General features: G+C 55.4%; 58 protein-coding genes and 1 pseudogene (1 of these 59 cut by a window edge). 29 read left to right on the top strand and 30 right to left on the bottom strand.

All coding sequences use genetic code 11. From position 1 onward, the window contains the following. The 3 genes in view from RMR24_RS07565 to RMR24_RS07555 are tightly spaced (each overlapping or abutting the next) and all read right to left on the bottom strand, a layout consistent with a single transcriptional unit that may run on beyond the window. Positions 1–161: the 5' portion of a 4a-hydroxytetrahydrobiopterin dehydratase gene (locus RMR24_RS07565; protein ID WP_310614471.1), read on the bottom strand. Its footprint begins 514 nt before the window's first position; 161 of the gene's 675 nt are visible here — the first part of the coding sequence; it begins with the start codon at positions 159–161; its stop codon lies beyond the left edge, outside the window. Next, entirely contained in the window at positions 158–829 is a 672-nt protein-coding gene (locus RMR24_RS07560) for a heme-binding protein (protein WP_310614470.1), read from the bottom strand. Before RMR24_RS07560 ends, RMR24_RS07565 begins: the two co-directional genes overlap by 4 nt. Beyond that, a complete protein-coding gene (locus RMR24_RS07555; RefSeq protein ID WP_310614469.1) occupies positions 820–1,188 on the bottom strand; it encodes a DUF2237 domain-containing protein in 369 nt (122 codons plus the stop codon). The genes RMR24_RS07560 and RMR24_RS07555 overlap by 10 nt, the downstream gene beginning before the upstream one ends. Positions 1,189–1,309: 121 nt before the next feature. Between RMR24_RS07555 and RMR24_RS07550 the strand changes: the two genes are divergently transcribed. Further along, entirely contained in the window at positions 1,310–2,101 is a 792-nt protein-coding gene (locus tag RMR24_RS07550; RefSeq protein ID WP_310614468.1) for a hypothetical protein, read from the top strand. Here the strand turns inward: RMR24_RS07550 and RMR24_RS07545 are convergent. Next, on the bottom strand, positions 2,098–3,084 hold the full coding sequence (locus RMR24_RS07545) for a MerR family transcriptional regulator (RefSeq protein WP_310614467.1): 987 nt from the start codon (positions 3,082–3,084) through the stop codon (positions 2,098–2,100). The two genes, RMR24_RS07550 and RMR24_RS07545, sit on opposite strands and share 4 nt — an antisense overlap. A 118-nt stretch (positions 3,085–3,202) precedes the next feature. On the opposite strand from RMR24_RS07545, the gene RMR24_RS07540 reads away from it, so the two are divergent. The 5 genes from RMR24_RS07540 to RMR24_RS07520 are packed head-to-tail and all read left to right on the top strand — an operon-like array spanning position 3,203 to position 5,608. Further along, positions 3,203–3,700: an Rrf2 family transcriptional regulator gene (locus RMR24_RS07540; protein WP_310614466.1), complete on the top strand. Its 498-nt coding sequence runs from the start codon at positions 3,203–3,205 to the stop codon at positions 3,698–3,700. Between the two features lie 29 nt (positions 3,701–3,729). Then, positions 3,730–4,017, top strand: coding sequence for a TIGR03643 family protein (locus tag RMR24_RS07535; RefSeq protein WP_310614465.1), 288 nt, complete (start codon positions 3,730–3,732; stop codon positions 4,015–4,017). A 16-nt stretch (positions 4,018–4,033) separates the two neighbouring features. After that, positions 4,034–4,222 carry a hypothetical protein gene (locus RMR24_RS07530; protein ID WP_310614464.1) on the top strand — a complete coding sequence of 63 codons (189 nt, stop codon included), beginning with the start codon at positions 4,034–4,036 and terminating at the stop codon, positions 4,220–4,222. 1 nt (position 4,223) lies between these two features. Continuing rightward, complete coding sequence (locus tag RMR24_RS07525; protein ID WP_310614463.1) at positions 4,224–4,892, top strand: winged helix-turn-helix domain-containing protein; 669 nt, start codon at positions 4,224–4,226, stop codon at positions 4,890–4,892. Further along, complete coding sequence (locus tag RMR24_RS07520) at positions 4,889–5,608, top strand: SDR family NAD(P)-dependent oxidoreductase (protein ID WP_310614462.1); 720 nt, start codon at positions 4,889–4,891, stop codon at positions 5,606–5,608. Before RMR24_RS07525 ends, RMR24_RS07520 begins: the two co-directional genes overlap by 4 nt. Positions 5,609–5,621: 13 nt before the next feature. On the opposite strand, the gene RMR24_RS07515 is transcribed toward RMR24_RS07520, so the two are convergent. From RMR24_RS07515 to RMR24_RS07490, 6 genes are read right to left on the bottom strand one after another with little or no spacing between them, the layout of a single operon-like run. Then, positions 5,622–6,209: a histidine phosphatase family protein gene (locus tag RMR24_RS07515; protein WP_310614461.1), complete on the bottom strand. Its 588-nt coding sequence runs from the start codon at positions 6,207–6,209 to the stop codon at positions 5,622–5,624. A gap of 3 nt (positions 6,210–6,212) precedes the next feature. Next, the gene (locus RMR24_RS07510; protein ID WP_405023321.1) at positions 6,213–6,755 is read right to left on the bottom strand and encodes a DUF3833 domain-containing protein; all 543 of its coding nucleotides are present in this window, start codon (positions 6,753–6,755) and stop codon (positions 6,213–6,215) included. Next, the gene (locus tag RMR24_RS07505; RefSeq protein ID WP_310614459.1) at positions 6,755–7,279 is read right to left on the bottom strand and encodes a DUF2878 domain-containing protein; all 525 of its coding nucleotides are present in this window, start codon (positions 7,277–7,279) and stop codon (positions 6,755–6,757) included. Before RMR24_RS07505 ends, RMR24_RS07510 begins: the two co-directional genes overlap by 1 nt. 46 nt (positions 7,280–7,325) lie before the next feature. Then, entirely contained in the window at positions 7,326–8,348 is a 1,023-nt protein-coding gene (gene arsB / locus RMR24_RS07500) for an ACR3 family arsenite efflux transporter (RefSeq protein WP_310614458.1), read from the bottom strand. Continuing rightward, positions 8,345–8,857 carry an arsenate reductase ArsC gene (locus RMR24_RS07495; RefSeq protein WP_310614457.1) on the bottom strand — a complete coding sequence of 171 codons (513 nt, stop codon included), beginning with the start codon at positions 8,855–8,857 and terminating at the stop codon, positions 8,345–8,347. Before RMR24_RS07495 ends, arsB begins: the two co-directional genes overlap by 4 nt. 3 nt (positions 8,858–8,860) lie before the next feature. Next, positions 8,861–9,202 carry a metalloregulator ArsR/SmtB family transcription factor gene (locus tag RMR24_RS07490; RefSeq protein ID WP_310614456.1) on the bottom strand — a complete coding sequence of 114 codons (342 nt, stop codon included), beginning with the start codon at positions 9,200–9,202 and terminating at the stop codon, positions 8,861–8,863. A 107-nt stretch (positions 9,203–9,309) separates the two neighbouring features. On the opposite strand from RMR24_RS07490, the gene pstS reads away from it, so the two are divergent. The 7 genes from pstS to phoR all read left to right on the top strand — a co-directional run bounded on the left by pstS (position 9,310) and on the right by phoR (position 15,879). After that, the gene (gene pstS, locus RMR24_RS07485; protein ID WP_310614455.1) at positions 9,310–10,341 is read left to right on the top strand and encodes a phosphate ABC transporter substrate-binding protein PstS; all 1,032 of its coding nucleotides are present in this window, start codon (positions 9,310–9,312) and stop codon (positions 10,339–10,341) included. A 99-nt stretch (positions 10,342–10,440) separates the two neighbouring features. After that, positions 10,441–11,433 (top strand): phosphate ABC transporter permease subunit PstC, encoded by a 993-nt coding sequence (pstC, locus tag RMR24_RS07480; RefSeq protein ID WP_310614454.1) that lies wholly within the window; start codon positions 10,441–10,443, stop codon positions 11,431–11,433. Between the two features lie 9 nt (positions 11,434–11,442). After that, positions 11,443–12,297: a phosphate ABC transporter permease PstA gene (gene pstA, locus RMR24_RS07475; RefSeq protein WP_310614453.1), complete on the top strand. Its 855-nt coding sequence runs from the start codon at positions 11,443–11,445 to the stop codon at positions 12,295–12,297. A gap of 20 nt (positions 12,298–12,317) precedes the next feature. Next, positions 12,318–13,094: a phosphate ABC transporter ATP-binding protein PstB gene (pstB, locus tag RMR24_RS07470; protein ID WP_310614452.1), complete on the top strand. Its 777-nt coding sequence runs from the start codon at positions 12,318–12,320 to the stop codon at positions 13,092–13,094. Positions 13,095–13,105: 11 nt separating this feature from the next. Then, positions 13,106–13,807 (top strand): phosphate signaling complex protein PhoU, encoded by a 702-nt coding sequence (gene phoU, locus RMR24_RS07465; protein ID WP_310614451.1) that lies wholly within the window; start codon positions 13,106–13,108, stop codon positions 13,805–13,807. Positions 13,808–13,824: 17 nt separating this feature from the next. After that, positions 13,825–14,511 carry a phosphate regulon transcriptional regulator PhoB gene (phoB, locus tag RMR24_RS07460; RefSeq protein ID WP_310614450.1) on the top strand — a complete coding sequence of 229 codons (687 nt, stop codon included), beginning with the start codon at positions 13,825–13,827 and terminating at the stop codon, positions 14,509–14,511. Positions 14,512–14,601: 90 nt separating this feature from the next. Then, entirely contained in the window at positions 14,602–15,879 is a 1,278-nt protein-coding gene (gene phoR, locus RMR24_RS07455; RefSeq protein WP_310614449.1) for a phosphate regulon sensor histidine kinase PhoR, read from the top strand. On the opposite strand, the gene RMR24_RS07450 is transcribed toward phoR, so the two are convergent. The 4 genes from RMR24_RS07450 to ppk2 form a co-directional block, all read right to left on the bottom strand. Beyond that, positions 15,876–16,130: a hypothetical protein gene (locus tag RMR24_RS07450; protein ID WP_310614448.1), complete on the bottom strand. Its 255-nt coding sequence runs from the start codon at positions 16,128–16,130 to the stop codon at positions 15,876–15,878. The genes phoR and RMR24_RS07450 overlap by 4 nt on opposite strands. Positions 16,131–16,139: 9 nt before the next feature. Continuing rightward, the gene (locus RMR24_RS07445) at positions 16,140–17,438 is read right to left on the bottom strand and encodes a CorA family divalent cation transporter (RefSeq protein ID WP_310614447.1); all 1,299 of its coding nucleotides are present in this window, start codon (positions 17,436–17,438) and stop codon (positions 16,140–16,142) included. Positions 17,439–17,545: 107 nt separating this feature from the next. Further along, positions 17,546–17,941 (bottom strand): diacylglycerol kinase, encoded by a 396-nt coding sequence (locus tag RMR24_RS07440; RefSeq protein ID WP_310614446.1) that lies wholly within the window; start codon positions 17,939–17,941, stop codon positions 17,546–17,548. Positions 17,942–17,972: 31 nt separating this feature from the next. Continuing rightward, positions 17,973–18,854: a polyphosphate kinase 2 gene (gene ppk2, locus RMR24_RS07435; protein ID WP_310614445.1), complete on the bottom strand. Its 882-nt coding sequence runs from the start codon at positions 18,852–18,854 to the stop codon at positions 17,973–17,975. A 164-nt stretch (positions 18,855–19,018) separates the two neighbouring features. Between ppk2 and RMR24_RS07430 the strand changes: the two genes are divergently transcribed. The 3 genes from RMR24_RS07430 to RMR24_RS07420 are packed head-to-tail and all read left to right on the top strand — an operon-like array spanning position 19,019 to position 22,698. Next, a complete protein-coding gene (locus RMR24_RS07430) occupies positions 19,019–19,861 on the top strand; it encodes a TRAP transporter TatT component family protein (protein WP_310614444.1) in 843 nt (280 codons plus the stop codon). Between the two features lie 9 nt (positions 19,862–19,870). Beyond that, positions 19,871–20,896, top strand: a complete 1,026-nt coding sequence (gene dctP, locus RMR24_RS07425; RefSeq protein WP_310614443.1) for a TRAP transporter substrate-binding protein DctP — start codon at positions 19,871–19,873, stop codon at positions 20,894–20,896. Beyond that, the gene (locus RMR24_RS07420) at positions 20,896–22,698 is read left to right on the top strand and encodes a TRAP transporter large permease subunit (RefSeq protein WP_310614442.1); all 1,803 of its coding nucleotides are present in this window, start codon (positions 20,896–20,898) and stop codon (positions 22,696–22,698) included. Before dctP ends, RMR24_RS07420 begins: the two co-directional genes overlap by 1 nt. Positions 22,699–22,704: 6 nt before the next feature. On the opposite strand, the gene RMR24_RS07415 is transcribed toward RMR24_RS07420, so the two are convergent. After that, positions 22,705–23,448, bottom strand: a complete 744-nt coding sequence (locus tag RMR24_RS07415) for a lysophospholipid acyltransferase family protein (RefSeq protein WP_310614441.1) — start codon at positions 23,446–23,448, stop codon at positions 22,705–22,707. 143 nt (positions 23,449–23,591) lie between these two features. On the opposite strand from RMR24_RS07415, the gene RMR24_RS07410 reads away from it, so the two are divergent. The 5 genes from RMR24_RS07410 to lplT are packed head-to-tail and all read left to right on the top strand — an operon-like array spanning position 23,592 to position 27,899. After that, on the top strand, positions 23,592–24,440 hold the full coding sequence (locus tag RMR24_RS07410) for a GNAT family N-acyltransferase (RefSeq protein ID WP_310614440.1): 849 nt from the start codon (positions 23,592–23,594) through the stop codon (positions 24,438–24,440). Beyond that, a complete protein-coding gene (locus RMR24_RS07405) occupies positions 24,440–25,210 on the top strand; it encodes a UDP-2,3-diacylglucosamine diphosphatase (RefSeq protein WP_310614439.1) in 771 nt (256 codons plus the stop codon). Before RMR24_RS07410 ends, RMR24_RS07405 begins: the two co-directional genes overlap by 1 nt. After that, positions 25,207–26,274: a glycosyltransferase family 1 protein gene (locus RMR24_RS07400; RefSeq protein ID WP_310614438.1), complete on the top strand. Its 1,068-nt coding sequence runs from the start codon at positions 25,207–25,209 to the stop codon at positions 26,272–26,274. Before RMR24_RS07405 ends, RMR24_RS07400 begins: the two co-directional genes overlap by 4 nt. Continuing rightward, positions 26,271–26,654 (top strand): hypothetical protein, encoded by a 384-nt coding sequence (locus RMR24_RS07395; RefSeq protein WP_310614437.1) that lies wholly within the window; start codon positions 26,271–26,273, stop codon positions 26,652–26,654. Before RMR24_RS07400 ends, RMR24_RS07395 begins: the two co-directional genes overlap by 4 nt. Before the next feature lie 9 nt (positions 26,655–26,663). After that, positions 26,664–27,899 carry a lysophospholipid transporter LplT gene (gene lplT / locus RMR24_RS07390; RefSeq protein ID WP_310614436.1) on the top strand — a complete coding sequence of 412 codons (1,236 nt, stop codon included), beginning with the start codon at positions 26,664–26,666 and terminating at the stop codon, positions 27,897–27,899. Between the two features lie 5 nt (positions 27,900–27,904). Here lplT and RMR24_RS07385 read toward each other — a convergent pair whose 3' ends face one another. The 4 genes from RMR24_RS07385 to RMR24_RS07370 all read right to left on the bottom strand — a co-directional run bounded on the left by RMR24_RS07385 (position 27,905) and on the right by RMR24_RS07370 (position 31,777). Continuing rightward, positions 27,905–28,840 carry a cation diffusion facilitator family transporter gene (locus tag RMR24_RS07385; RefSeq protein ID WP_310614435.1) on the bottom strand — a complete coding sequence of 312 codons (936 nt, stop codon included), beginning with the start codon at positions 28,838–28,840 and terminating at the stop codon, positions 27,905–27,907. A gap of 11 nt (positions 28,841–28,851) precedes the next feature. Beyond that, positions 28,852–29,544 (bottom strand): hypothetical protein, encoded by a 693-nt coding sequence (locus RMR24_RS07380; RefSeq protein ID WP_310614434.1) that lies wholly within the window; start codon positions 29,542–29,544, stop codon positions 28,852–28,854. A 71-nt stretch (positions 29,545–29,615) separates the two neighbouring features. Next, positions 29,616–30,554 (bottom strand): CDF family Co(II)/Ni(II) efflux transporter DmeF, encoded by a 939-nt coding sequence (gene dmeF, locus RMR24_RS07375; RefSeq protein ID WP_310614433.1) that lies wholly within the window; start codon positions 30,552–30,554, stop codon positions 29,616–29,618. A 29-nt stretch (positions 30,555–30,583) separates the two neighbouring features. Next, positions 30,584–31,777 carry a glycosyltransferase family 1 protein gene (locus tag RMR24_RS07370; protein WP_310614432.1) on the bottom strand — a complete coding sequence of 398 codons (1,194 nt, stop codon included), beginning with the start codon at positions 31,775–31,777 and terminating at the stop codon, positions 30,584–30,586. 146 nt (positions 31,778–31,923) lie between these two features. On the opposite strand from RMR24_RS07370, the gene RMR24_RS07365 reads away from it, so the two are divergent. Further along, positions 31,924–32,532: a hypothetical protein gene (locus RMR24_RS07365; protein ID WP_310614431.1), complete on the top strand. Its 609-nt coding sequence runs from the start codon at positions 31,924–31,926 to the stop codon at positions 32,530–32,532. A gap of 65 nt (positions 32,533–32,597) precedes the next feature. Here RMR24_RS07365 and RMR24_RS07360 read toward each other — a convergent pair whose 3' ends face one another. Then, on the bottom strand, positions 32,598–34,238 hold the full coding sequence (locus RMR24_RS07360) for an aminotransferase class III-fold pyridoxal phosphate-dependent enzyme (protein ID WP_310614430.1): 1,641 nt from the start codon (positions 34,236–34,238) through the stop codon (positions 32,598–32,600). An 87-nt stretch (positions 34,239–34,325) separates the two neighbouring features. On the opposite strand from RMR24_RS07360, the gene asd reads away from it, so the two are divergent. Beyond that, entirely contained in the window at positions 34,326–35,171 is an 846-nt protein-coding gene (gene asd / locus RMR24_RS07355) for an archaetidylserine decarboxylase (protein ID WP_310614429.1), read from the top strand. Here asd and RMR24_RS07350 read toward each other — a convergent pair. Next, entirely contained in the window at positions 35,168–36,421 is a 1,254-nt protein-coding gene (locus tag RMR24_RS07350) for a DUF4010 domain-containing protein (RefSeq protein WP_310614428.1), read from the bottom strand. The genes asd and RMR24_RS07350 overlap by 4 nt on opposite strands. 141 nt (positions 36,422–36,562) lie before the next feature. On the opposite strand from RMR24_RS07350, the gene ppk1 reads away from it, so the two are divergent. After that, positions 36,563–38,692: a polyphosphate kinase 1 gene (ppk1, locus tag RMR24_RS07345; protein ID WP_310614427.1), complete on the top strand. Its 2,130-nt coding sequence runs from the start codon at positions 36,563–36,565 to the stop codon at positions 38,690–38,692. A 20-nt stretch (positions 38,693–38,712) separates the two neighbouring features. Continuing rightward, on the top strand, positions 38,713–39,213 hold the full coding sequence (locus RMR24_RS07340; protein WP_310614486.1) for a histidine phosphatase family protein: 501 nt from the start codon (positions 38,713–38,715) through the stop codon (positions 39,211–39,213). Here the strand turns inward: RMR24_RS07340 and RMR24_RS07335 are convergent. Then, entirely contained in the window at positions 39,182–39,625 is a 444-nt protein-coding gene (locus RMR24_RS07335) for a hypothetical protein (RefSeq protein ID WP_310614426.1), read from the bottom strand. The genes RMR24_RS07340 and RMR24_RS07335 overlap by 32 nt on opposite strands. A gap of 73 nt (positions 39,626–39,698) precedes the next feature. Continuing rightward, positions 39,699–41,204 carry an exopolyphosphatase gene (ppx, locus tag RMR24_RS07330; RefSeq protein ID WP_310614425.1) on the bottom strand — a complete coding sequence of 502 codons (1,506 nt, stop codon included), beginning with the start codon at positions 41,202–41,204 and terminating at the stop codon, positions 39,699–39,701. A 115-nt stretch (positions 41,205–41,319) separates the two neighbouring features. Here ppx and RMR24_RS07325 point away from each other — a divergent pair, with 115 nt between their 5' ends. Both RMR24_RS07325 and RMR24_RS07320 read left to right on the top strand, forming a co-directional pair. Then, positions 41,320–42,894, top strand: coding sequence for an alkaline phosphatase (locus RMR24_RS07325; RefSeq protein ID WP_310614424.1), 1,575 nt, complete (start codon positions 41,320–41,322; stop codon positions 42,892–42,894). A gap of 122 nt (positions 42,895–43,016) precedes the next feature. Then, on the top strand, positions 43,017–43,706 hold the full coding sequence (locus RMR24_RS07320; protein ID WP_310614423.1) for a hypothetical protein: 690 nt from the start codon (positions 43,017–43,019) through the stop codon (positions 43,704–43,706). On the opposite strand, the gene RMR24_RS07315 is transcribed toward RMR24_RS07320, so the two are convergent. From RMR24_RS07315 to RMR24_RS07290, 6 genes and pseudogenes are all read right to left on the bottom strand, one after another. Further along, positions 43,703–45,055: a leucine-rich repeat-containing protein kinase family protein gene (locus RMR24_RS07315; RefSeq protein WP_310614422.1), complete on the bottom strand. Its 1,353-nt coding sequence runs from the start codon at positions 45,053–45,055 to the stop codon at positions 43,703–43,705. The genes RMR24_RS07320 and RMR24_RS07315 overlap by 4 nt on opposite strands. Positions 45,056–45,058: 3 nt before the next feature. Next, a complete protein-coding gene (gene chrA, locus RMR24_RS07310) occupies positions 45,059–46,363 on the bottom strand; it encodes a chromate efflux transporter (RefSeq protein ID WP_310614485.1) in 1,305 nt (434 codons plus the stop codon). A gap of 123 nt (positions 46,364–46,486) precedes the next feature. Beyond that, positions 46,487–48,082: an FAD-dependent 5-carboxymethylaminomethyl-2-thiouridine(34) oxidoreductase MnmC gene (gene mnmC, locus RMR24_RS07305; RefSeq protein ID WP_310614421.1), complete on the bottom strand. Its 1,596-nt coding sequence runs from the start codon at positions 48,080–48,082 to the stop codon at positions 46,487–46,489. A 5-nt stretch (positions 48,083–48,087) separates the two neighbouring features. Then, complete coding sequence (locus RMR24_RS07300) at positions 48,088–48,360, bottom strand: oxidative damage protection protein (protein ID WP_310614420.1); 273 nt, start codon at positions 48,358–48,360, stop codon at positions 48,088–48,090. A 56-nt stretch (positions 48,361–48,416) separates the two neighbouring features. Further along, the gene (locus tag RMR24_RS07295) at positions 48,417–50,039 is read right to left on the bottom strand and encodes a rhodanese-like domain-containing protein (RefSeq protein WP_405023320.1); all 1,623 of its coding nucleotides are present in this window, start codon (positions 50,037–50,039) and stop codon (positions 48,417–48,419) included. Positions 50,040–50,132: 93 nt separating this feature from the next. Continuing rightward, positions 50,133–50,615, bottom strand: a pseudogene (locus RMR24_RS07290) (cysteine dioxygenase); the annotation flags it as partial. Between the two features lie 85 nt (positions 50,616–50,700). On the opposite strand from RMR24_RS07290, the gene RMR24_RS07285 reads away from it, so the two are divergent. Beyond that, entirely contained in the window at positions 50,701–51,234 is a 534-nt protein-coding gene (locus RMR24_RS07285) for a disulfide bond formation protein B (protein WP_310614419.1), read from the top strand. On the opposite strand, the gene argA is transcribed toward RMR24_RS07285, so the two are convergent. Then, complete coding sequence (gene argA, locus RMR24_RS07280) at positions 51,231–52,577, bottom strand: amino-acid N-acetyltransferase (RefSeq protein ID WP_310614418.1); 1,347 nt, start codon at positions 52,575–52,577, stop codon at positions 51,231–51,233. The genes RMR24_RS07285 and argA overlap by 4 nt on opposite strands. A 164-nt stretch (positions 52,578–52,741) precedes the next feature. On the opposite strand from argA, the gene hrpA reads away from it, so the two are divergent. Further along, positions 52,742–55,738, top strand: a 2,997-nt coding sequence (hrpA, locus tag RMR24_RS07275) for an ATP-dependent RNA helicase HrpA (RefSeq protein WP_405023319.1), incomplete at its 3' end; no start/stop codon positions are given.

Here is a 55,738-nt window from a genome sequence, read left to right as displayed (position 1 = left end):
TGGGGAATCAACACCCAGCTTGGCGCGAGCCAAAGTGTGAGGTCGAGCACGTGTGCATCAGGCACCACATCGTGGGGACCGTAGGTGCCAATGTTTGTCGTCAGTCGCAGATCGCGCAGCTCGACGCAGGCATGCACTGAAGTTGGCAAGCTGGTGTTCATGGCGCAGCCACTTCCACCATGATTTCGTTGCGTCTGAACATAGGCAGCGTCCATGGTGGGTCATAGCGCGACAGCTGTGGTGTGCCCACGACTTTCAGCGACTGTTGCTTGGCCCAAGCCAGTGCCTCGTTGGTTTTTTCTTGCACCCGTGCCATGGAGTTGAAGCCCGAGTAGCGATGCACCACAAAGTACTTGCGCGGCACCTCGTGCAAGATCACCGCGCTGTTCTTGGGCTTGGGAATGTTGGCCATGGTGTACTGGCTGGGCATCACAAAGTGAATGCGCCATTGTTTGGCGCCCGCGACGCTGGTGTCGTGAGACTGAGGCTCAAGGGTGACAGGCGCAGTCATTGCAATTTTTGAAGACTGTGGCTCCACGGTCACAGGGGCCGTCATGGCAATCTTGGCGGTTTGGTCTGAACCCACAGCGAGGTTGTTGCCAAAGATGAAATCGGCGATCAGGCGAAAGCCTTTGTTCGATGCCTCATCCATGTCGCCGTCCACGAGGGTTTGGGCAATCAAGGTGGGCGCGTAATGGCGCAGCTCGAAGGGGGCTTGCGAGATACGCACGTCGTAGTGGGGTTCTTCCGTGGCCATCGCAGATTCCATCCATAAAAATCCGGCCAAAAGCGCCAGAAGTGCCAGCAGGGTGTGTGTGTTTAAGCGCATGACTGCAATTGCTCCAGGGTGACAAACTCAAGCGCTTTGGCATGCGTGCATTCCAACACCACCGGTGGTGCAAAGCCTGCGTCCAAAGCCTCTTTCCAACGCATCGCACACAAGCACCAACGGTCACCGTCTCGCAGGCCCGCAAAGCGATGTTCGGGACGCGGGGTGATGAGGTCATTGCCACGCATCAGCGAGAAATCTAAAAACGCTTGCGTGACCTTGGCGCACACCACGTGGCTGCCTTGGTCGTGCGCGTCGGTGTTGCAACAGCCGTCGCGGTAATAGCCAGTGAGCGGGTCGTAAGAGCAGGGGACAAGGGCGGTACCCAAAACGTTGCGTATGTCTGTTTTCATGGTCATTTTTTGATTTTATGAATGCGTTCCAACCTTTGGTTCGCAATGGCTATCGATCGCCCCTACCATCCTGCTTGCATTTGCACATTGTGTGTCACAGAGATCTGGCAGTATGTGTACTCGGCAAATGTTTGAACGTGTTCAAGAAACGGAAGTCAACGTGACAAATGGTTTGAAAATTGTGTTGGTCCTCGGCAGTGCGCCAGACGCCTTGCTGGCGAAAAATTGGGATCTGTCTGTTTTCACGCACCGTGTGGCCATCAACAACGCTTGGCAAATCACCCCCGACTGGGACTACTTGGTTTACCCAGAAGACTTTCCTTCCAATCGCCTGCCACCGCTACCCTTGCTGCCCCAGCAGCGGCTCGTTGAAGCGTCCGATTTTGTGCCGCAGCAAAACAACTTTGGCGGCTTCGTGTATGCCGGCGGTACCATGGCGTTCACGGCGGGCTACTGGGCCTTGGGCGCATTAAAGCCTGACATCTTGGCTTTTGTCGGGTGTGACATGGTTTACGCCACAGCAGCGGGCCAGTCCTCGCACTTTTATGGCCAAGGCACGCCAGACCCCTTGCGCGTTGATGTGACTTTGCAATCGTTAGAGGCGAAGTCGGTTCGCTTTTTGTCGTTTGCGCATTCTCAACAATGTGCGGTGGTGAACTTGTCTCAATTGCCAGAGTCACGCCTGTTGTTCCCCCGCGTGTCCATGCCTGAATTTGCAAGCCAGTCGCTTTGCCAAGACATGTTGAACCGCCAAAGCCAGTTGTTTGACGCCAAGGCGGTGACGCAAGTGTTGCAAGCGGAACAAGCGTTGGGCTACATGGTGCCTTCAGGTCGTTATTGGGAGCGAGAGGCAGAGTTTGACAAAACAAAACTCAGCGAGATCGACAGCTTGTGGTTGCAGGCCCTCCAAGCTGCTTAGCCCGCACCCTCGCGCAAATCAATCCCCTCATGCGCAGCAATTTTCTCTAAGGCGTTTTCAAACAACGAACGTGCAGAGCCCGAAATAGAACGCAGGTAAGCATGCAGGTGCGCATCTTCTGCGTTTCGATTCAGGCACTCTTGGCTGTATTGCTCAAAGCTGGCCAGCTGTGAAATGAGCTCGGCGACATGCTTGGGGCATTCACACAGCACATTGGTGGAAATGCCTGCCACGCGGCTGAGTGTTTCGTCTGAATATTTTCGGCTGGCAATCACGGCACCGCTGGTGCCAAACTCTTGTGCGCGAGCTTGGTCGACAAACAACACAGACTGCAACAGCTCGGCCAATTCGCTGTCAGAGAGGGGTTCGCGTCGCACGATCAAACCTGAAAACTTCATGGCTTGCACCACCGCTTCGGTTGCAAAGTTGTAAATGACGATGGTTTGCGCAAACTTGTGTTGCTGAATCAGCGCCTGAATCGTGGCGTGCACCGGTGTTTGGAGTGTGTTGATTTTGATCAACAGCACTTGTGGTTGGTCTGTGAAGGCCGCTTGGCTGGCAGCTTCTAAGTCGACCAACACATTGGTGACTTTGATTTGGTGGCGCTTGAGGCCCGCAACAAATTTTTTGGACTCAATGCGGTTGGCCATGCTCAAACCCACCACAGCCAGCGACACGGGCTGTCCTATGGGGGCCAGCTGTGGATGTGCAGTGCGTTGCAAATTGCTCATGCGCCGCAAGGCTTCTAAGGCCAAGCCCGCGATGGCGCTGATGGCATGGCCTTCGCCGGAGAGTTGTTTGAGCAAAATTGCCTTGGACACGTCGCGCTCCTCAAACAAGCGCTGCTTGCCCTCGGTCTTGACGGGACTGAATGCGCCGTAGCGCGTTTCCCAAATACGCAGGGTCGACACGGGAATGCCCGTGGTTTTAGAAACCGCGCCTATGCGGTAAAGCGGACCCGTGGACGATGTAGCAAGTTCCAAAATAGCACCTTTGAGTAGGAGTTGAGTAGATAATATGTCGAAATATGCGTATTGAGTAGAAATAACTTGGCTTGCGTAGATAAATGTCTCAAAATCCTACGCAACAGGAGTTTTAGCCATGATTTCGAAAAAAACCATCAATGCCATCGAGGTCTGCGTGTTTCTTGCGGGTCAGCAAAGCGCGGGCTATGTGACCACCACTGAGCTGTCACCGCGATTGGGCTTGTCCATTTCGTATTTAGAAAACATCCTCAAGCCCCTCAAAGACCATCAGATCGTGGTCGCCATGAAAGGGCCTGGCGGCGGTTACATGATTCGCGGCGACGTGTCCTTGATTTCAATTTGGGACATCGCCGCGGTGTTTGAGCGCACATTCCATGAAACGCCCTTGTCCGACGGCGCTGAGCCTGTGGCCTTGGCCAGTTATGAATTGGGGCTTGAGCGCATCGTGCAAGATACCTTGAGCAATTTCACCTTGTCAGACTTTGTGGACTACACCTCGGTCGAGGTCAAGTCGTATGTGCAAGAGTTTGGGCGCTTCAAGTTCAAACCCTTGCCCACGCCTTTCATGCCCAAGGCACCCAATTCGGTGTTTCAGCTGCACATGTCGTTTTGATACGTCATTGACACATTGAGGCACGCCACATGAAGCCCACATCCGCTGAACGACTCGCGCGTCTCACGCCCGGTGACGTGTCGGCGGTGATTCAAATGGCGTGGGAGGACAGAACCGCTTTTGAAACCATCCAAGAACGCCTGGGGTTAAGCGAGTCCGATGTCATTCGACTGATGCGCAGCGAACTCAACCCGAGCTCTTTCAAGTTGTGGCGCATGCGCGTGAAGGGGCGACTCACCAAGCACCGCGCTTTGAGAAGTCCTGACATGAAGTTTGATGACCATGCCATTGCCGACCATCGTCGCGCGAACTGTTAAAACGTGAAGGATTTGTATGAGTGAAGACCCAAGGTGCTGTGGCACTGGAACTTGCATCATCAACGCCGATGGCGTGTGTTGGTGCGGCCAAAGCTGGGATGGCGAGAAAATGTGTTTTCAAAAGTTGAATGCATCCACCGCTGGCAATAACGGCATGCCACAGACGCAGTCCGCACACAACGAATCCGTGGCCCCAAAGTCTTGACATGCTCAATGTCGCCTTGTTCACGGTAGACGAGCACATCGCAGAGAAGGTGCGCCGCGCGTTGTCGTTTGCCAGTGCCACGGTTGAGCGCCTGACTTGGCAACCACGCATGAGCAGCGCGGTGCTGCAAAAGCCACGCGATTTGATCGTGTTGCACCCTACCCACCTAAATCGCGAACAGCGCAATGACTTTGAGCGCATCGTGCAACTGCGTGAAGCCACGCCCAGCATTGCCATCGTGACGGACAAACAAGCCAACGACGCGGTGCACATGCTAGACGCGGGCGTGGATCGGTTTTTGGTTCAGCCTTTTGACGAGCAGCACTTTGGTGCTGTGGTGCGGGCGTTGATACGCAGGCGTCAGGGCCATGTGTCTTCAGTCACGCGATATGGCAACTTGAGTTTTGACCATGGCCTTAAACAATTGCATATTCAAGGCGCGGCGGTTGACCTGACCACACGCGAGGCGCAGGTGATGGATGTGTTGCTCAGACGTGTGGGACAAATCATCTCCAAAGAAGAGTTTGTGCAAGAGATAGACCCCGACAACATTGACCTCAACAGCTCCGCGATTGAGGTGTACATCCATCGACTTCGCAAGAAAATCAGCAACGACATGCTTCCTATTCGCAACATCAAACGCTGTGGTTATTTTTTAAAACGCCCATGACACAAAGCCTGCCGCACCTCTCGCTTTTTGATGCCGACTACAAGGCCTTGGTCATCGGTGCCAGCGGTGCCATTGGTGGCGCGTTTGTGGCGGCATTTCAAGCGGACCCACGCTGCACACAAGTGACGCAGGTGTCTCGTTCGCAGTCAGCAGGGTTTGATGTGTTGAATGCCGAGTCCATTGCGCACCAAGCTGACGTGTGTCGGACGTCTGGCCCATATCACATCATCATCGATGCCACCGGTGCGCTGACCATCCATGGTGTGGGGCCAGAGAAATCTTTGGCCAGTTTGCGTGAAGACACCTTGATGCAAAACTTTCACATCAACGCCGTGGGGCCGGTGATGGTGTTGCGCCACTTTGCGCCCTTGCTGGCCGCTGGCCCCTCGGTGTATGCCAAGCTCTCTGCGCGCGTGGGCAGTATTTCAGACAACACCAAAGGTGGCTGGTATGGCTATCGCGCTGCCAAAGCAGCGTTGAATATGTTGCTGCAAACCGCAGCGATCGAGCTGCAGCGCAAAAACGCAGAGCTGCGCGTGGTGGCTTTGCAGCCGGGAACGGTCAGGTCTGATTTGTCACAAGCGTTTGCCAACTCGGTGCCGCATTTGTTGGATCCTGCCGAGTCGGTGGAGGGCATGCTGGCCGCCTTGAAGGCGCTCACGCCTAAATCAGGTGCGCATTATGTGGACTACAAAGGCGAGCCCATCGCTTGGTAAGTAAGGCCTGCATTTAGCGCGCCGCGTTCGGGCGCGGGATGACTTGGTAGGACAGCATCTTGCCTTGGGTGTCGACCTTGGCCAACACAAGGTCACCCGAGCTGACGTTCTCACCCATGAATTCAAAGATGTTGACATGGTGTGTTACCAAGATAAGGGGCTGGTTACCTTTGGTTTTGAGCTTCTCAGCAATGAAGTTTTGCAGCCGCAGGTTTTGCGCTTGGGCTTTGTGCATCTCATCGAAAAATGACGCCAAGGTGGGCTCCACCTGCCAACCTTTGAAGCCCAGCAATTGCGCGGTGTCTTTGCATCGGCACCAAGCACTCGAACGCACATCGGCATTTTTAACGCCTTGTTGTCGAAGCCAATCGCCTACAGCCACCGCTTGTTGACGGCCCTCTGCGCTGAGGTTGCGCTGCGTTTTGCAATCGGCCAGTGTGTAGTTGGCCGGGTCACCCACGCCTGGGGCTAAGGTGTGGCGCATCAGCAGCACATGATCGGGCGATTGCAGCTTGTCAGACAAGTCGCTGGCTTGGGCCAGCACACAAGACAAAACTCCAAGCATGAACAAGGCCATGCGCTTGATCACAATGCCTTGCATGGCTTAGCTTCTTTTGGTGAACGACAAGGTGACATCGCCTAAGTGAATGCCTAGCTTGGTCATGCGTGCTTTGTTGAGCATGACGCGGTCATTCATCAAATACATCCAGTCGTCCATTTGCACATTCAGCACCGTGCCATCGACAGGCAAGGCCAGCGTGTAGCGCCAGTTGAACGCATTGCCTTGGGTCTGGCCTTCGGCCACGCCCACCACATCGCCTGCGGTGCCCACATAAGCGCCGTTGCCTTTGTCTGTGAGTTTCCAAATGCGTTTTTCTTTTGTGCCGTCTGAATACACAAAGTCTTCGTCCAAGATACCTTGGTCGTTTTGCCATTGGCATTTCATCTCCACGGTGAAACGTTTGACCACCTTGCCGTTGCGGTCGGTGAAGATGCCCCACGCGTCGACCATGCCGTTGAAGTAGGTGCGCAAGTCGAGCACGGGTTTTTGACTGGCGTAATCGTCCACCGTGGGGCTGGCGCAACCACTGAGGCTGGCGAGGGCGGTGGTAGTCATGCCACTGAGTAAAAGCGTGCGACGGTTCATCATGGGAGACCTTTGGTGTGTGTGAAAAAGTGCTTGGCAGCGTAGACCAAAACGGGAAGTGTGGTGGCCCAAGCCAATGCAAGTGCACTGAGGTGAACCAAGGTGTTGTCAAAAGACGCCGCGCCAAGTTGTGCCCCAGCATAGTAGGTGAACGGGCCAAACACCAGCCCTGCCAAAGCTGACAGCCACAAGGTTTGCGTTTGCAGAAATGACAAAGAGGCATTCAAGGTCATGGCAAATAACCCCCACAGCAGCCACAACCAAAACGGACTCAAGGGGCCGAGTGCCCATCCGTAAAAACTGATGACAGATGTCATTTGCAACAAGGTGTCCGCTGCAACACCCACAGCCACGGCGACAGCTGCCAGCTTGGCTTCTTGCCAAGGCTGTTGTGCAAACCGCAGGTGCAGGCCTGCCAGTGCCAAGCCATACAGCAGGGCTGGTATCTCAAGCCCGCGCCCGACGCCAGCAATGCAGGCCCACCAAGCGGTTTGAAAACCAAGAATATTCAAAAACAAACGCATGCAACATTCTAGAAATTCAAACCAACCTTGGGGCAGCGGTGGTCATTCAAGGCGTCCGCTCGTACCACCCTTTGCTGCGGTTCACCACATGGACCACCAACAACATCACCGGCACCTCAATCAACACGCCCACCACAGTGGCCAGGGCTGCGCCAGACTCAAAACCAAACAAGCTGATCGCAGCGGCCACAGCCAGCTCGAAAAAGTTAGAGGCACCAATCAAGGCTGAAGGGCAGGCCACGTTGTGTGCCTCGCCCACAGCACGGTTGAGGTAATAAGCCAAGGCGGAGTTGAACAAGACCTGAATCAAGATAGGCACGGCCAACAGGGCAATGACCAAGGGTTGTTTCAAAATGGCCTCGCCTTGAAAGGCAAATAGCAACACCAGTGTGGCCAGTAAGGCAGCGATGGACCAAGGGCCAATCCGCGCCATGACTGCTTCAAACTTCTCCGTGCCTTGGGTCATCAAGGCCTTGCGTAACAACTGGGCCAACACCACCGGAATGATGATGTACAGCACCACCGAAGTGATGAGCGTGTCCCACGGCACGATGATGGCCGAGAGGCCTAAGAGAAAAGCCACCAGCGGCGCAAACGCCACCACCATGATGGCGTCGTTCAAGGCTACTTGCGACAGGGTGAACAAGGAGTGGCCGTTGGTCAGTCGGCTCCACACAAACACCATGGCAGTGCAGGGCGCAGCGGCCAACAAAATGAGGCCTGCGATGTAGCTGTCAATCTGGTCCGCTGGCAACAACGGTGCAAACAAATAGCGAATGAAAAACCAGCCCAGCAGCGCCATCGAGAAAGGCTTGACGAACCAGTTCACAAACAGCGTCACACCAATGCCTTTGATGTGCTGACGCACTTCGTGCAAAGCACCAAAGTCCACCTTCACCAACATCGGAATGATCATGATCCAAATCAGCACACCCACGGGCAAGTTAACTTGCGCGTACTCTAGACTGCCGATGGCTTGAAACAGTTCAGGCTGCCACTGGCCCAGCGCAATGCCCACGACGATGCACAAGCCCACCCATGCGGTGAGGTAGCGTTCAAAGAAATTCATGCGTGCACCTTGCTTAGCTCTTTGGCCGTGTGTTGCAACATGGCTTTTTGCAGTTTGTCGGCAGGCAAGTCCACCAACAATTGCAAACGCTTTTGGATCAGATACATCGTGTTGCGAAACGCTTGCAAGCGGTCTTCATCGCTACCTTCTACAGCAGATGGGTCTGCATAGCCCCAGTGCGCCGTGGCGGGTTGGCCTGGCCAGTAGGGGCACACCTCGCCCGCGGCGTTGTCGCACACGGTGATGACCAAGTCCATGTGCGGTGCATCGGGCAACGCAAATTCGTCCCAGTTTTTGCTGCGCAAATCGTCGGTGGCAATGCCAGCGGCTTTCAACACTTGAAGCCCCAGTGGGTTGGGTTGCTGGTTCTCGCGTGGGCTGCTGCCAGCCGAGAAGGCTTTGAAGTGCGTGCCACTGGTACCTTGGCCCATGTGGTTGAGCATGGCCTCAGCCAAGATGCTGCGTGCGGAGTTGTGGGTGCACAAGAAGAGGACGTTGAGTGTGGTCATAAATTAGCAACAGTTTGTGGATGTCTCTGGCACCACGGCGCACGATTGGCCTTGGCAGCAGTCTTGGGTGAGGTAGGTGAGTAAGTCGTTCATGCGGGCAAATTCAGCGCGGTAGATCAAGTTGCGGCCACTGGCCTGTGCACTGACCAAGCCAGCGTGGCTAAGCGCTTTGAGGTGAAACGACAAAGCGCTGGGCGCAATTTGCAGCAAGGCGGCGAGGGCGCTTGGCGTCAAGCCCTCAGCACCCGCTACCACCAATGCGCGGAAGGCCCGCAAACGCTGGGCTTGTGCCAAGGCGGCCAAAGCTTCAACCACTTCGATTTCAGATGTTTTAACAAGGTTCATATTTCAATAATACTTGAATTATTGAACTTTAAACTGTCATATTTGTCACACTTTCGTCACATAGCCTGGCTAGAGTCTCAGTTGTTCTAACCAATTGAAGGAATCACATGAACACGAAACGTACATTCATCAAATCTGTGGCCGCTGCTGCATTGGCAGCCATGACCATGGGTTCAGCTTTCGCTGCTGACATCACAGGTGCAGGCGCGACTTTCCCTTTCCCTATGTATGCCAAGTGGGCTGAAGCCTACAAAGCCTCTACTGGTAACGGTTTGAACTACCAATCGATTGGTTCTTCTGGCGGTATCCGTCAAATCAAAGCCAAGACCGTGACTTTTGGTGCAACCGATGCGCCTTTGTCTGGTGAAGAGCTTGACAAAGAAGGCTTGGTTCAGTTCCCAGCCATCATCGGCGGCACTGTGCCAGTTGTGAACTTGGAAGGCTTCAAGCCAGGCGAGTTGCGCATCACGGGCGCCGTGTTGGCCGAAATGTTCATGGGCAAGATCACCAAGTGGAACGATGCCAAGATTGCTGCTTTGAACCCAGGCAAAAAATTGCCAGAGCAAGAAATCACCGTGGTTCACCGCGCTGACGGTTCGGGCACCACTTTCAACTTCACCGACTACCTCACCGCCGTGAGCAAAGACTGGTCTGCCACTGTGGGCAAGGGCGCTGCTGTCAAGTGGCCAGCTGCTTCTTCAGTGGGTGGCAAGGGCAACGAAGGTGTTGCTGCCAACGTGAACCGCGTCAAAGGCTCTTTGGGTTACGTGGAATACGCGTATGTGAAAAAGAACAACATGACTTACATGCAGTTGCAAAACGCTGACGGCAAGTACGTGGCTCCAGATGACTTGACATTCGCCGCCGCAGCCGCAGGTGCTGATTGGATGAGCGTGCCAGGTATGGGTGTGTCCATGGTCAACGCCAAGGGCGCCAACAGCTGGCCTATCAGCACCGCTTCCTTCATCTTGATGTACAAGCAACCCACTGACAAAGCCGCTGCTGCTGAAGCCATCAAGTTCTTTGACTGGGCTTTCTTGAACGGCAAGAAAATGGCACAAGACCTCGACTACGTGGCTTTGCCAGACAGCTTGACCACACAAATCCGCGCCAAGGTGTGGACACAAATTCAAAAGTAATTTGAATTTGAGCGAATCAATTCCGTCGGCCTTGCAACAAGCGCCGACGGAATTTTGGTTTTTAAGAAGTAGGGTGTTTCAATGAGTCTAGGGTCTGTCATGAGCTCACAAAATTTACGGCGAGAAGAATCAGGTCAAGCCATCAGCGCTGACATGGTGGCAGTTGCCAAGAAGCAACGCACACAAGATTTCTTCTTCCACCGCATCACGCAATTTTTTTCACTGCTCGTGTTGGCGGCCTTGTTGGGCATCATCATTTCCTTGTTTGTGAATGCATGGCCTACTTTCCAAAAGTTTGGTTTTCACTTTTTGTGGCGTGTCGAGTGGGACATCATCAACGCTGAGTTTGGTGCTGCCATTGCCATCGTGGGCACCATGGCCAGCGCCGGTATTGCACTGTTGCTTGCCGTGCCTTTGGCATTTGGCGTGGCTGTGTTTTTGACCGAAACCTGTCCCGTGTGGCTGCGTCGCCCTCTGGGAACATCGATTGAGTTGTTGGCGGCTGTGCCCTCCATCATCTATGGCATGTTTGGTTTGTTTGTGTTTGCGCCTTTGTTTGCCGACTACCTGCAAGTGCCTTTGCAAAAAATCTTGGGCGGCATGCCCTTGGTAGGCTGGCTATTTGGTGGGGCCACCAACGGCATGGGCATCTTGGCAGCAGGCATTGTGTTGGCCTTCATGGTCTTGCCATTCGTGGCCGCAGTGATGCGTGATGTGTTTGAGATCACGCCTCCTATCTTGCGCGAGTCGGCTTATGGTTTGGGTTGCACCACTTGGGAAGTGGTGCGCAAAGTGGTGTTGCCCTACACACAAAAAGGTGTGATCGGCGGCATCATGTTGGGGCTAGGTCGCGCGTTGGGTGAAACCATGGCGGTGACCTTTGTGATTGGTAACGCCAACCGCATGCCTACGTCGTTGTTCTCGCCCGGTACCTCCATTGCGTCTGTGTTGGCCAATGAGTTTGGTGAAGCGGCAGACCTGCATTTCTCCACCTTGTTTGCGCTGGGCTTCTTGTTGTTCGTCATCACCTTTGTGGTGTTGGCTGCTGCCAAGATGATGATCATGCGTGCCGAAAAAGCCAAAGGCAACTAAGAGGTCTTTATGGAAATGAACAATCAACTTTATACAAAGCGCCGCATCACCAGCATGCTGGGTTTGGCGTTTTCCATGTCTGCCATGGCTGTCGGTTTGGCCGTGTTGCTTTGGATTCTTTACGTCTTGTTTGCCAACGGCCTCGCTGCCTTGGACAGCAATTTGCTGTTCAGTGACACGCCTGCACCCGGCACCGAAGGCGGTGGTTTGCGCAACGCCATCGTGGGCAGCTTGATGATTGTGGGCTTGACCGTGTTGGTGTCCACACCTGTAGGTATCTTGGCCGGCGTCTACCTCACCGAGTACGGTGACGAAAGCAAAACCGCAGAGCTGACCCGCTTTGTAACTGACATCATGCTGTCTGCACCTTCGATCGTGCTGGGCTTGTTTGTCTACGCAATTGCTGTAGCCACGGTGGGTAACTTCTCTGGCTACGCCGGTAGTTTGGCCTTGTCGCTCATTGCTGTGCCCGTGATCATGCGCACCACTGAAAATATGTTGCGTTTGGTGCCTGGCAGCTTGCGCGAAGCGGCTTTTGCTTTGGGAGCCCCACGCTGGAAGGTTGCGACCTTCATCACCTTGCGTGCCGCCAAAAGCGGCGTGATGACTGGTTTGTTGTTGGCCGTGGCCCGCATCAGCGGCGAAACAGCACCCTTGCTGTTCACTGCTTTGAACAACCAGTTCTTCAGCACCAACATGGGCGCGCCCATGGCCAACTTGCCTGTGGTGATCTTCCAGTTCGCCATGAGTCCTTACGACAACTGGGTGCGTTTGGCTTGGGCCGGTGCTTTGTTGATCACCTTGACAGTGCTCGTGCTCAACATCTTGGCACGTGTGTTCTTCCGCGACAAAGTCAGCGCCTAATTTCAATCAGGAATCTACCAATGTCTGAAATCCAAACAGCACAAAAAAACGCCATCGAAGTTCGCGATCTGAACTTTTTTTACGGCAAGTTTCAAGGCCTTCGCAATGTCACTATGGACATCGCTGAGCGCAAAGTCACCGCCTTCATCGGTCCATCAGGTTGCGGCAAATCCACCTTGCTGCGCACCTTGAACCGCATGTACAGCCTGTACCCAGGCCAACGTGCTGAGGGTGAGATCAACTTCTACGGCCAAAACATTTTGGAACCCAAGCAAGACTTGAACTTGCTGCGTGCCCGCATCGGCATGGTGTTCCAAAAGCCCACGCCATTTCCCATGACGATTTACGACAACATCGCCTTTGGCGTGCGTTTGTACGAAGACCTCAGCCGCACTGAAATGGATGAGCGTGTGGAATGGGCCTTGACCAAAGCCGCCTTGTGGACCGAAGTCAAAGACAAGTTGGGTCAAAACGGTTTGTCACTCTCCGGTGGTCAGCAGCAACGTTTGTGCATTGCACGCAGCGTGGCAGTGAAGCCCTCGGTTTTGTTGTTGGACGAGCCCACCTCGGCGCTTGACCCGATTTCCACCGGCAAGGTGGAAGAGTTGGTGCATGAACTCAAGGCCGACTACACCATTGCCATCGTGACACACAACATGCAGCAAGCCGCGCGTTGCAGCGACTACACCGCTTACATGTATTTGGGTGAATTGGTTGAGTTTGGTGAGACAGAACAAATCTTCTTCAAACCCAACAAAACCGCCACAGAAGACTACATCACCGGCCGCTTCGGCTAATTGGAGACACCATGCCTGATAAACACCTGTCCTCGCAGTTCGACGCAGACCTCAACAACATTTCTTCTCACGTGATGGAGTTGGGTGGTTTGGTCGAGTCACAAATTCGCCAAGCCATTTATTCCTTGTCACAGTTCAGCCCCGAAGCGGCTGACGATGTGTTGGTCACTGAAAACAAAGTGAACAGCCTTGAAGTGGAAATCGACCGCGAAATTGCTTCCATCATCGGCCGTCGTCAGCCGACCGCTGGCGATTTGCGCTTGCTGATGGCCATGTCTAAAACCACCGCCAACCTTGAGCGCGTGGGTGACGAAGCCGCCAAGATTGCCCGCATGGTCAAGTCCATCATCGAAAGCTCTGCACCTCGCTCATTGCCTTCAGGCGATTTGCGCGTGTCAGCCGAGATGGCCTCTGGCTTGTTGCGCAAAGCACTGGACGCATTTGCGCGTTTGGACATTCCTATGGCGGTGAGCATCTTGCGTGAAGACAACGACATCGACAAAGAGTTTGATGGCTTTGTGCGCAAGCTCATCACCTACATGATGGAAGACCCACGCACCATCTCTGCCAGCTTGGATTTGTTGTTCATTGCCAAAGCCATTGAGCGCATTGGTGACCACTCCAAAAACATTGCTGAATTCATCATCTATGTCGTCAAAGGCGAAGATGTGCGTCACACACCATTGGCAGATGTTGAATCGTCCATGCGCTGATTGAAGGTTTTGGGAAGATGAAAATAGCACGCGTTTTGGTGGTCGAAGATGAGTCAGCGATTGCTGAACTCATTTCGGTCAATTTACGTCACCACGGCATGTTGGCTGTGTTGGCTGCTGATGGCAATGCTGCACAGGCTCATATTGACGAGGTGTTGCCTGATGTGATCTTGCTTGACTGGATGCTGCCTGGGCAAAGTGGCTTGGAGTTGGCGCGTCGTTGGCGTGCCGACCCACGCACCAAGACCACGCCTATTTTGATGCTCACTGCACGCGGCGACGAGCCCGACAAAATTGCAGGCCTCGATGCCGGTGCCGATGACTACATCACCAAACCTTTTTCAACTCAAGAATTGTTGGCTCGCATCCGTGCGGTGCTGCGCCGTCGTGCGCCTGAGCAAGCCAGCGATGTGGTGCGCATTGGCGCGTTGCAGTTGGATGGCTCGACACACCGTGTCAGCTTCAATGAGCAGGGCATCAAGTTGGGCCCGACTGAATTTAAATTACTCAATTACTTGATGCACCACGCCGAGCGCGTGCACAGCCGCAGCCAGCTGCTGGACCGCGTGTGGGGCGACCATGTCTTCATCGAAGAACGCACGGTCGACGTGCATGTCAAGCGTTTGCGCGAAGCTTTGGGCGAAGCGGGCAGCATGGTGGAGACCGTGCGTGGCGTAGGATATAGGATCACGCACCAGCCCTAAACCCGTTTCAAGGTTCCTGTGATCAGCCGATTTTTCTCGTTTCTCTCCCTGCTAGCTTTTGGTGCCGCGATTGGTTTTTCGTGGGCCGTGATGGGGGATAAGCAGCCACTGTCCCTTTATGTGTTGTTCGGCGCTTTGTTGGCTGGACTCAGTTGGGTTTTGGTCGATGCTTGGCGCGGCTACCGTGTGCGCTCTTGGCTGCGCCATGGTGATCTGGCCATGGCACCGCAAATGTCTGGCTGGTGGGGCGTTGTTTTAGATCGGGCCCGCAAGCTCTTACGTGAACGCGAACGCACCATTGACGCGGGTGAGCAGCGCCTCAAAGATTTTTTGTCAGCCATTCAGGCCTCACCCAATGGCGTGGTCATGCTCGACGCCCGTGCGCAGATTGAATGGTGCAACCAAACGGCCGCCACCCACTTGGGTATTCACCCTGAGCGCGATGTGATGCAACGCGTGGGTAACTTGCTGCGCGACCCCATATTCACCGCCTATATGGCTGTCGACCAACCCGTTGAACCTGTGGTGATGAGCGGTTACAGAAACCGCGTCGAGCGTCCCGTGCGCATCTCGGTTCAGCGCCATCGTTATGGGGAAGGCAAACAACTCTTGCTGACCCGCGATGTCACCCTGCTAGAGCAAGCCGAAGCCATGCGTCGCGATTTTGTGGCCAATGTGTCGCACGAAATTCGTACACCGCTCACGGTCATGTCTGGCTTTGTTGAAACGCTGCAAACGCTGGACTTGAATGCTGACGAGCAAAAGCGTTATTTGGCCTTGATGGCCACTCAGGCCGTTCGTATGCAAGGGCTTGTGGAAGACTTGCTAACCCTCTCGCGCTTAGAAGGCAGCCCTGTGCCCAGCTTTGTCAACAGCTTGCCTTTGGAAAGCTTGCTGACAGCATGTGAGTCAGAAGCGCGTGGCTTGTCGCAGACCATTGCCAACGGTGCGCCGCCCCATGTCATTGAATTTCAAACCAATCCCTTGCTTGCGCATGCCATGCTCTTGGGCGAGTCACGCGAGTTGCAAAGCGCATTGTCTAATTTGGTGAACAACGCGGTGCGCTACACACCCGCAGGCGGGCACATTGATGTGTCAGTCGATCAGGGGACAGATGGCAGTTTGGTCATCGCTGTGCGTGACACAGGGGCTGGTATTGCGGCCGAGCACTTGCCACGATTGACCGAGCGCTTTTACCGCGTGGACCGCAGTCGTTCACGTGAGTCGGGGGGCACGGGCCTGGGCTTGGCCATCGTCAAGCATGTCATGCAGCGTCACGGCGGCAGCCTCTCGATCACCAGTGAGCTGGAGCACGGCTCGTGCTTCAAGTTGACCTTCCCAGCCAACCGCTGGCGGGCCAAAGCTTAAGCCGTCACAGCAGGTGCCGCAGCGCCAGTTGCAGCACTTGGCACCACGCGGCAGTCGCCACAAAAAAAATGGTTGGCATTCATGAAGCGTCGAAATGAGCCGGTCGAGCGTGGTTTGTGTGTGCCACATTTGATGCAGCTCATCATCTCGCCCGTTCTGCCCGTACCTTCAAAAGGTGAGCCATTTTTCTTGCTGCTGTAGCGCAAGCCGTCGCCACTGATTTGGGTTGTTTCGTGTTTGTGGTGTGACATCGTATGGACTCAGATTGTTTTCTTCAGACGTTTTTTCTCAAATTGCTTGAGCAGCACATAGGTGATCAAGCCAATGAATGCAGAACCCACGATGAAGCCGCCATAAGCCATAGGCCAAGGCGTGCCTTCTGTCATCATGGAGAACTCCGACATGCCGCCAATACCGGCCAAGATGTTGATGGGCATGAACACCACGCTGAACACGGTGAGCTGGTTCACCCGTTTGTTCTGGTTGATGTTGATGAAACCAATCGTGGCATCCATCAAAAAGTTAATCTTGTCGAACAAGAATGCGGTGTGGCTGTTGAGCGAATCAATGTTGCGCAAAATTTGTTTGGCATCCGAAATTTGATCGGGTGTGAGCAAACGCCCACGCATCAAAAAACTCAGCGCGCGTTGGGTATCCAAAATGTTGCTGCGGATACGACCGTTTTGGTCTTCCTCTTCGGCAATGTCAGCCAAGATGCCAGCGGCTTGCTGGTCGGTGATGGCCTCACTCAGCACATGGCGTCCCACCACACCCAGCGTGGCATAAATGTTTTCAAGTGAGTCGGCGGACACTTCGACGTCTGCGCCATACAGGTCAAGCAGCAAATCAACGCTGTCGGTCACGTAACCTGGTTGCGTGAGGGCGCGGCGCCGTTGCAGTCGAAACACAGACAGTTCTTCGTTGCGCAGCGAAAACAACACACCGCCATGCAAGATGAAGGCCACGGGCACACTTTTAGCGCTGCCCTCGCGGTCTAGCAAAAAGTTGGAATGCAAATGGATGTCGTCGTTTTCTTCCACATGAAAACGGGCGCTCACTTCAAGGTCGGTCGCTTCAATGGGGTCTGGCAAGGCCACGCCAAAATGTGAGCCCACAAACAGCCGTTCGGCCTTGGTGGAGTTGATCAAATCCACCCAAATTGGCTTGGCACCCTCTAGGTCTTTGCGGCCTGAAATGGGGATGTTTTTGAGGCGGCCCTCGACCAGTTCGTACACATTGATCTTGCTGTCTTCAAAACCGGGCTGGCGGTCGCCAGCCAAGGCTGTGCGGCGCTCGTCCGAAATTTCCCACAGCACATCGTTTTCTCGTTCGCTGGGCAGCTTGGCCCACAACTTCTTTGCATCGTCCAAGGGCAGGGCGTCTAGGTAACCGCCCAGTTCGGTGGCGCTTTGTTTGGCGATGAAGTTAAGTAACTCGGCATCGTGCTGCTTTTGCAGCAGTGACTCCACAAAGTCGTGCTTGTGCATGTGCTGACTATGAACCATGCCATCCACCAGTTTTTGCTTGTTCAACATATCGATCAAAGTTTTAAGGGACATGGTGTCGAAAATGCTGTCGTCAAAAGAGGGCGTCAGGATGTATTGAATGGATACAACTTTGCAATTTATAAAGTTGCATGAAGTCTCGACTTGTTTTATGTAAGGGCTCAGGCGTAATGCGCCAGTTTGACGAACAGGGCAGAGAGCCAAATGCCCATGCACAACACAATGCTCAGAAGAACAGCGGCGCTGCCCAAGTCTTTGCAACGCTTAGACAAATCGTGCCACTGAGGGCCGACGCGGTCGATGGCGGACTCGAGGCCCGTATTTAAAAGTTCGACTATCAAAACAAAAATCACCGATCCTGAAAGAAGAGAAATTTCAACCCAGTTGTTGCCCACGAAAAACGACAACGGGATTAACACCAACGCAAGGTAAGCCTCTTGGCGAAATGCGGTTTCGTGTATGGCAGCTTGCAAGCCTTGCAGCGAATAACCCAAAGCATGAATGACGCGGTTCAATCCACGTCTTTGCTTTTGTAGGTTCTCATGAATTGGGTCCATGGCTTGGTTCGATCAAAAAGGGTTTGGCGCTTCAATATTTCTCGGGCACCATCATGTCTTGCGGCACGGGGTGGCGAATGTAGTCGGGGTTGCGCACGCGGGCTGGTAGCTGCACTTCGGCATGCTCAATCTCGTGGTAGTTGAAATGGTCCAACAAATGTTGGATGCAGTTCAAGCGTGCGCTCTTTTTGTCCACGGCTTGCACCACCCACCATGGGGCTTCTGGGATGTGGGTGCGCTCGATCATGGTTTCTTTGGCCACGGTGTAATCTTCCCAACGGCGACGGCTTTCTAGGTCCATGGGGCTGAGCTTCCACTGCTTGAGCGGGTCATGGATACGACCCAAGAAGCGTGCGTGTTGCTCGTCGTCGGTGATGGAGAACCAATACTTGATGAGTGTGATGCCGCTGCGAGCCAGCATCTTTTCAAACTCAGGCACGGTGCGGAAAAACTCTTCGTACTCGTCGTCATTGCAAAAGCCCATGACGCGTTCCACGCCTGCGCGATTGTACCAGCTGCGGTCAAACAACACAATTTCACCCGCTGCTGGCAGATGCGCTGCATATCGCTGGAAGTACCACTGGGTGCGTTCGCGGTCGTTGGGGGCGGGCAGGGCAGCGACGCGACACACGCGTGGGTTGAGACGTTGGGTGATGCGTTTGATCACGCCCCCTTTGCCCGCTGCATCGCGACCTTCAAACAAAATCACCACCTTTTGTTTGGTGGCCACCACCCAGTCTTGCAGCTTGACCAACTCGCCTTGCAGACGCAACAGTTCACGAAAGTATTTGACGCGGTCGGTGTGGTTGCCTTCTTCGTCAATGGACATTTCGAGCTCTTCGTCCAGCGTGTCCAGTAGGTCATCGCGCAGGCGTTGAATTTGCTCTTCGTCAAGTTTATGTTGGTCGCTCATGGTGGTGTTCCTTTGTTCACATGATGGCTTGTCACTGTTTCAACTTGATGACGGTTTGTCATTGAACGTTCATATGACTGACTTACATTTTTCAAGTTCTCGCAGAAACACATTCCTCATGAGGTGACCTTATTACTTATCGTTTCATTTCTTGTTTCGCACTGATGCTGGCGATGTCTGGCTGCGCCGTTCGCCCCTTTGTGGTGGACCAAACCGCGCAGGCTCTGTCGGGCCAAGGCATGTCGAGTGAAGATGATTTGCAGCTCGCCCGCGAAGCCAGTGCGTTTTATTTGAAGTTCTCCGAGTCGGTGCTCAAAGAAACACCGGGTCATTTGAAATTGGCCGAGTCGGTGTCTGCAGGCTTCACACAATATGCCTACGCCTTTGTGGCGTTTGATGCCGAAAAGATAGACACCCAAAGCCCCAAAGCCGCGGCGCAAATGCGTGTGCGTGCAGGTCGCATGTATGCCCGCGCCCACCGCCACGCCATGACGGCGTTAGAGCGCAGCCAGCCTGGCTTTGCCGCTGCGCTGAGGCAAGCTGATCCAAGCAAGCAACCTCGTTTGACGCAAGCTCAAGTGCCCTTGGCGTATTGGGCAGCAGCTTCACTGGGCGGCTGGATTTCGATGTCCAAAGACGAGCCTGATGTGGTGGCAGATTTGCCGCTGTCCATGCGCTTGGCCGAGCTGGCTTGGCAGGTCAACCCTTCCTATGGTGAGGGTGCCTTGGCCAGTCTGATGGGCACGTTAGAAGGTGCCAAAGTGGGTGGCTCGCGGCAAAAAGCACAAGCGTATTTCGACCAAGCGATTGCTTTGGGCAAAGGCAAAGAGGCGGGCCCCTATGTGGCCAAAGCTGAGGGCGTGGCCTTGCCCGCTGAAGACCGCAAACAGTTTGAGCAGCTGCTCAAGCAAGCCATCGACATCAGCCAACAGCACCGCAGTTTGCAAAACGAGGTGATGCGCGAGCATGCGCAGTGGTTGCTCTCATCTGTGGATGAACTTTTTTGAAAGCCGTGAATGTCTAAATTATTGAAATCATGTTTGCAAGTGTGTGTGGCCGTGGGGCTGTTGTGTGCGCAAACCGCGTCTTGGTCTGCCCCTGACAAGCAGTTGCGCTTGGGCACCTTGGCTCCTAAAAATTCGCTCTACCACCGCCAGCTGATGGAAGTGGGCGAGGTGTGGCGCAACGCGCAAGGCGGCAACGCCAAGTTTGTCGTGTATCCCGATGGCAGCCAAGGCGGCGAGACCGAACTAGCGCGTCGCATGCGCATTGGCCAGTTGCAAGGAGCCTTGTTGTCGGTGGTGGGTTTGCGTGAAATTGAGCCTTCCATTGCGGCTTTGCAATCCATGCCCTTGTTGTTCAAAACATGGGATGAGGTGGACTATGTGCGCGAAAAAATGCGCCCCGCCATGGAGAAAAAATTTCTCGACAAAGGCTTTGTGGTGTTGGCTTGGGGCGATGCGGGCTGGGTGCGTTTCTTTTCGAAAGACCCCGCCTTCAAGCCTGAGGACTACCAAAAGATGAAGTTCTTTGCATGGGGCGGCGAGGCCGATCAGCAAGAGATCATGAAGAGCATGGGCTACACGCCCGTGCCGCTAGAGACCAGCGACATCTTGCCTTCGGTGCAAACCGGCATGATCAACGTGGTGCCGTCGACGCCTTACTTTGCCTTGGCCAGTCAGGTCTACACCATGGCCCCCAATATGTTGGAAATCAATTGGGCACCTATCGTGGGCGCTTTGGTGGTGACCAAAAAAGCTTGGGACGACATGAGCCCAGACACCCAAGTGGCGGTGCGTGCAGCAGGTGAAAAAGCTGGTGCTCAGTTGCGTGCCAAAGCCCGCCAAGAAGTGGAAGAGGCGGTGGATGCCATGAAAAAACGCGGCTTGATTGTCAACAAACCCAACGCCGAACAAATGCGTGCGTGGAACGACTTGGCCGAAAAACTTTACCCACGCATTCGCGGTACCTTGGTGCCGGCCGAGACCTTTGACGAGGTGTTTCGCCATCTCAAGGCTTACCGCGCAGGTAAAGCCAAATGATGGGGCGACTCCTTCGTGGCCTTACACAGGCCGACACTTGGCTGGCTGGGTTGGCACTGGTATTGATGGCCTTGATTCCCTTGGTCGAAATTTTGTCGCGCCCCATGATGGGCAAAGGCATTGATAACGCGCCTGTGGTGGTGCAGCACTTGGGGCTGTTGATGGCCATGGCCGGTGCCATTGCGGCTGAGCGCTTTGGTCACCTCACCAGTTTGGGTGTGCTGGTGCCGCGTTTTTACGCGGTGGGCCAGCTCGGTGCGGCGGCAGTATGCGGTGTGTTGGCTTGGGCCAGTGGTCAACTGGTGCTGAGCGAAATGTCGGCCGAGCAACTGTTGGCTTATGGCATTCCGGTGTGGTGGTTTGAAGCGGCTATGCCGATTGGCTTTGCTTGTTTGGCTTTGAAATTGGGTGCGCGTTGCAGCACGCAGTTGGGCTGGAAGTTAGCTGGAGCGTTGGCTGCACCTTTGTTGGGTGCATGGCTGGCCTACAGCTTTGATGGCGAAGCCTTGCCGCTGTGGCCTTGGGTCATCGGGCTGGGTTTGTTGTTGTCGTTTGGTGCGCCCATTTTTGCGGTGTTAGGCGGTTTGGCATTGGCATTGTTTTGGCAAGATGGTTTGCCTCTGGCATCCATTGCTTTGTCGCATTACCAAATCACGGTGAACCCATCGTTGCCTGCGTTGCCTCTTTTCACTTTGGCAGGTTTGATCTTTGCGGGCACTGGTGCGGCGCAAAGATTGGGGGCAGTGTTTGTGGCCTTGTTTGGTGGTGGCAAAACGGGCACTGTGATTGCCGCGACTGTGTTGTGTTCGTGCTTCACCGCTTTCACGGGCGGCAGTGGCGTGACGATTTTGGCTTTGGGTGGGTTGCTGTTGCCCCTGCTGCAAGGCGTGTGCTACCCCGAGCGCAAGGGCATCAGTTTGGTGACGAGTGCCAGTGCGCTGGGTGTGTTGCTGGCACCGTCGGTGCCGCTCATCATGTACGCCATCATTGCGCGTGTGCCCATCAACACCATGTTCTTGGCCGGCATCGTGCCTGCGGTGGTGATGGTGGTGTGCTTGCTGATTTTTGGCGGCTATTTACGCCAAGACGTGGTTCGTACAGACTCGAATGTCAAATCGACCTTCAGCACGCAGGCCTTGCGTGATGCGGCATGGCACGCCAAGTGGGAGCTGCTGGCCCCCGTGGTGGCCATTGGTTCGTTAGCCAGTGGTTTAGCCACACCCACTGAGAGTGCGGCCCTCACCGCCATCTATGCGGTGCTTACCCAAGCTTTGGCGCACCGCGAGTTGAGCGCCAACAAGTTGGGTGAATGTTTGGCGCAGTGCACCCAAATCATTGGGGGTGTGATGCTCATCTTGGGCATGGCCCTAGGGCTGACCAACTACTTGGTCGACGCAGGCATTCCAGACTTGGCCACCGAATGGGTGCAAGGCGTCACGCAAAACAAATGGGTGTTCTTGTTGGCACTCAATGTGTTCTTGTTTGCGGCCGGTGCGCTGATGGAAATCTATGCCGCCATCGTGGTGTTGGTGCCTTTGTTGTTGCCCTTGGCCATCAGCTACGGCATTGACCCCGTGCACTTTGGCATCATCTTTTTGGCCAACATGGAAATGGGCTTTTTGTGCCCCCCCGCAGGCATGAACATTTACTTTGCGTCTGCGGTGTTCAAGCAACCCATTCGCACGGTAGCTGCCTCAGTAGCGCCTGCCTTGTTGGCCATCTTTGTAGGAACGTTGCTGATTTCGTGGTTACCCCTGCTGGCCACTGGCTTGCCCAGCTTGGTGATGTCGCTCGCTCGGTAATTTAAATTAAGCGTTGAGCAGCTCAAGCTGGCTGCTCACGCTGCGCTGCGAGAGGTGGGCCAAGGTTCGGCGTGAATGGCCTTCGGGGGACAGTGGATCGCAGAGCTGAACCTTGGCTTGAATGCCGCTTGACGACATCACTTGGTGCAGTGACTGCACAAAACCGATGTCACCAATGAATGCCGCCTTCATGCACAGCGCGCCCGTGCGAGGGTTGGTGTAACGAATGGCCAAAGGCTGCACCTGAATGTTGTGGTTGATGGCCGCTTCAAATAAATTGCCATGAAACAGTTTGACCGAGCTACCTTCGGTGCTGGTGCCTTCAGGAAAGCCTGCGACGCAGTAGCCGTGATGCAGGGCGCTAGACAGCTCATCCACCATCAGACGCGCTGAGCTGGGAGAGCCACGGTTGACAAACACCACGCCGCATCCGGTAGCAATGCTGCCCACAATGGGCCAGCTTTTCACTTCCGCCTTGGCCACAAAGATGCTGGGTTGAATGGTTTGAATGATCAGCGCATCAATCCACGACACATGGTTGGCCACCAGCAAGCGGGGTGGTGCTTCGTGGCGAGCAAGTTGTATCGGTGATTCGTGCATCACTTGGACGCCCAACACATCCAAAGTTTTTTGAGACCAGTTTCTGATCTCTTCAAGTTTTCTCTCTCGGCTTAAGCGAGGGAACTTGATCCACAAAATCCAAAAGGCATGGCCAAAGGCGCGAAGGAGGCGTAAATATTTAATCAACATGGTTGGCTGATAAGCATAGGTTTGGTTTGTGACAGATCGGTGAATTTTTCAAGGTGTTTTGTCACGAAAATTTCATGCAACCTTCGCGGTTAATTCACATGCGCTGACAAGAATCATCACCATTGATTCACTAAGGACAGACCATGAAAGAACTGCCAAACCCAACCATGCCTTTGTCGTTCATCGATGTGCCCCGGGGGTCACTTCATCGAAACGATCATGACGCTCAAAAAGTTTCTGTCACTGCCCAAAAAACTGAAACACGCCCAGCCCTGATTGTTGAGTGGGCCAAGCACCAAGACGAAGTGCGTGAGGCGCAGCGTCTGCGTTACGACGTGTTTGCCACCGAGATGGGCGCACGTTTGAAAGACAGCATTCCTGGTCACGACATTGATTTGTTCGACGACTTTTGCGAACACCTCATCATCCGTGACGACGTGACCGAGCAAGTCATTGGCACTTACCGTGTGTTGACACCAGCCCAAGCCAAGCGCATTGGTAGCACCTATTCAGACCTCGAGTTTGACCTGACACGTTTGCGCCAGTACCGCGAACGCATGGTCGAGCTGGGTCGCAGCTGTGTGCATCCTGAGCACCGCCACGGCGGCGTCATCATGGCTTTGTGGGGCGCATTGGCCGAGTTCATGGTGCGCAACAAGCTGGACGTGATGATTGGCTGTGCCAGCATTCCCATGCTGCACCAAGGCGTGGTGAGTGGTGAAGTGGCTGCCAGCATTTGGCACCAACTGAAGAAAACACATTTGGCGGACATCGAAAACCAAGTCACGCCACGTTTGGCTTTGCCTGTGGAGCAGTGGGAAGTCAACCCCGCGTTTGAACCACCTGCATTGATCAAAGGCTATTTGCGCTTGGGTGCCAAAGTGTTGGGCGCACCTGCGTGGGACCCAGACTTCAACACAGCTGACTTGCCCATGTTGATGAAGATCAACGACATGCCACCGCGTTACCGCAAACACTTCTTGGGCGCTTGATGCACTACAGAGCCATCTTCATCTCGGACTTGCATCTGGGCACGCCCGGTTGTCAAGCAGACGCTTTGCTCGACTTCTTGAAAGCGCATGAGAGCGACTATTTATACCTGGTGGGTGACATCATTGATGGCTGGCAATTGCGTCGCCGTTGGTATTGGCCGCAGGCACACAACGACGTGATTCAAAAGCTGTTGCGCAAAGCACGTAAAGGCACCCGTGTCATTTACGTGCCTGGCAACCACGATGAGTTTGCGCGACATTTCTTAGACCACCATTTCGGTGGCATTGAAGTGATGGACGAGGCGGTGCACAAAACCGCCGATGGTCGCCAGTTGTGGGTGATTCATGGCGACTACTTCGATGCGGTGGTGCAACAAGCCAAGTGGTTGGCCTATGTGGGCGACTACTTGTATGAGTTCACCCTCAAGCTCAACCGTTACTTGAACAACATGCGCGGTCGTTTGGGCTTGCCGTATTGGTCGCTCTCTGCCTACCTCAAGCACAAGGTGAAGAAGGCCTTGAACTACGTCACCGATTTTGAAAATGCCGTGGCGCACGAAGCTGCCAAGCATGGTTACCAAGGTGTGGTGTGCGGCCATATCCATCGCGCTGAGATTCGTGACGTGAACGGCATTTTGTATTGCAACGATGGCGATTGGGTGGAAAGCCGCAGCGCCTTGGTGGAAAGCGAAACGGGCGAGTTGTCATTGCTGTTTTGGGAGACTGAGCCTGTCATGGTGAGTAAACCCCAATTGGTCAACGTCACATGAAAATTGCCCTCATCACAGACGCTTGGCGTCCCCAGATCAATGGCGTGGTAACGACTTTGGTTGAGCTGGTGGACCAGCTCAATGCCAAGGGCCATGTGGTGGAGGTGATTCATCCCGACTTATTTAAGACGCGACCATGCCCTGGCTACGCGGGTATTGATTTGGCTGTCAAGCCTTACCCGCAATTGGCCAAGCAGTTGAATGCGTTTGCGCCTGACGTGATTCATGTGGCCACCGAAGGCCCGCTGGGTTGGGCGGCACGCAAATACTGTTTGAAACATGATTTGCCATTCACCACCGCTTTTCACACGCGATTTCCCGAGGTGCTCAAAGCGGCGCTGCGTATTCCGCTGTGGATGGGCTACGCCATTTTTCGCCACTTCCACAAACCCTCTGCGGGTGTGATGGTGCCCACACAAGGTGTGATGCGCTTGTTGGACGGTTGGGGCTTTAAAAATTTGCGCAGCTGGACGCATGGTGTGGACATGGGGTTGTTTGCTTATGCCGAGACCGTGGCCAGCTATCCTGATTTGAGCGATTTGCCGCGCCCGATTGCCTTGTACGTGGGTCGTGTGTCTTATGAGAAAAACATCGACAGTTTTTTAGCCATGCCATGGCACGGCAGCAAAGTGGTGTGCGGAGTGGGGCCGCTTGAAAAAGAGCTGAAAGACAAGTTCCATCATGTACGTTGGTTGGGCGTGTTGCCGCGTGGTGAGTTGGCCCGTGTGTATGCCACGGCCGATGTGTTTACCTTCCCAAGTCGCAACGAAACCTTTGGCTTAGTGATGCTCGAAGCCATGGCGTGCGGCACGCCTGTGGCGGCCTACCCAGTGGATGGCCCACTGGAAGTGTTGCGCCCCGATGTGGATGCCCCGCATCACCGCAAGGGCGGTGTGTTGCACGAAGACTTGGCCTATGCCAGCCTAGAGGCTTTGAAAGTGCCCCGTACAGAAGCCCGTGCCCAAGCGCTGACATTCAGCTGGGATGAGTCCACCCGTTTGTTTGAACAGCACTTGGTACCTATTGCGCGTCGCGATCAATCCGGTATCAAGGTGCATCCATGACACCGCTGTATTTCGTTGCAAACAGTCTGGCCGACCCCACCTTTGAAGCTTATTTAAAGGACACCCATCGGTATTTGGATTACCGAGATGTCAGGGAACACTTGTTACCCAACTTGTTTGCCTCGTTGGCCGAGGTGACTCAAGGTCGAAGTTTTCGGTTCACATGTGCCAACCGATTTGATGGGCAATTTCCAGCGATTCGCATTCAATCGCCTGTTGGGTTTGTGCCCGATCTGATTTGGATTGAGTTTCCCGCCCGGCACGAATCCTTTCGAATCAAGCACTCAGCGCAAGCCTTGAATGTGCAAGGGATGGACATGTTGGAAAACCATTTGCGTGTGCTGTTGATCATGGGCTTTGCACACTGGTCACCTAAATAGTTGCGTGGAATGCCCAAAGGTTTTTATTTTCTGATCGGTGCCCAATTTGCATCGGGGCTGGCTGACAACGCGCTGCTCATCTTAGGCATCTACTTTCTCAACGAGCAGGGCTATCCGGGCTGGTGGGCGCCCTTGTTGAAGTTTTCTTTGACCTTGGCCTATGTGCTGTTGGCCTCGTTGGTGGGGCCACTGTCGGATGCCTTTCCTAAAAACCGTTTGATGGCCTACATGAACGCGCTCAAGATGGTGGGCGTGTTGCTGTTGCTATTGGGCGTGCAGCCGCTGTGCGCGTTTGCGCTGATTGGACTGGCTGCTTCGGTGTATGCGCCGTCTAAATATGGGCTGGCTACCGAGTCCGTAGAGCCCCGTTTTTTGGTGCGAGCCAATGCTTGGCTCGAGGTGTCGGTGGTGCTGTCGGTGGTGCTTGGCATTGCGTTGGGTGGTGCCTTGACTGGTTTGACGGAGTCGGGTGTTGCTGCTGATTTTGCCGATGTGTTTTCGTTCGCATCAGGTGTCTTGGTGGAGACCCAAACCTTGCCTGCGATGGCCTTGGTGCTGTGCGTGTACTTGAGTGCTGCAGCCTTGAACTTTGGCCTGCAACCCATGCGACGTCGTGTGGCCATGGCTCTCCTCACATGGCAGTCCGTGCGCTGGGGCACGTTTTGGAAAACCAACCTCAAGCTTTGGCGTGATCCGCTGGGCGGTGTCTCGCTGTATGTCACCACCTTGTATTGGGGCGTGGGCGCAGTGATGCAATTTGCCGTGTTGGTGTGGGCGCAGCAAACCTTGGCGTTGACACTCAAAACAGGTGCCTATTTGCAAGCCTTGGTGGCGGTGGGTGTGATTCTTGGGGCGTTTTTGGCAGGCCGTCGTTTCAAGCTGCACTCAGCACGTCAGTCCTTGCCCTGGGGTTTGTTGTTGGCGGTGCTGTTGCCCGTGATGGTGTGGGTGACCAATGTTTGGTTGGCTATTCCACTGTTGTTGTGTGTGGGCGTGGCAGGCGGCATGTTGCTGGTACCCATGAACGCTTTGCTGCAGCACCGTGGCATGCAAGTGCTGAGCTCAGGCCGATCGATTGCGGTGCAAGGCTTTAACGAAAACCTGTGCGTGCTGCTGATGTTGGCCGCTTACAGCGCCTTGCTGGCCTTTGGTGTGTCGCTCACGTTCATCATGCTGCTCTTGGCCACAGTGTTGATCGCAGGCATGGCGCCTTTGTGCTTGTTGCTGTGGCGCCAAGTGCGTTAAGTGCGTTAAGCGTGATCCGCATCGAGCTTTTGCCAAGGGTCGATGTGGGTCATCAAGTTCAGCACGCGGTGGCGTTGCATGACACGACGACGTGCATCAACTGCAATGTCGTGCCCAGCTTCTACTGTGATGGCTGCATCTACTTCGATGTGAGCATCCACCACGATCATGTCACCCATTTTTCGGGTTTTGATGTCATGCGCATCTTTGACACCCGGCGTTTCAAGCAAGGTTTGACGAATGGCGATGACTTCTGCTTCGTCGGCTGAGCGATCCATCAAATCGTGCAAGGCGTCCCAACCAAATTCCCAGCCCATTTTGGTCACCATGAGGCCAACCACCAGCGCAGCAATGGGGTCGAGAATGGGGTAGCCCAAGAGGTTGCCCGCAATGCCAACGCCCACGACCAAGGAAGAGGCGGCATCAGAACGGGCATGCCATGCATTGGCAACCAGCATGCTGGATTTGACTTCTTTGGCCACAGCCAACATATAGCGAAACAACAGCTCTTTGGCCACCAGCGCACCCGCCGCGACATAAAGTGCCAGCACATGAACTTGTTGCAATGACTCTGGGTGTTGAACTTTGTCGACCGCTGAAAGCAGCATGCCAACGCCCACTGCCAACAGCAGCAAACCCAAAATCAAGGAGGCCGCCGTTTCGAACCTTTGATGGCCGTAGGGGTGCTCTTCGTCGGCATCTTTTTGGCTGTGATGGTTGGCGATCAGCACCACAAAATCGGCTACCAAATCAGACAAGGAGTGAATGCCGTCAGCGATCAAACCTTGTGATTTTGAAAACACCCCTGCTGCGATTTGCACGCACGTCAACACCAAGTTAACACCCACGCTGACCCAGGTGCAGCGCGATGCAGCTTGCGCGCGGGCTTTGATGTCTGATTCGGATGTTTCCGAGTCGTGCTCAATCTCAGAAAAGTTCATAGGAGGTTGATTTAAAAAATTGATTCTGGAATGTAGCGCAGGCCAAAAGATATCCAGCGGTTGTTCGTTGTGCCGTTGTACTGTTGACCTATGGTGGTGTCGACTTGTAGCAAGTTGGGGATGATTGAGTAGCGTGCACCCGTTTGCCAGTAAGGCTTGGCTTTGTGGTCGCCAAAAGTCTCGGCAATCAGAATCATGCGACTGCTGGTCTGAATCTCTGCACCAAAGCCATAAGTCATGCGTTGCTCATTCGTGGCTTTGTCTCGCAGCCAGCCTACGTTGGTGTGATAAATCACTTTGTCATTGAGCGTGGAGATGGACAGAGGGATGTAAGCGTAGGTATTGCCCAAACTGTTGGGACCTGCGGTAGCACTTGGGTGGTTGATTTGTCCCACCGCCAAGCCCCAGCCGTAACCGTTGGTGGTGAGCTCTTGAAACAGCGATTTGCCTTGCAACACATAGTCGTTGGTGGCGGGTTCGCCTGTGTTTTTGATGTGACCACCGCCGGCTGTGATTTCAAAATTCCCCGTGGGGTTGCAAGCGGGCAGGGCCCATTTTTCGTTGCTGTTTTTGTAATGGCGCGTCCAGCTTTCCAGTTGGCAGCTTTCAGCTGTTGTCAATCGCGCATCGTCTGTCATGAAAGGACGTGCCGCAAAAGCAGAGCAGCCAACGAGCAATGAGAGGCTAACGAGTAAGTGACGCATGGCGAATCGTTTAAAAAAAGACATGGATGAATGTGTGGTGACGGTGTGTCTGCTCGATGACGCAGCAGGCATCAAATGCGGTGAATCTCCACCGTGATGTGCACCACTTCTTCGTGAATGGCCAGTTGCTCACGCACAAAAACGGGGGTGAGTTGGTGGTCTTTTGTCACCAAGCTCAAGGCGCAGGCGTAAGCATTTTTACCCACGCGCCAGACGTGTAAGTCTGTCAAGTGGGTGGTGTCAGGGCTGGTGTTTTGTGCCAGCACGTCGCGAATTTCGTCCACCACAGGGTGGTCCATTTCACGGTCTAACAGTACTTTAGCGGTGTCTTGCACCAAACCCTTGGCCCATACGGCGACCAAGACGGCCCCGACGATGCCCATGGCCGGATCGAGCCAAGACCAGCCATACATCCAACCGCCCAACAAGGCCACGATGGCCAGCACAGACGTGGCTGCATCGGCAATGACGTGGATGTAGGCTGATTTCAAATTCAGGTCATGCTGATGTTCATGCCCGTGATGCGAATGGTCATGGCTATGGCTATGGCCGTGGTGCGCATGGCCCAGAACCCACGCGCACACCAAATTCACTGCCAGGCCCAAAACGCCCACAATGAGTGCTTCTTGGTAATGGATAGGTTCGGGTGAGAGCAGTCGCTCAACCGAGCCGACCACCATCATGGCGGCCACACCCAGCAAAAAGATGGCACTCGTGAACCCCGCCAAGACTTCAATCTTCCAAGTGCCAAAGGCAAAGCGCGTGTCTTTGGCGTATTTGCGAGCGGCGGCATAGGCAAACGCACTCAGGCCAATGGCCACCGCGTGCGAGCTCATGTGCCAGCCATCAGCCAGCAGCGCCATAGAGTTGAACCACCAGCCCGCCGTGATTTCGACCAGCATCATGGCTGCGGTGATCCACATGACGACGCGGGTGCTTTTTTCAGCCGCTTCACTGCCTTCATCAAAGATGTGATCGTGGATCCATTCAGACAGAGGGGTGTTGTTCATGGAGCGCCTAGCAATCAAAGAGACAAGCATTATCCCAGTTCGATGGCGCGTTTGAAAATGGTTTCCACTTGGCTGGCGATTTCATCCCAGCCCAGCTGCGCCACACTGATGCGTGTGAATTCACGGGCTTGCACGAGTGTGGCGCTGTCTTGCGTGATCTCGAGTGCGCGCTCAATGTAGGTGTGTGGTTCGTCGCTGGGGACCAGCCAACCATTTTTCCGGTCGTCGATAAATTCACCGGCAGCTGCGCAATCAAATGCCAACACAGGTGTGCCGCAGGACAGTGCTTCAAGCGTGACGTTGCCAAAGGTCTCAGTCAGACTGGGGAAAAGCAACACGTCTGCACTGGCATACAACGTGGCTAATTCTTCATGGGTACACATGCCCACAAAAATCGCATCAGGGCATTTGGCTTGCGTCACGGCTCGCATAGGGCCATCGCCTGCAAACACCATCTTGACCTTTCGACCTTGGGCAATCAGTGTTTGATAGGTTTGAATGGTGAGGTTGAGGTTCTTCTCGGCAGCCAAACGGCTGGTCGACAACAGGACCATGGTGTCTGGGGTGACGCCCCAGCTTTCACGCATGGCATCGCTGCGTTTGTTGGGGTGAAAGAGTTGCGTGTCTACGCCGCGTGCCACCACTTTGAGGTTTTTGAAACCCATGCCCTCGAGTTGATCTTTCATGGCCTGCGTTGGCACCATGGTGAAAGCCGTGCGGTTGTGAAACTTGCGCAAGTAAGCCACGATCGGTTTGCTGAGCCAGCCCACGCCATAGTGCTGGCAGTAGCTGTGAAAGTTGGTACGGAAATCTGAGGTCACAGGCAGACGAAGCGTCTGTGCCGCTTGAAGGGCTGACCAGCTCAGCGGACCTTCGGTGGCGATGTGAACCAGGTCAGGGCGTCGGGTGCTCCAAGCTTTGATGAGCGCTTTTTTACTGGGCAAACCCAGCTTGAGTTGGGGATATCGGGGGATGGGCAGGCCACGCAGCAGCAACTCGGACCAACCGACATTCTCGACCCCCGCATCGTGTTTGTCTTGGCGTGGACGAATGAGCTGAATGGTGTGCTGGCGGTGCCCCAAATGTTGAATCAACCGTGACAGAGTGACTGCAACACCGTTGACTTCTGGTGGCCATGTTTCTGTGACGACTGCAATGCGTAAGAAGCGCTGTGCAGGTTCGAAATTTTCGACCAAGATAGGTGTCGTGCTTGTGATGTCCATCCTGGCATGGTTGCTGATGAATTTAACAACTTGATGACAAATTGAAGTTGTCAAAAAATATTTCATCGATATTTCTTTTGCCTGTCACCAAATTTTCACATGACACGACCATGATCACCCTGTCTTGATACACATGAGGAACAGACGTGAAAAAATTTCTAGAAGAGTTGCGCATTCAACGCTGGGATGACCACCGTTATTACCACCATTGCCGCATCAATCAGTCACTGCATTTGCTCAGCGCACTTTGCTTTCTGGTTTCCTACGCTTTGCTGTTTGTCAATCCTGCTTGGGCTGCTTTATTGGCTTGGCTGGTTTCCATGACAGCGCGTCAATCGGGCCACTTCTTTTTTGAACCCTTGGGCTATGACCATGTGAACGAAGCCACCAACGATTTCAAGGAAGAAATCAAAGTTGGCTATAACCTTCGCCGCAAAGTCATTTTGTTGAGCATTTGGGTGTTGTTGCCTTTGGTGATTTACTACTTCCCCGGTTTGTTCGATGTGGTGCCTACGCATGACACATGGGTAGAGTTCTCAGAAGCTGTGGGCTACTCTTGGTTGGCATTGGGCGTGGGTGGCTTGTTGTTTCGCACCATCCACTTGTGCATCATCAAAGACGTGCAAACGGGCTTGGTGTGGATGACCAAGATCGTCACAGACCCGTTCCATGATGTGTACCTGTATCACAAAGCCCCTTTCCAATTGATGCGCGGTCAACGCTTTGACCAAAACTTCTTGAACGCCAGCCATTAACAGCTGCAAGACAGATCAAAGGGGTTCAGGTCATATGACCTGAACCCCTTTTGCTTGGTCAATGCCTAAGTGCTTGACTTGAAGAAGCTTTCTTTCAAGATGCTGCGACGGATGCTCTTATTGGTCAGCTCGGGTGAGTGCCACCACCAGCCATCGCTCTTCATTTGCGTCGCGGCCAACACAAAGCGTTGCAACACAGCCTCAAAGTCAGCGTCGCTGTAATTGAGGCTAAAGATCAAACGGCCTGTCCCCACCCAGCTCAATGCCAAGCCTTGGATGCGCAGGTAATACTGCAGCATCCAGTTGTAGCGGCTGGGCTGTGTGTAGAACAGGGTCCACACGCTGGACATGTTGGCGGCTTGCAGCGGAATGTCATGGGCCGTCATGGCCTCGTTGAACAACTTGCAACGAGCATTCCAGCGTTCGTCGAGCCCGTTGTAGATGGCTTGAATTTCTGGTGTTTCGATTTGGTCTAAAAAGGCTGACATCGCGCCCATCACCACGGGGTGCTCTTTGAAGGTGCCGCGCGCAAAGCAAATGTCTGCTGGGCGGTCTGGGTGGAAGCGGTGCATCCATTCCTTCTTGCCGCACACCACGCCCACCGGCAAGCCGCCGCCCAGTGTTTTGCCATACGTCACCAAGTCGGCTTGCACGCCGAAATATTCTTGTGCGCCGCCCGGCGCCAAGCGGAAGCCTAAAAACACTTCATCAAAAATTAACACCACGCCGTTGTCGGTGCAAGCTTGGCGCAGCTTGTGCAGCCACGCTGTGTAAGCCTCGCGGTCATAAGCTGCTTTGCGGCTGCTGTCGACCAGCGTGGTGTCGCCGGGTGCATTGACGTTGGGGTGCAGGGCTTGCAGTGGGTTGACCAACACGCAAGCAATGTCTTTGCGCGTGCGGATGACCTCTAAGCTGCGCTCGCTCATGTCACTGAGTGTGTAGGTCTCGCGTGGGGGCATGGGGTTGCCTGGGCCGGGTTGCACGTCTTCCCACCAGCCGTGGTACGCGCCACAAAAGCGCACCAAGTTCTTGCGCTTGGTGTGGTAGCGGGCCAAGCGCACGGCTTGCATCACAGCTTCGGTGCCCGACATGTGGAACGACACCTCGTCCATGTCAGAAATCTTTTTCAACCGTGCGGCGTTGCTGGCCACGCAGGGGTGGTACACGCCGAGTGTGGGACCCAAACTTTGTGTTTTGGCTAGGCCCTCGGCCATGGTCTTTTTGTAAAAGTCTGCGCCAAATACGTTGACGCCATAAGAGCCGGTCAGGTCATAAAACGATTGGCCATCCAGGTCGGTCACGTGCACGCCAGCAGCCGATTGCAAAAACGAGCCCACCTTCAAATGCTCTTGCACCAAGGGGCTGAACTGAAACGGCACACGGTAGGCAGCAATGAACTGCATGTCGGTGATGTCTTGTCTGGCCGCCGCACTGGCTTGGATGCTCAAAGGGTGGCGCGCTTTGAGTACTTCGGCAATTTTGAAAAATGCTTGACGGCGTAGATTCTGTATTTCGAAGGGCGCGTTGTCACATTTAAAGAATATTTCCTCGTCAAAATGGTAGCCAGGTAGCAGGCGAGCGAGGCGTTTGGCCATGCGCGAATGACCGGTCAGCGAAGGGTGCTTAGCGCGTGAGAGTTGAAGTCGTCGGTAAATCGAAGGCGTTAACGCTGCCAAGGCCCCCAAGCTCATCCATGTGGTGTTCACAGTCAATTTCCTTGTGTTAAAGATGTTTCTGTTTTATTCAATTTAAGTGACAAGATGATGAAGATTCGAGATAAATTTCAAAATTTAATGCTGCAAGAAGATCTGAACTTTTTGGTGACCAATCGCATCCCCCGCATCACGCTCACGCGATTCATGGGCTGGTGGAGCCAGCTGCGCAACCCTTGGATCGTGAAGGGATCGATCGCCGTGTGGCGCTGGTTCACTGATTTGGATTTGACCGAGTCCAAACAACAAAAATTCGCCAGCCTGCATGAATGCTTCACGCGTGAGTTGCTGCCTGGCCTGCGCCCGATTGACCCTCGTGCTGACATATTGAGTTCGCCGTGCGACTGCATCGTGGGCGCGTGCGGCGAGATTCGCGATGGCATGGTGTTTCAGGCCAAGGGCTTTCCGTACACCTTGGACAGCCTGTTGAGTTCACCCGATTTGGTGCAGCGCTGGCCCAGCCTGCTGGAGGGCGGCACCTTTGTCACCATGCGCTTGACCAGCAGCATGTACCACCGCTTTCATGCGCCTTGTGATGCGCACTTGAGCCATGTGACCTACATCTCGGGCGACACCTGGAATGTCAATCCGATTGCGTTGACCCGTGTGAAAGAACTGTTCTGCAAAAACGAACGTGCGGTGTTGCAAATGCAAACGAATCAAGGTGTGCCATTTTTGATCGTGCCCGTGGCTGCTGTGTTGGTGGCCAGCATGCGTTTTCATGCGGTGGATGTGCTGCTGAATCTGCGCTACAAAGGCCCGAACGACATTCCATGCGACGCCGACTACACCAAGGGCCAAGAGATGGGGTGGTTTGAACATGGCTCCACCATTTTGGTGTTTGTGCCACCGGGCTACGCACTGGCCGATGGCATTGAAAGTGGCAAGCGCCTGCGCATGGGCGAGGCGCTGTTGATGAAGCGTTAAGCGGGTGTGTGGGCAATTAATTTTTGAATGTCCATGCTTACGACCGCAGCCGCAAGACACAGCAACAAGCCCGTTGCTATTTTTGTGCCGTAATGTCTGCCACCGCTCAAGTAGGCCAGAGAGACTTTTGAGCAAACGCTTGCCCCGAAAATACCAATCACGCCCCAGCGTGCTGTGGTTGACGGGTCGGTGTGTGCAGGACTGAGCTGTGCAATGCCTACGGCTGCGGCTTGTATTTCAACCAAGCCCACGACGATGGCGGTGGCCAAGGTGCCCGAGTCGCCAAACACGGTTCGCAGCCATGCCGAGCACAGGCTGACGGCACTGATGACGGCCGCAATCATCAAGGCATGTGAAATTTGAAAGGCATCGTCTGTGGCAGGCAACTCAAAGGGGATCGCGTTGCTGGCCCCGCGTATGAGGTAGACCGCGACCAGAGCCAACACAAGCCCAGCGGCTGCCAGCGGCCAGGCCAAGGACATCATCAACTCTGGCGAGACAGCGCCCAGCACCAAGGCGAACAGCATGAGGGACGACAAGGTGGACAGCAGCGCAGCGGCGCTGGCAATGGTTGAAAGCTCAGGGTTGGCTTTTGTTTTTCGACCAAATTCAGCCACCGCCGCCGTAGAGGAAATGAAGCCCAAGAAGAAGCCCGCCAATGGCAAGCCCCATGTCACACCTGAGGCGCGCATAGCGATGTGGCCCAGCATGCCCACGCCCATGATGAGGACCACGATCTTCCACATCACATAAGGCTTGAGTGCGTTCCACGGGTCAATGGCATCCATGGGCAAGAGGGGCAGGGCCACCAAGGCGGCAGCGCACAGCATCAGGGCATCTTTGAGTTCTTGCTCTGTCAAGATTTCTTGGCTGAATCGGCGCAAGGGCTTTTTGACAAACAGCAACGCTGCCACCACCACACCAATGCCAGCTGCGAGCGATGGGTCATGCATGGCCAAGCCTGCCAGGACGATGTTGAGCATCAAGGTGAACTCGCCCGTCATGCCCGGGTCTTCTTGGGCAGTCTGGTGGTAGCCCACGGCAATCATGACACCTGAGATCAGCAAGGCGGCAATGAAAATTTCTGGCCCCATACCAAAGGTGATGGCACCTAACAGCGCCACGATGCCGTGTGTGCGAACACCGGCTTTCATGGGCCCGGGTTTGTGAAGACGTTCACGCACAGTGCCAATCAGTAAGCCAATACTCAACGCGGTGAGCAACCCCAGATAAGATGTATTCCAGTTCATGTCTTCATCTTAGTGAATGCACTGTGCGTAGCGTCCATGTCGTGATCAAGGTGGGCGTTGTCTGTCATTTTTAAGTCATAAATGTCACACATTTGTCACGTTAAATTGCCACACTAGAAGTCAAGATAAAGAGGCAAGTCCATGACAACAGCAACAACAGCGAAACAGACGCTCACGTCCAAGAACGTCAAAGCGCAATGGTTAGACCGCGATCAAAGCTTGCTGGCTTTCAATGCCCGCGTGCTCGATTGGGCCAAGCGCCCTGAAGTGCCTTTGCTCGAACGTCTGCGCTACTTGTGTATCGTGTCTTCCAACCTCGATGAATTTTTTGAGGTGCGAGCCGCGCTGTATGCCAGCTTGGACCGACCCTTGGCCCCGCTGGACGCCGCAGGCGTGTTGGCCCAAGACTCACTGAGCAAAGTGGCGCATGACTTGGTCGATGAGCAATATGCGCTGTACAACGAGGTGTTGCTGCCCGCGTTTGCCAAAGAGGGCGTGCGCATTTTGTCGTTCAACGAACGCACCTTGGCGCAACACCAGTGGGTGAAGTCGTTCTTTGAGCGCGAAGTGCGCCCCTTGTTGTTGCCTGTGGGCTTAGACCCCGCGCACCCATTTCCCCAAGTGGCCAACAAGTCGCTCAACTTCATCGTGCGCCTGTCGGGCAAAGATGCATTTGGGCGTGACAACGAAATTGCCATTGTCAAAGTGCCACGCAGCTTGCCGCGCTTGATGGCCTTGCCCGAAAAATTGTGCGGTAAGCGCCAGTTGTTTGTATCTATTTCCAGCGTGATTCGTGCGCACTTGAAAGATCTGTTTCCAGGGCGTGAGGTGGGCGAGTTCTCGCAGTTTCGCGTGACGCGGCATTCAGACCTGTCGGTCGATGAAGAAGACGTGAAAAACCTGCGCACGGCGCTGCGTCAAGGTTTGGTGCACCGCAACTACGGACAAGCGGTGCGCTTAGAGGTGTCGTCGGGTTGCTCTGAGTATTTGTCTGAGTTTTTGCTGGATCAGTTTGAGTTGCCCATCTCAGCCCTGTACCGCGTTCACGGCCCTGTGAACTTGGTGCGCTTGAACCAGCTGATTGATTTGGTGGACAACCCCAAATGGTTGTTCCAGCGCTACAGCGCAAGCTACCCCGAGCAGATGGTGACCAATGGTTCCATTTTTGATCGACTGCGAGCGGGCGACGTGATGATTCACCAGCCCTATGAGAGCTTTGACGGCGTGCTCTCTTTCTTGCGCGAAGCGGTGCGTGATCCGAGTGTGCTGGCCATCAAGCAAACCATCTACCGCACGGGCGCGGACTCGGTGTTGATGGAGTTGCTGCGCGAAGCGGTGCAGCGTGGCAAAGAGGTGACGGTGGTGGTGGAGCTCAAAGCCCGCTTCGATGAAGAGGCCAACATCAACTGGGCCGAGAAGCTTGAGTACATCGGTGCGCAAGTGGTGTATGGCGTGGTGGGTTTGAAGACCCACGCCAAGATGCTGCTGGTGTCGCGCCGTGAAGGGCGCAGCATTCGCCGCTACGCGCATTTGTCCACGGGCAACTACAACCCGCGCACAGCCAAGCTCTACACCGACTTGAGCCACATCACCAGTGACCCCAAGATCACGCAAGACGTGGAAAGTGTTTTCAGTCTGCTGGCCAACCAAAGCAAGATTCCGCGCTTGAACAAGCTCATGATTGCGCCGTTCCATTTGCAACGCAGTTTGATCGAGAAGATTGAAAAAACGGCACTCGCTGCCAGCAAAGGCGTGGCAGGCCGCATCATCTTGAAAATGAACACGCTCACCGATGAAAAGCTCATGGAAGCTTTGGTGCAAGCGGGCCAAGCGGGTGTGCAAATTGATTTGATCATTCGCGGTGCCTGCATGTTGCCCGCGCAGCGCCCGGGTGTGACTGACAACATCCGTGTGCGCTCCATTATTGGCCGCTTCTTAGAACACTCGCGCGTGTTTTATTTCCGCACGGGCAATGACGAGTCTTTGTATTTGTCCAGCGCCGACTGGATGAACCGCAACATGCTGCGCCGTGTCGAGTTGGCTTGGCCGGTCGAAGACGCTGCCTTGCGGCAACGCGTGATTGACGAATGCTTGGTGGCGTATTTGCACGACAACGCAGACGCGTGGGCCATGGATGCCCAAGGCCACTACACCCGCGTGCAACCGGCCAAACCAAGACGCAGCAAAGGCATGACCACGCAAGTGGCCAAGCCGGTGAAAACACATGGGGCTCAAGCGGCCCTGATGGCATTGCACGGCAACAAAATCTGATGATTGAACTAGGGGCTGCGATGGACTTGATTCTGTGGCGTCATGCCGAAGCTGAAATAGCCCCTGAAGGGGGTGACGACTTGTCTCGTCCACTTACCAAAAAGGGCGAGAAACAAGCGGCCCGAATGGCCGCTTGGTTGGATCGTCATTTACCTGAAGGTACGCGCGTGTTGGTCAGCCCATCGGTCCGCACGCGGGAAACCGTGGCACCGTTGGCGCGTAAATTTAAATTGCGCGATGAGTTAGTGCCAGAGACTTCGGTGGCCGATGTGTTGGCCTTACTCAAATGGCATCCAGAGACGGGGCCGCAACTGAAGGGGCATGTTTTGCTGGTGGGGCATCAGCCCTATTTGGGGCAGTTGGTGGCGCAGTTGTTGGGAATGAAAGAAGACACATGCCCTGTGCGCAAGGGCGGTGTGTGGTGGCTACGCACCCGCGTGCGCGACGGCAAGGCACAAACTGTGCTGCTCACCGTCGCGTGTCCAGAGCTTACTTCGAGCTCTTGGGACGACCGGTCTTGATGGTCGGCACGTTGCTCAAAGCAGCTTTGAACTGAATGTCGCTCATGGCGGCGAGGGCTTTGACGCCTGCACGCAGCAATTCGCTTTTCTTCACAGCTTGGCCAAGCTTGCCAGCGCGGATTTTGAGGCTGTCGATGACGATGTATTCGTCTTTAGGAATGGTGAAGCTGTCGCGCACCAACTTTGGTTTTTTCACTTTGGTGGTTTTGACTGCTTTGACAGGGGTGGCGGCTTTGACTGCTTTGACAGGCGCTTTTTTGACTGCAGTTTTTGTCACCACTTTGGTAGTGGCTGTTGTGGTCGCTTTTTTCACAACAGGCTTCTTAGCGGCTGGTTTTTTCACAGCTTGCTTTTTAGCAGCTGGTGCTTTGGCAGCAGCTTGGACGAGTTTTTTTTGAGCAGTGGTGTTCACTTGTTAGTTCCTTATGGATGAATCGATTAAACAGTTTATACCGTTAATTCCAAAACACCTACTGTCACATACGTCATCTGTTTGTCACAAACTCAAACAGCCACGGCGCTTTTTGCCACGCGCTTGTTTCTAGTTTGAGCAAATGCGTCGATTGTGGGTAGTCACTGACCCATGATTCAGGCGCGGTGAGGGTGACGCGTTGCTTGTGTTCGTCGCATGCCAAGTGCAACATGTGGTGGTCTGGGTCTTTGCGTGCGTGGCACAAGATCACGCTCAAACGCAAAGCCATGAGCAGTTTGGCGAATTCGTTTTCTTCCAGCTCGGCTTCGAGTTTCTTCAGCTTGCCGCGCTGGCCCAACACCAACAAGCCAAGACGATGCAGCTCAAACATGCTGAAGCCCACCAAGTCAGCGTTGTCCAAAATGTAGGCGCCGTGCTTGTGATAGTCGCTGTGAGAAATAGCCACACCCACCTCATGCAACTGTGCCGCCCAGTTGAGTTTTCGGCGCAGACGCTGCATGTGTGCGTCATCTTCTTGCGATTGGATGAACATGTCTTGCAGCAAATGCTGAGCCACTTGGTTCACGCGTTGGCCTTGTTGGATGTCAATTGCAAACTTCAGAGCTAAGCGCTGCACCGACAGATCACGTGTGTCCGTGTTGTGGTCTTCACGTTCCACCATCTCGTACAACACGCCATGGCGCAAAGCCCCTTGTGCCACGTGAAGTGTGTCGATTTGCAAAATGGTCATCAGGGCACGCAAGATGCTGACGCCACCACCAATCACAGCACGTCGGTCATCGCGCAAGCCTTCGAGTTGCACCTTGCTGGCGCTGCCAGCACGGACCAAACATTTGACCAACCAATCCAGCCCGTCTAGGGTAATTTCGCCATGAGGAAATCCCGCCAGTTCTAAGATTTCAGCCACCGCGCCCACGGTGCCTGATGCACCGTAAGCTTTGTGCCACTGGCTGCGCGGATAGGCCGAGATGGCTTCCTCTAAAACAGCTTGGGCGGCAATGTCGGCACGGTAAAAACTTTGATCTGTGAATTCGCCTTCTTGGAAATACTTCATCGACCAGGTAACGCTGCCCACGCGAAATGACGCGGTTTCAGACGCATTCAGGCCTTGACCCAGCACCAGTTCGGTGGAGCGCCCGCCAATGTCAATCACCAAGCGACGCTGGTTGTCGCTGGGCAGCATGTGGGCCACGCCTTGGTAAATCAAGCGAGCTTCTTCGGTGCCCGCAATCACTTCGATGGGGAAGCCCAAAATTTCGCAGCCGCGCTTTATAAATTCTTCACGGTTTTTGGCTTCACGCAGCGTTTGCGTGGCCACGGCACGCACCTGTGCTTTTTTGAAACCCGACAGGCGCTCGGCAAAGCGGGCCAAACATTCCCAGCCGCGCTGCATGGCTTCGGAGGTGAGGTTGCGGTCAGCGTCCAAACCGTTGCCTTGGCGAACGGTTTCTTTGAGGTATGCCACACGTTGTATTTGTCCGTGGTCGTAACGACCAATTTCTAGACGAAAGCTGTTGGAGCCCAAATCAATGGCTGCGAGGAGTGTGCCGTGTTTCATGAAAACAATATTACCGTTTAATGATGACAAATATATGTCATATCTTTGTCACGATGGCTGATCAAAATATGTTTTTAAGTTAAGACCAATTTTTTGCAGTTAAAGGAGTATCCGGATGAATCGCCCACTGATTTCTGCTATCACACTGGCTGTGAGCCTGTTTGTCCAAGCCTCCGCGCAAGCCCAGGTTGCCCCTGTTGTGCAAGGACCAGAGGCGGTGGCCGATTGGTTCAATGCAGGCAAGTCGTTCATCGACCAAGGCAAGGCTTTGGCTGACAACAACCGCCGTGCCAAAAACGTGATTTTGTTTGTCGGTGATGGCATGGGCATCAGCACCATCACTGCTGCCCGCATTTTGGAAGGTCAGTTGAAAGGCAAGCCCGGCGAAGAAAATCGTTTGTCTTTTGACCGCTTTCCTCACACCGCCTTGTCCAAAACCTATTCTTGGGATCAGCAAACCTCTGACTCAGCTCCCACCATGACCGCGATGTCGACGGGCTACAAGGGACGTGAAGGTCAGTTGTCTGTGAACCACACCACACCTCGGGGTGAATGCAATGCCGCCGTGATTGAGGCCAAAAAAGTGCGCACTGTGCTTGAGCAAGCCGCAGACATGGGCAAGTCCACGGGCATCGTCACCACCGCTCGCATCACGCACGCCACACCTGCTGCTTTGTATGCCCACACCGCCATGCGCGATTGGGAAGCCGATTCAAACTTGCCTGCAACCGACATCAACACAGGTGCACCTTGCCGTGGCGCTGACAACGCCGTGAAAGACATTGCACGCCAGATGATCGAAGTGTCTCCTTCGGTTCGTAAGAGCCTCAAAGTGTCTTTGGGCGGTGGCCGCACGTATTTCATGCCCAACACGGTGATTGACCCTGAGTACGCCAAAGACAAAGGCCGTCGTTTGGATGGCCGTGATCTGACGCAAGAGTGGGTCACCACGCGCAGCCCTTATGGCCGTGCTGCCTATGCTTGGAACAAGGCGCAATTCGATGCGTTTGAGCCCGCCAACAACAGCTACCTGTTGGGCTTGTTCGAGCCCTCGCATGCGCAATACGAAGCTGACCGTGCCAAGGACCCTGCGGGCGAGCCTTCGTTGACCGAGATGACAGACAAAGCTTTGCGTGTGTTGCTGAAAGATCCCAAAGGTTTCTTCTTGCACGTGGAAGGTGGCCGCATTGACCATGCCCACCATGCTGGCAACGCCAAGCGTGCGCTGACCGACACCATCGAATTCTCTAACGCCATTCAGCGCACGGTCGATGTGCTCAGGGCGGCAGGCACGTTGGAAGACACACTCATCATCGTGACGGCTGATCACAGCCACACCTTCACCATCGCGGGCTACCCAAGTCGTGGCAACAACATCTTGGGCCTGGTGCGTGAAGTGCCGGCCAAAGACGGCACCCCTTTGAAGAACAGCTTGGATGCCAATGGCAAGCCCTTCACCACACTGGGCTACGCCAATGGCCCCGGTTTCCGTGCAGGCGGCCGCCCAGACTTGACGAATGTCGACACCACCGATGTGGAGTTCTTGCAAGAAGCCACTGTGCCCATGGCCGCTGAAACCCATGCAGGTGAGGACGTGGCAATTTATGCACGCGGCCCCAAAGCCCATTTGGTGCGCGGCTCGATGGAGCAAAACTGGATTTACCACGTGATGATGGAGGCATTGAAATAATTCTTGCCTCCAGATCGACAGCACATTTCATTTTGAAAAAACTCTCTACCAATCTTCTGCTTTCAATCATCACGCTTTGGGCGCTGGCAACAACGGCCCAAGCGCATGATCTGTCACGTGGTGTGTCACAGCATGCGACTGCACCAGAGGTGACGAATGTCGAGGCAGCACCTATTGCAGTACCTATTGCCGCACGTTATGCCGTGACGATTGAACGTGCAGCCGCAGGTTTGCCCCGCGTGAAGCCACAGAGCCATACGTGGTACTTTTATCGTGATGCACAGCGCATTGCTTTGCTGAAAGGTTCTGTGGACGAGGTGTGGTTCCGCGACCCCCAGCAGCGTGTGAGTTTCGAGCGTGTCTTTCATGACGATGCGCGTGTGGTGGACTACAGCACAGGCGAGCTGGCCACTTTGCATGTCAACGTCGATTGGGCTGCGCTGTCTACTTTTATCGATTCGTCCGAGTTGGCACAACTCAAGCTGTTGTCCAAGCAAGGCCAGGGGCGCAATGCCCGTTGGTATTTGCGTGGCAAATTAGGGCAAGAGCAACTGACGGTCGAATGGCTGCCCGCGTTGCAGCTGCCGCAACGTCTCACACGCCAAGTCAGAGGTGGGCTTACCGTGCGTATGGCGCTGGTGGCATCGGCTCCAACACCTTTGCCAAATTGGCCAGAGATTGGCGTGAAGTCAGCCCACTATTTGCATTTGGATGCGGCTGATTTTGGCGACATGGACTACGACCCTGTGGTCCGAAAGTCAGAAGCCTTGGACATGCGCTTAGGTTGGCGTGCTTCGCACAAGCACGACTAAGTGGCAGGCTCACGCAACGCTTCGAGCATCGCGCAGACATGAGCCAGGCTAGGTCGCTTGGTCGGTTGATCGCTCATGCACTGCTGTGCGAGTTGCGCAAGTTGCGTCACTTGCGCCAAGCCTTCTTGCTTGCGTGCGCTGTCTTGCTCGGCATTGCAGTGAGCAGCCAGCTCTTCCAGCAAGCAACCCAAGGCCCGCACTTCGAGTTTTTCTAAACCCTGCGCGAGTGCTGCATGGTTCACATCAAAAAATGCCGCTGCGCCAAAGTCGCTCAGCAGTGCATCGCCACGTGTGGTGTGCAAGATGTTGTGTGCATACAAGTCACCATGCAAGATGCCGCGTGCGTGCAAGTGCTGCGTAGCCGACGCAATGCCAAAAGCCATGCTCAGCGTGGCGGGCCAGTCAAAGCGTGCATGAGTGGCATACACATCGCGTGTGCATGTGTCTAGGCTAGGAGGGCCCGCCAAGTTGCCAAACTCGGGCGCAATCAGTGGCATCACCAAGGCTTGCACTTGCTGCGGGTGTTCTGTCACGCGGCCTATGGCCGATACCAAATGTGGATGCTCACCCGCGTGCATGCAAGCCGCCATTTCACAGTCGGGCAGGCCATCGCTGGTGACTTCTCCTTTGAATAGCTTCACAGCCACGGCTTGTTCGCCATCGTCTGTGTGCAACACGGCTTGGTGAATCACACCCGACGCACCTTCGCCGAGCTGGTGCTGTAGTTGCAATTTTTGCCAAGCAATGTGTTGCATGGGTGCGTTAGCCATCGCAGCGGATTCCAAGTGTTCGCAGAACGGATTGCCTGCGAACGCCAGCCAAGTCAGGCGTGGCATATGGAGCAGCCAGCTTGGAAATTCGGTCAGTTGATTCGCGGAAATACGAATAAGTTCTAAGCGGCTGCAATTCGCCAGCTCTGGCGGCAGACTTTTCAATTGATTGCCCGCCAGTGCTAGCTTTTGCATCTGGGTGCATTGCCCAATTTCAGCGGGCAAATCGGTGAGCGCGTTGTCAGTGAGGATGAGCCATCGTAAGAGCGGTGGCAACGCTTTTGGCGACACATGCGCAATGCGGTTGGCTTTGAAACCCACCATGCTCAGCTGTGTGCATTGGCCCAGCACTTCAGGTAGGTTGGTGAACGAATTGTCCGAGCAAAAAATCACGCGCAGCTTGTGCAAGCGTGGCAAGTCGTCGGGCAGGGCGCTCAGTTGGTTGCCCGATAAATCTAAGATTTCCAAAGAGTCGGCGAGATCAAAAATCTCATAGGGAAACTCGGTCAAGCCACAGCGCAGTTGCAGGCGTTGAAGGCCTGCCAGTTCACCGCTTCGCAGTTGTTCTAGGGTGTGCATTTTTTAAAGAGGAATGAGCTTGACCGCCAAACCCACCAAAGCGCAAATGCCAATCACTTCCATCACGCTGCGTTTGAATTGAAACAGCATCAATGCCGCGCCTATGGCAATGAGTGCCGAGCGCAGATCAAACGCGCCCTCAAATCCTTCGGGCCATAACAGATGGTAGCCAAAGAACAAAGCGAGATTCAAGATCACCCCCACCACTGCGGCGGTGATGGCGGTGAGGGGGGCGGTGAATTTGAGGTTGCGGTGCGTGCTCTCGACCAAGGGACCACCCGCCAAGATGAAAATGAACGAGGGCAAGAATGTGAACCATGTCACGAGGCATGCGGCCAATGCACCTGCGGCCAACAAACTCTCTGGCCCCAGCAGCGCTTTGACATAGCCACCGATGAACGCCACAAACGCCACCACCATGATGAGCGGACCGGGTGTGGTTTCACCTAGTGCTAATCCGTCCATCATTTGTGTGGGCGTGACCCAGCCAAACTGGCTGATTGCACCTTGGTACACATAGGGCAGCACGGCATAGGCGCCACCAAAGGTGAGCAAGGCCGCTTTGGTGAAGAACCAACCCATTTGCGTGAAGCTGTGCTCCCAACCAAACACCGCACACAGCACGCCCATGGGCACAGTCCACAGCACGGCACCTGCCAGCAGCACTTGCGCCAAACCTGCAAAGCTGAAATGCGCATGGGCTGGTAGTGGTGTGTGATCGTCAATCAGGGCAGGGCCATATGAGGTTTTGGATGCACCATGCCCGCCGCCCGTTTGAAATGTGTGGGGCCACACGCGGCCACCCACATAGCCGACAGCAGCCGCTATGCCAACGATGAGAGGAAAGGGCACATCCAGCGCAAAGATGGCCACAAATGATGCAGCGGCGATGGCCCATAGCATGTTGTTTTTCAAGGCACGTGACCCAATGCGATGCGCCGCTTGCACCACGATGGCCGTGACAGCCGGCTTGATGCCAAACAACAAGCCGGCCACCCAAGGCACCTCGCCAAATGCGATGTAGACCCAAGAAAGCGCGATGAGAATGGCCAGCGAGGGCAACACAAACAACGCGCCCGCCACCACGCCACCCCAACGTTTGTGCATGAGCCAGCCGATGTAGGTCACCAGCTGTTGTGCCTCGGGTCCGGGCAAGACCATGCAGTAGTTGAGCGCATGCAAAAAGCGCCGCTCAGACAACCAATGGCGGCGCTCCACCAGCTCTTGATGCAGGATCGCAATTTGCCCCGCAGGTCCGCCAAAGCTGATGAAGCCGAGCTTGAGCCAAAACCAAAAGGCCTCGGTCATGCCCACGGCGACAGGTGCCACTTGTTCAGTTGCATCCTCAGGTGTCGGTGTGTTGTGTGAGGCGTGATTCATGTGGGTGATGCGCTTTGGGCGTGTCGTTGTGTACGTGTGCAATGCGTCACGTCAAGCTTTCGGCTTGAACCGCGTGGCATCTAAAAACTTGGCCAATCGTGCCTCAATGGGTAGCGGCTCGCCATGCCATTGTGCTGCCAGTAATTCACCGCAGAGCAAACTCAACGTCAAACCACGCGAGCCCATGGCTGCGCTCATGTACAAACCCTCCGGCGCGTTGGGCACGCGGCCCGTCATAGGCAAGCGGTCGTGCACGCCGCAGCGTACACCGGCCCAGCCTTGCACGCGTGGGTTGTCTGTGCCCACCGTGGCAAACAAAGGAGCCAGTGCATTGGCGGTGTCTGGCTCTAAGGCTTGCAAGCGTTCTAAGTTGTCAGCATGGTCTGCATCGAGCAAACGGGCGTCGCTGTTGAGGCGGTCATACGTGGCGCCTGTGTACCAAGCGGGGCCATCGGATGAGGTGATGTTGTGCACAAAGCTGCCATTGCCGTTCACCGGTGTGGCGGGCATGTGAGCGCTCGCGGGCACATCTGCCATCAAGCCCCAAGAGATTTGTCCGCGCAGGGGGTTGATGTGCGGTGCGCTGCCGTCTTCTGTGGCGGTGGCAATGAGTGCTGCAGAGCCTGGGCCTGCAGTCAACACCACCCGCGATGATTCGGCTAAGACCTTGCTGCCTTGCAAAGCTTGCCACCTTGAAACGCTTGTGTTCACAACGTGAATGTTGTGGGTGACGCACTGGAGTGCATCAACTTTGGCATTGCCTTGCCAGCGAATGTTCGGATGGTCTAGCAACGCTCGCACCAATTGCGAAGGCCTCAGCCAAGCACCGCGTGGGTGCCAATAGGCGTCATCTGGTGCAGGTGGTGGGGCTTTGTGTGTCCAGTCGTTGGCTGTGTGAGCGTGTTCGTGCAGCCAGCTCAGCGGCACGCCACCGCGTCGGGTTTTGCCGGGCAGGCGGCGTTCACGCACGCCCGTGCAACCCCAGTCCACACCCTCGGTCAGAAGAATCCGCATGGTTTGTTCCATGAGTCGCAGGCCTGCACGCGAGAGGCGCGACACGCCGCTGTCGTCGTGCGAGGTGTGCGGAGCCACCACGCCGACGGGCAAGCCAGATGCGCCCGACGCGGGTTCGATGCCAGCCTCAAGCACCGTCACTTGCCAGCCGCGCTCGGCCAATGCGCGTGCGGTACCTGCGCCTGCAATGCCTGAGCCGATGATGGTGACGGTGCGCTCATCCAACTCAGGCGCATCCACAGGCGGTATGCACGGACCTGTGGGGTGTGCGAGCAGTACGTCGGCAAACTCGGGCCAGTCTTCATGTGTGCCTACGCAGAGGGTGAGCACCAAGCGTGCGTCGCCAGTCAAAGCAAACCGTAAGCGATGCATGCCAGGCAACAAGCCCCAGCATTGGGCAGCTAGTTGTTGTGCGAGTGGTAACAGATCGGGATAGTCAGCGGCTGAACCTAGCAGCGCACTCGCTTGCAGGGGTTGCACCGTGTGCGCCACCACATGCAGGTGTGTGGGGCGTGCGGCATCTGATGTCCAGTCGTGCCACAGACGTAGAAAAGCCAGCTCGTCAAAGCTGGCTTGGGTGTGGCACCAGCTGGCGTGGCCGTGCCAATTTTGCGCGGATGGCGTCAGGGCCACGCAGCTTAGGGGCTAGGCGGCACGTAGCCTTGTACGGCGTCAGCGCCGTCGCCAAAGAAATGTTTTTCCATTTGGCGCTTCAGGTATTCACGGGCGCGCAGGTCGGCCAAGTTCAAACGGTTCTCGTTCACCAACATGGTTTGTTGCTTGATCCAATCTGCCCAAGCTTGCTTGCTGACGCTCTCCCAAATGCGCTTGCCCAACTCGCCTGGGTAGGGTGGCAAATCGAGGCCCTCTGCTTCGGTGCCGAGTTTGATGCATTGAACGGTGCGTGACATGTGATGAGCTTTTCTGTGATGAAGATTAAAAACAACAGCCAAGACTGTAGCAATGTTTAGATGACCCTGAAATGGTGTGTGCCATCGCGGGCCAACTGTTCGACCAAACCAAACTCCCAGTCGAGGTAGCCCTGCATGGCTTCCACGGGGTTGTTGGTGCCCTCGTAGGGGCGGCGGTAACGGTCCACGCGCTCCACGGCCATTTGGTGGTCGCCAGTTTGCAGCTTGCCTCCAGCGGCCAACCAAGCGGCATTACCGCCTTCGAGCCACACCACCTCTACACCGGCTTTGACAGCGGCTTGTACATCGGCCAGCGCGTAGCGCGAGACGCTGCCGTTTTGGCAGGTCAGCACATAGCGGTGGCCTTTGTGTGCAGCGGTGAGGGATTCTTTGAGCTGCGTGCGCAGCACCCACCATGCGCTGTGGATGTGGCCTTGGATGTATTGGGCGCTGGTGCTGAAATCGAGCACCACGGTGTGGCTGTTGCGGTCGGCCAGCCAGGCTTTGACTTGTTCGACCTTCACGCTCGTCACTTTGCCTTGTGGCTCGGGCAAGCGCAAGCGCAATGTTGGGGCGTCGGTGTGTGTGAAATCTTCGGCTCTCAGGCCTGCCAACACATACACCTCCCAGCCCATTTGGGCTAGCCACGAGGCGCTCATGTGGGCGCGTGTGCCGTCGGTGTCGCACAGCACCAAGCGTGCGCCACGCACGGCGGCTTGGTGGTCGGTCTCTTGTACCAGCTGCCCGCCGGGTGCGCTGCGTGCACCGGCCACATGGCCAGCTGCGTATTCTTGAGGGGTGCGTACGTCAAAAAAGTAAGTGGTGCGTGTGTTGTCGGCCAGCCATGTGTTGAGTTCGTCCTTGCGCACGCGCTTCACGCCAGCGCGCATGGCCACGGCAAAAGCGCTGGCAGCGGCTTTGGTGCGCATGGCATCGTCCACTTCAGGAAAATGTCTGTCTGCACCTTTGACCAGTTCTTGACCTGCCAATGTCCAACCAATCGTGCCGTTGCGCAGCGCGCTGACGGGGTTGGGGATGCCTGAGTTGATGAGCGACTGTGTGCCAATGATGCTGCGCGTGCGGCCTGCACAGTTGACGATGATGCGAGTGGCGGCATTGGGTGCAAGCGCGCGTGCACGCAACACCAGTTCGGCACCGGGCACGCTGATGCCGCTGGGAATGCTCATGGTTTGGTACTCGTCAAAACGACGTGCGTCCATCACCACCACATCGGCTTTGGCATCGATGAGGGCTTTGACTTCTTGGGCCGAGAGTGACGGCGTGTGGCGTTTGGACTCGACCAACTCACCAAATGATTTGCTGGGCACGTTGACATCGCGAAACACTTCGCCGCCGGCGTCTTGCCAGCCTTGCAGGCCACCGCTGAGTAAATGCACATGCGTGTAGCCCATGCGTTTCAAGGTGCGGGCAGCGGGCAGGGCGAGGTCGTCGCCATTGAATGCCGCGCCGTACACCACGATGAAGGTGTCCAAGCGTGGGATGCGTGTCCATGCATCGGCTTCGATGCGGCCCAACGGCAAGTTGGCCGCAAACAATGGGTGGCACTGTGCGAAAGGGTCTTCCTCGCGCACGTCAAGGATGGCGATTTCTTGGCGTTGCAAGAGGGTTTCGCGAACGAGGGCATATGCAGCCAGGGGAAACTCACTCGGCGCTTCCAACTTGGCATTGCTGTAACCAGAAATAAATTCTTTCACCGTGCCGTCTTCGTGAAAGACGTGGCGGCTGACTTTGCCAATGTTGGCACCATACACATGGATGCTGATGGAGGCTTGGTCGGCGAGCGCATTCCACACACGGTGCACATCGCCAATGGTGGGCGACACGGCTTCGACGTCACCAGCTTCAAGGCGGTCTTGTTCGCCGCTGGGCAACCAATGGCCTTGTGCGTCTTTCGCAAAGGGTTGGCATATTTCGGCGCCGCGCAGCATACCGATCATGCCCCACACCGTGTGGTCGTGGATGGGCGTCGCTTGGCCGGGCCCCCACACAAAGCTCACCACCGAAAAACGCTCGTCTGGGTCGGCGTAAAGCAAGAATTGTTGGTAGCGCTCGGGGTTGGGCTGGGCGTATTCGCTGGGCAGCCAATCGTCTTTTGCCACCAGCTCGGCCAGCAGGGGTTTGCCACTCGCCAAGATGGCGGCTTCGTCGGTGGTGCTTTTGAGGAGGGCGTCGAGTTGGGTGACGAAGTGCTGAAGGCGTGGCGTGTCTGCGAGTTGGGGTGTACGGAGGGTCATGGCTTGTCTCTGGTTTTTTGGCGCTTGGGCCACTGCCAACATTGTTTCACAGCGACAATCCCGTTTAGTCCCTTTGGAGATACTTGTGCACGTAGAACTTTTGAATCATCCCCGTCGTGTTTGGCTCGGTATTGCGCTGGTTTGTCTGGGCCTGCTGACGTTTGGCATGTACTTGCAGCACGTGGTTGGCTTGGAGCCGTGCCCCATGTGCATCGTGCAGCGCTACGCCATGGTGTTGATGGGTTTGGTGGCGTTGTTGGGTTCTTTTTTAACCAGCCGAATTGCCACTTTGATGGTGGGCGGCAGCTTGGTGTTGTTGGCCGAGGGCGGCGCGTATGTGGCGGCCCGCCAAAGCATGTTGCAGTGGAACCCGCCCGAGGTCGTGTCGTGCGGCCGTGACTTTTACGGAATGATTGAAACCTTTCCGCTCAAGCAAGCCATTCCTATGATTTTCAAAGGCAACGGCGACTGCACCAAAGTGGATTGGACGTTCTTGGGTGGCTCGATTGCCAACTGGTCGTTCGTGGCATTTATGGTTTTGGGCGCCATGGCTTTGGTGACCACGCTGCGCGTGTTGCGTCCTCAGTCCATGGCGGTGCAAGCCAGCGTTGAGGCCTAAAGTTTCTTCACCAAAACCAAGCTCTTGCGGTCCCAGTTGTATTTGCGCTTGCGGGCTTCGGGCAACCAGTCTGGATCGACCTGCACAAAACCGCGTTTCAAGAACCAATGTTTGGCGCGCGTAGTCAGCACAAAAATACTGGACAAGCCTTTGTTGCGCGCCCGGTGTTCGATGCGCTTGAGCACCTTCTCGCCATCGCCTTGGCCTTGTGATTGAGGCGACACAGTGAGTGCCGCCATCTCAGCGGTTTGCGCTTCGGGGTAGGGATACAGCGCTGCGCAGGCAAAGATCACGCCGTCGTGGTCGATGACGGTGTATTGGCCCACATCGCGTTCAATCTCGTTGCGGTCACGCTTGACCAGTGAGCCATCTTTTTCAAATGGCTCAATGAGTTGCAAGATGCCGCCCACGTCTTCGTGCGTGGCTTCGCGCAGCTCTTCCAGTTTCTCGTCCACCACCATGGTGCCAATGCCGTCGTGCATGTATACCTCCAGCAGCAATGAGCCATCTACCGCAAACGGCAAGATGTGGCTACGCTCCACGCCCGTCTCGCACGCCTTCACGCAATGCTGCAAGTAAAACGCAATGTCCGATGGGTTGGTGGTGTGGGGCAGGGTGGCCAGCAGTTTTTTGGCCACGTCCAAAGGCAGCTCGGTGTCGATGGGGTTGTCTTCGCTGGCAGGCTCTGAGGGGTGGATGCGAATGCCCGGGGTTTCGGTGACAAAAATCAGCTTGTCGGCTTGCAAAGCAGTGGCGACTGAGGTGGCCACTTCTTCCATGGTCAAGTTGAACGCTTCGCCGGTGGGCGAAAAGCCAAAGGGCGAGAGGAGCACCATCGACCCCGCGCTGAGCGTTTGGGTGATGCCTGCTACGTCCACCTTGCGCACCAGGCCTGAGTGTTGGAAGTCCACGCCGTCCAAGATACCCACGGGGCGAGCTGTGATGAAGTTGCCAGAAATCACACGCACCGTCGCGCCGGCCATGGGCGTGTTGGGTAGGGCCTGGCTGAAGGCAGCTTCAATCTCGTAGCGCAACTGACCCGCGGCTTCTTGCGCGCAGTCGAGGGCCACGCCGTCGGTGATGCGCATGCCGTGTGAGTAATGCGGCACATGGCCTTTGGCAGCGAGTTGTTCGTTCACCTGTGGGCGAAAGCCGTGGACCAACACAATGCGCACGCCCATGCTTTGGATGAGTGCTAAGTCTTGTGCCAAGTTGGGCAGCTTGCCCGCTTCAATGGCCTCGCCCGCGATACCGACCACAAAGGTCTTGCCGCGATGCATGTGAATGTAGGGCGCGACCGAGCGGAACCAAGGCACAAAGGTGAAGTCAAAAACGGCGGACATATTGGCTGGTTTGTGGCGGGTAAAGGGTTGAGCGTTCTCGGTGCAAGCCGGACGGGGATAATTGCGGATTGTCTATCAAGTTAGTGCCCGTTTTGTCCACGTCCGTTCCCTTCCAGATTGAATTTCCAGAATCGTTGCCCGTCTCGGCCAGGCGCGAGGAAATCATGGCCGCCATGCAGGCGCATCAGGTCATCATCGTCTGCGGTGAAACGGGCTCTGGCAAAACCACGCAGCTGCCCAAAATGGCGCTTGCTTTGGGTAGGGGGCAAGGGCGCGAACTTGGCCCCAACGCCAAGCCAGGCCAGCGCAAACAAATCATCGGCCACACCCAGCCACGCCGCATTGCCGCCAGCTCGGTGGCCAAGCGCATTGCCGAAGAGCTCAAAACCCCGCTGGGCGAGGTGGTGGGCTTCAAGGTGCGCTTTCAGGACCGCCTAAGCAAGGATGCATCGGTCAAGCTGATGACCGACGGTATTTTGTTGGCCGAGACACAAAACGACCCGCTGCTCAAAGCCTACGACACCATCATCATTGACGAGGCCCACGAGCGCAGCCTGAACATCGACTTTCTGCTGGGCTATTTGCGCGAAATTTTGCCGCGCAGGCCCGACCTGAAGATCATCGTCACCTCGGCCACGATTGATGCGGATCGCTTTGCGCAGCACTTTGCGTCAAGCATGGGGCCTGCGCCGGTCTTGATGGTGTCGGGCCGCACCTTTCCCGTGGAGATGCGCTACCGCCCGTTTGAAGAAAAGCGTGACTACGACCTGAACAACGCCATCGCCGACGGCGTGGACGAACTGTGGAGCAACCCCTCTCAGCAGGGCGACATTTTGGTGTTTCTGCCTGGTGAGCGCGAAATTCGCGAAGCGGCCGACCATTTGCGCGCGCACCTGAGCCACAGCCCCGTCATGCGCAGCGCCGAGGTGCTGCCCTTGTTTGCGCGGCTCTCAACCGCTGAGCAAGACCGCGTGTTTGACACGCGTGGCGGCCGCCGCATCGTGCTGGCCACCAACGTGGCCGAAACCTCACTCACCGTGCCCGGCATTCGCTATGTGATTGATGCAGGCACGGCACGCGTCAAGCGCTACAGCTGGCGCAGCAAGGTGGAGCAGCTCATGGTTGAGCCCATTAGCCAAGCCGCGGCCAACCAACGTGCCGGTCGATGCGGTCGCGTGGCCAACGGCATTTGCATCCGCTTGTATGACGAGGTGGATTTCAACGGGCGAACCAAATTTACCGACCCCGAAATTTTGCGTTCATCCTTGGCCGGTGTGATTTTGCGCATGAAGTCGCTGCACCTCGGCAACGTGGAGCAGTTTCCATTTCTCGAAGCGCCGCGCCCCAAAGCCATTGCAGATGGCTATCAACTCTTGAGCGAACTCGGTGCAGTAGATGACGACAACGAACTCACGCCCATGGGCAGCGAGCTGTCGCGCTTGCCACTCGACCCCCGCGTGGGCCGCATGATTTTGGAAGCGCGTGACCGCAACGCTTTGGACGAAGTTCTCATCATTGCCTCGGCCCTGAGCGTGCAAGACGTGCGCGACCGCCCGATGGAAGCGCAAGCCGCAGCCGACCAAGCGCATGCCAAGTTTGACGACGACCGCAGCGAGTTCAGCGGCTACCTCAATCTGTGGAAGTGGCTAGACAACTCACGCGGTGGCAAAAATAACGAACACAAGCTGAGCAACCGCCAATACGAAGCGCTGCTGCGCCAAAACTTCATCAACGTGCGCCGTGTGCGCGAATGGCGCGACACGCACACCCAGCTGTTGACGGTCGTAACCGAACACAAATGGCGCATCAACACCTTGCCTGCCAGTTACGAGCAATTGCACTTGTCAATGTTGGCGGGTCTGCTGGGCAACGTGGGCTGCAAGCTCGAAGACGATGAGGCGTATTTGGGCGCACGCGGCATCAAGTTTTACCGCCACCCCGGCGCACACTTGCGTAAGAAACCAGGCCGCTGGATTGTGGTGGCCGAGCTCGTGGAAACCACGCGCTTGTTTGGCCGCGGCATTGCCGCGATGGAGCCGCAGTGGCTAGAGCAAGTGGGTGTCCATCTGCTGAAAAAACAATTGCTCGATCCGCATTGGGAAAAAAAAGCAGGCGAAGTCAAAGCGCTAGAGCGCGCCACGCTGTATGGCTTGGTGGTCTATAACGGCCGCCGCGTGAGCTACAGCAAAGTAGACATGGTGGGTGCGCGTGAAATTTTTATTCGCGAAGCACTGGTGGCGGGAGAACTTGATACCAAGCTGCCATTCCTCGCGGCCAACCAAAAGCTGATTGCGCAAGTGGAGGAGCTAGAACACAAATCGCGGCGCCAAGACGTGTTGGTGGACGACGCGCTGATTTACGCTTTTTACGACCAGCAGCTGCCCGCCGATGTGTGTAGCTTGGTGACGCTAGAGCATTGGTACCGCGAAGAAGTGAAGCGTAGTCCGAAGCTCTTGTGCCTGAGCCGCGAAGAGCTGATGCGCCACCAAGCGGCGGGCATCACCACACAAGCGTTTCCTAAAACATTGCGCATGGGTGGTGTGGACTGCGCGGCCGATTACCTGCACGAACCCGGTGACGCCAAAGACGGCCTGACCGTGAGCGTGCCGCTGTTTGTGTTGAACCAAGTCAGCGAAGAACGCGCTGAGTGGTTGGTGCCGGGCATGCTGAATCAGAAAATTCATGCCTTGCTTAAAACCTTGCACCAGCGGCCCCGCTCGCGCCTGTTGCCACTGCCTGAGAGTGCTGCGCGTTTGACGGAGGCTTTGTCGGCAGACACGGTGTTTGGCGCTGGCCCTTTGGTGGATGCTTTGCTCAAATTGGTGCGTGATGCCACGCAAGTGGATGTGAAGCGCGCAGATTTCAAAATCGACATGTTGCCGCCGCATTTGTTCATGAACTTCCGCGTGGTGGATGAGCATGGGCGGCAGCTGGGGCATGGGCGTAATTTGGGCGCTTTGAAGGCGGAGTTGGGGAGTCAGGCTCGGGGGGCGTTTCAGGCGTTGGCTGCACTTAAAGGTGTGGGCACTCTTTCGGGTTCTGGCGCTGGTCTTGGCGTTGACGATGCAGCGGTGTCGAGGGTTGCCGGGGCCCGGGGGCCACAAGGGTTAAAGAAAACGTCACCCCCTGCCCCGCGAAGCACGACCCCGTGGGGGGGGGGG

Source organism: Limnohabitans sp. (assembly GCF_031539105.1).
Lineage (GTDB): Bacteria > Pseudomonadota > Gammaproteobacteria > Burkholderiales > Burkholderiaceae_C > Limnohabitans.
The sequence above is the reverse complement of the archived record's forward strand: the minus strand, read 5'-3'. Positions and strand labels throughout refer to the sequence as shown.

Coding starts and splice junctions, on each gene's coding strand:
- RMR24_RS07560 (WP_310614470.1), bottom strand. CDS start 829: ATGCGCTTAAACACACACACCCTGCTGGCACTTCTGGCGCTTTTGGCC.
- RMR24_RS07555 (WP_310614469.1), bottom strand. CDS start 1,188: ATGACCATGAAAACAGACATACGCAACGTTTTGGGTACCGCCCTTGTC.
- RMR24_RS07550 (WP_310614468.1), top strand. CDS start 1,310: ATGTTTGAACGTGTTCAAGAAACGGAAGTCAACGTGACAAATGGTTTG.
- RMR24_RS07540 (WP_310614466.1), top strand. CDS start 3,203: ATGATTTCGAAAAAAACCATCAATGCCATCGAGGTCTGCGTGTTTCTT.
- RMR24_RS07535 (WP_310614465.1), top strand. CDS start 3,730: ATGAAGCCCACATCCGCTGAACGACTCGCGCGTCTCACGCCCGGTGAC.
- RMR24_RS07530 (WP_310614464.1), top strand. CDS start 4,034: ATGAGTGAAGACCCAAGGTGCTGTGGCACTGGAACTTGCATCATCAAC.
- RMR24_RS07525 (WP_310614463.1), top strand. CDS start 4,224: ATGCTCAATGTCGCCTTGTTCACGGTAGACGAGCACATCGCAGAGAAG.
- RMR24_RS07520 (WP_310614462.1), top strand. CDS start 4,889: ATGACACAAAGCCTGCCGCACCTCTCGCTTTTTGATGCCGACTACAAG.
- RMR24_RS07515 (WP_310614461.1), bottom strand. CDS start 6,209: ATGCAAGGCATTGTGATCAAGCGCATGGCCTTGTTCATGCTTGGAGTT.
- RMR24_RS07510 (WP_405023321.1), bottom strand. CDS start 6,755: ATGAACCGTCGCACGCTTTTACTCAGTGGCATGACTACCACCGCCCTC.
- RMR24_RS07505 (WP_310614459.1), bottom strand. CDS start 7,279: ATGCGTTTGTTTTTGAATATTCTTGGTTTTCAAACCGCTTGGTGGGCC.
- arsB (WP_310614458.1), bottom strand. CDS start 8,348: ATGAATTTCTTTGAACGCTACCTCACCGCATGGGTGGGCTTGTGCATC.
- RMR24_RS07495 (WP_310614457.1), bottom strand. CDS start 8,857: ATGACCACACTCAACGTCCTCTTCTTGTGCACCCACAACTCCGCACGC.
- RMR24_RS07490 (WP_310614456.1), bottom strand. CDS start 9,202: ATGAACCTTGTTAAAACATCTGAAATCGAAGTGGTTGAAGCTTTGGCC.
- pstS (WP_310614455.1), top strand. CDS start 9,310: ATGAACACGAAACGTACATTCATCAAATCTGTGGCCGCTGCTGCATTG.
- pstC (WP_310614454.1), top strand. CDS start 10,441: ATGAGCTCACAAAATTTACGGCGAGAAGAATCAGGTCAAGCCATCAGC.
- pstA (WP_310614453.1), top strand. CDS start 11,443: ATGGAAATGAACAATCAACTTTATACAAAGCGCCGCATCACCAGCATG.
- pstB (WP_310614452.1), top strand. CDS start 12,318: ATGTCTGAAATCCAAACAGCACAAAAAAACGCCATCGAAGTTCGCGAT.
- phoU (WP_310614451.1), top strand. CDS start 13,106: ATGCCTGATAAACACCTGTCCTCGCAGTTCGACGCAGACCTCAACAAC.
- phoB (WP_310614450.1), top strand. CDS start 13,825: ATGAAAATAGCACGCGTTTTGGTGGTCGAAGATGAGTCAGCGATTGCT.
- phoR (WP_310614449.1), top strand. CDS start 14,602: ATGGGGGATAAGCAGCCACTGTCCCTTTATGTGTTGTTCGGCGCTTTG.
- RMR24_RS07450 (WP_310614448.1), bottom strand. CDS start 16,130: ATGTCACACCACAAACACGAAACAACCCAAATCAGTGGCGACGGCTTG.
- RMR24_RS07445 (WP_310614447.1), bottom strand. CDS start 17,438: ATGTCCCTTAAAACTTTGATCGATATGTTGAACAAGCAAAAACTGGTG.
- RMR24_RS07440 (WP_310614446.1), bottom strand. CDS start 17,941: ATGGACCCAATTCATGAGAACCTACAAAAGCAAAGACGTGGATTGAAC.
- ppk2 (WP_310614445.1), bottom strand. CDS start 18,854: ATGAGCGACCAACATAAACTTGACGAAGAGCAAATTCAACGCCTGCGC.
- RMR24_RS07430 (WP_310614444.1), top strand. CDS start 19,019: ATGCTGGCGATGTCTGGCTGCGCCGTTCGCCCCTTTGTGGTGGACCAA.
- dctP (WP_310614443.1), top strand. CDS start 19,871: ATGTCTAAATTATTGAAATCATGTTTGCAAGTGTGTGTGGCCGTGGGG.
- RMR24_RS07420 (WP_310614442.1), top strand. CDS start 20,896: ATGGGGCGACTCCTTCGTGGCCTTACACAGGCCGACACTTGGCTGGCT.
- RMR24_RS07415 (WP_310614441.1), bottom strand. CDS start 23,448: ATGTTGATTAAATATTTACGCCTCCTTCGCGCCTTTGGCCATGCCTTT.
- RMR24_RS07410 (WP_310614440.1), top strand. CDS start 23,592: ATGAAAGAACTGCCAAACCCAACCATGCCTTTGTCGTTCATCGATGTG.
- RMR24_RS07405 (WP_310614439.1), top strand. CDS start 24,440: ATGCACTACAGAGCCATCTTCATCTCGGACTTGCATCTGGGCACGCCC.
- RMR24_RS07400 (WP_310614438.1), top strand. CDS start 25,207: ATGAAAATTGCCCTCATCACAGACGCTTGGCGTCCCCAGATCAATGGC.
- RMR24_RS07395 (WP_310614437.1), top strand. CDS start 26,271: ATGACACCGCTGTATTTCGTTGCAAACAGTCTGGCCGACCCCACCTTT.
- lplT (WP_310614436.1), top strand. CDS start 26,664: ATGCCCAAAGGTTTTTATTTTCTGATCGGTGCCCAATTTGCATCGGGG.
- RMR24_RS07385 (WP_310614435.1), bottom strand. CDS start 28,840: ATGAACTTTTCTGAGATTGAGCACGACTCGGAAACATCCGAATCAGAC.
- RMR24_RS07380 (WP_310614434.1), bottom strand. CDS start 29,544: ATGCGTCACTTACTCGTTAGCCTCTCATTGCTCGTTGGCTGCTCTGCT.
- dmeF (WP_310614433.1), bottom strand. CDS start 30,554: ATGAACAACACCCCTCTGTCTGAATGGATCCACGATCACATCTTTGAT.
- RMR24_RS07370 (WP_310614432.1), bottom strand. CDS start 31,777: ATGGACATCACAAGCACGACACCTATCTTGGTCGAAAATTTCGAACCT.
- asd (WP_310614429.1), top strand. CDS start 34,326: ATGCTGCAAGAAGATCTGAACTTTTTGGTGACCAATCGCATCCCCCGC.
- RMR24_RS07350 (WP_310614428.1), bottom strand. CDS start 36,421: ATGAACTGGAATACATCTTATCTGGGGTTGCTCACCGCGTTGAGTATT.
- ppk1 (WP_310614427.1), top strand. CDS start 36,563: ATGACAACAGCAACAACAGCGAAACAGACGCTCACGTCCAAGAACGTC.
- RMR24_RS07340 (WP_310614486.1), top strand. CDS start 38,713: ATGGACTTGATTCTGTGGCGTCATGCCGAAGCTGAAATAGCCCCTGAA.
- ppx (WP_310614425.1), bottom strand. CDS start 41,204: ATGAAACACGGCACACTCCTCGCAGCCATTGATTTGGGCTCCAACAGC.
- RMR24_RS07325 (WP_310614424.1), top strand. CDS start 41,320: ATGAATCGCCCACTGATTTCTGCTATCACACTGGCTGTGAGCCTGTTT.
- RMR24_RS07315 (WP_310614422.1), bottom strand. CDS start 45,055: ATGCACACCCTAGAACAACTGCGAAGCGGTGAACTGGCAGGCCTTCAA.
- chrA (WP_310614485.1), bottom strand. CDS start 46,363: ATGACCGAGGCCTTTTGGTTTTGGCTCAAGCTCGGCTTCATCAGCTTT.
- RMR24_RS07300 (WP_310614420.1), bottom strand. CDS start 48,360: ATGTCACGCACCGTTCAATGCATCAAACTCGGCACCGAAGCAGAGGGC.
- argA (WP_310614418.1), bottom strand. CDS start 52,577: ATGTCCGCCGTTTTTGACTTCACCTTTGTGCCTTGGTTCCGCTCGGTC.